Below are 54,492 nucleotides of genomic sequence, written 5' to 3' on the forward strand. Positions count from 1 at the left end.
GGGCGATCACGCCCTTCGCCACGGTGATCTCGCCCTCCGGCACGCCCCATTCGCGCGCGGCGGCGGCGACGAGCATGGCCCGCGCCGCGGCGCCGGCCTTGCGCATCTGCATGTACGAGTTGGCCATGGCGGTGGAGCCGCCGGTGCCCTGGATGCCGAAGAGCGTGTTGGCGTAGAGCGCGGCATCGGCGGGGGCGGCCTCGGCGCGCATCTGCGCCCAGTCGGCGTCGAGCTCCTCGGCCACCAGCGTGGTGAGGCCGGTGTAGGGCCCCTGCCCCATCTCGAGATGCTTGATGAGCACGGTCACCGTGTCATCGGGGGCGATGCGCACGAAGGCGTTGGGCGCGAAGCTGCCGGCGGCATCGCCGCGGATCACCGCCGCGGCGCCGGACTGGGCGCGGGCGGCGAGCGGCAGGCTCAGCCCGATGACGAGGCCGGAGCCGAGGGCGAGGAAGCGGCGGCGGGAGGGGTTGTGCACGGTCATGGCTCAGCCCTCCAGCGTGGTCGCGGCTTCGTGGATGGCGGCGCGGATGCGCTGGTAGGTGGCGCAGCGGCAGACATTGCCGGCCATCGCGCTGTCGATATCCGCGTCGCTGGGCTTCGGGATCTCCTGCAGGAGCGCCGTGGCCGAGACCACCTGGCCTGACTGGCAGTAGCCGCATTGCGGCACGTCGATCTTCACCCAGGCGGCCCGGACGGCCTCGGCCTCCGGGCCCTCCAGCGCCTCGATGGTGGTGACGGAGGCGCCGTCGATCGCGCCCACGGGCGTGACGCAGGAGCGGCGGGTCATGCCGTCCAGCAGCACCGTGCAGGCGCCGCATTGCGCGACGCCGCAGCCGAACTTGGTGCCGGTGAGGCGCAACTCGTCGCGCAGAACCCAGAGGAGCGGAGTGTCGGGGTCGACGGAGAGCCGGTGCTCGGTGCCGTTGACCGTGAGCGTGACGGACATGGTGAAACTCCCTGGCTTCGGCACGTCTGCGCGTGCCTGGCGGCGGAAAGGGGGGCTTTGCGCGGTGGCTGCCCCCCGGAGGGGCGCGTCGGGATGATGCCCGCGAATCCGTGCGGGCGCAACCATTCCCGCCGGTGGTCCGCCGGCCGGCGCCGGGCCTGCGGCTCAGCGGTGCTCCACGAAACCGTCCGGCGTGAGCACGAGGCCCGCGAGATCGACCCCGGTGTCGAGGATGGCGCCGTGCAGCCCCTCGCGCAGCCGCGACAGCTCCTGCTCCTGCCCCCGGGCCTCCATCCGGGCCCTGGCGATGCCGGCAAGGGTGGCGAGCAGCCCCATGGCCTCGGCGGCCTGCTGGAGCTCGGCCGGGGTGAGGGCGGCGATGTGGGGGTCGACGCACAGGATGGCCACGATACGGTCGTTCACCGCGGCGATGCCCTCCGGCGTGAGGCCCGCGTCGCGGTCGTTCACCACTTCCCAGGAAATCACGTACCAGGCTGTCATCACGTCGGCGAAGTTGCCGGAATCGTATCCTGCCGAGGCGAGCAGCTCGGTGAACCCGTCCCAGACCTCCCCGCCGTGCAGCGCCTCGCGCAGGCTGTCGCGGGCCTGCGAGCCGGCGGGGGCGATGCTCTCCACCAGCGCGGCGTGCACCTCCTCGGACACGGCCGGATCGCGCTCGAAGCCGAGCTCGCCACGGCCGTGCAGGCTGTGCATGGCGATTTCCTCCGGCGCGAGGTCGTTTTCCAGCACGGCGCGGCGGCCGGCTTCCAGCGCCGGGTTGGCCATCATCGCCACACCTTCGCGGAAGGCGCGGATATCGTATTCGGCGGAAATGCTGTTGCTCAGGCCGTGGAAATCCTGCGCCGGGCTGGCCGCCGGCAGCAGGGCGGCGGCGAGAAGCGTCAAAGGAGTGGCCCGCAGACGATGGACGAGGCGCATGCTCTTCTATCCTCCAGTATCCCCCCGCTGTTGCCCCCGCGCCCCGCCGGGCGAGGCGGGAGAACCGCAGGGCTTCCGAGGAGGAAGGATACCATGCGCGGGACCGGCCACAACCGGGCCCGCACAACTTTAGGTATTATCGGGGACAGCACTCCTGCCCCGCCGGTTGCGCCCCCGGTGTCAGGCCGGCTCGGCGAGGCTGCCGGCGTGCATGATCAGGTTGGCGAGGCCCTGCGCGTCGGTGTCTCCGGCGCGCAGCACGCGCGCGGTGCGCCCGCCGGAGAGGATGGTCACCGTGTCTGCGATGCGCACCACGTCGTTCATGTCGTGGCTGATGAGGATCACGGTCACGCCGACGGCGCGCAGGCTGCCGATCAGCTCCAGCACCTGGGCGGTCTCGCGCACGCCGAGCGCGGCGGTGGGCTCGTCCATGATGATGATCTCCGCGTCCCAGCGCAGGGCGCGGGAGATGGCCACCGCCTGGCGCTGGCCGCCGGAGAGCCGCTCCACCGGCTGGTCCATGTCGGTGAGGCGGGAGTTGAGCCGGCCGAGGTAGCCCTTCGCCATCTCCTTCATGCGCCGGTGGTCGAGCAGCGGCAGGCCGAGGCGGCGGGTCACCAGCTCGGAGCCCATGAAGATGTTCTCGGCGATGGTCATGCGCGGGGCGAGGCCGAGGTCCTGGTGGATGGTGGCGATGCCGGCCTCGAGCGCGTCATGCGGCGTGGCGAAGGAGACCGGGCGCCCCTTCACCGTGATCTCGCCGGAGGTGGGGGTCTCCACCCCCGAGATCAGCTTGATCAGCGTCGACTTGCCGGCGCCGTTGTCGCCGCACACGGCGTGCACCTCGCCGCGCGCCACGGTGAGGTCGGCGCCGCGCAGCGCGGTCAGCGCCCCGTAGGCCTTGGTGGCGGCGCGCACGCTCAGGATCGGGTCCATGCTCACTCTCCCTCGCCCCGGCGCGTCACTGGCCGAGGAACTGGTCGACGTTGGAGGCGTCCACCAGCACCGCGTCCTGGTAGAGGTAGGGGCCGGCGGTGATGGCCTCCTTCGGCTGGCCCTCCACGGCGATCTTCTCCATCGCGTCCACCGCGGCGGCGCCCATGGCCTCGAAGGGGATCGAGACGGTGGCCTGCAGCATGGAGGCAGGATCGGCGATGCGGCGGAAGGCTTCCTCGCCGCCGTCGACCGAGACCAGCGCCACGTCGCCCTTCTGCATGCCCTCGGCGGAGAGCAGGTCGTCGATCACGAAGGCCTGGCCGTCGAAGGAGGCCCAGATGCCCTTGTAATCGCCCGAGTTCTGCAGCATCAGCGCCTGCATGCCGGCGCGCACGTCATCGCGCCAGGACTGGGTGCGGGCCATGGAATGCGAGCCCACCACGGTGACGGCGGGGTTTTCCGACAGCACCACGTCGAGCACCTTGCCGCGGATGCGGGTGCCGGCGTTGGATTCGAAGCGCTCGGTGAGGATGTTGCCCTCGTAGCCGATCTCGCCCAGCAGGTAGAGTGCCGCCTGCGCGCCCACGGAATACTCGTTCACCTGCACGTCGAAGAGCGCGTTCGGGCTCGCGCCGCTCATCACGGTGATGAGGGGGATGCCGGCTTCCTTCGCCTCGGCGAACTGGGCGTCGAACTCCACCGGCTTGGACATGGCGAGGATGATGCCGTCCACCCCGCGCTGGATGAGGTTCTCGATCTGCTCGGCATGGCTAGGCAGGGTGCCGTTGGAGTTGAGCACGGTCACGTCCCAGCCCTTCTCCTTCGCCGCGGCTTCCACCGCGTTGGCCACGCGCGCATGGGTTTCCGACGACATCTGGAAGGCGACGACGCCCACCTCGAACGCATTGGCCGAAAAGGCCGTGACAATCGCGACTGCCGCGGCAGCACAGGTTCTGAACATGTCCTTACCTCCTTGTTGGCGGGGCCTCGGCCCCGGTTTTCCCTGTGGTTGGGGGCGGCCTTCAGAGGGCCGCCTTCTTGAGCACGCTGGCCGAGAGGCTCACCGAGCCAATCACGATCACGCCCAGCATGATGTCCTGCAGGTAGTAGGGGGCGCCGAGCAGCACGAGCCCGTTGCCCAGCACCGAGATGATGAGCGCCCCGGTGAAGGTGCCGGCGATGTTGGGCCGGCCGGGGTCGTACATGGTCATGCCCAGCAGCACGGCGGCGATGCCGTTGAGCAGGTAGTCGCCCGCCATCTGCGGCGCGGCGGAGGAGAGGCTCGCCACCAGCAGCACCGCGGCGATGCCGGCGGTGACGCCCGAGAGGGTGAGGCCGATCACCTTCATCCGCCGGGTGGCGATGCCGGCGCGGCGCGCGGCCTCCTCGGCCTCGCCGGTGGCCTGCATGTGCCGGCCGGTGCGGGTCTGGCGGCTCACCAGCCAGCCGGCCAGCACCACGACGGCCATGAAGAAGATCAGCACCGGGATGCCGGCCACGGTGGCGCGGCCGAGGGCGAGGAAATTCGCGTCCCACCGCCCCACGAAGCCCACGCCACCGGTGAGCATGAAGGCGATGCCGTTCGCCACCGAGGCCGTGCCCAGCGTGGTGATGAGCGAGGGCACCTTGGCGCGGGTGACGATGAGCCCGTTCACCAGCCCGCCCGCCGTGCCGATGGCGAGTGCGGCGATGACCGCGAGCGGCCAGGCCACCCCGCCATGGATCATCCCGCCGCAGACCACCGCCGCCAGCGAGCAGATGTTGGCGAAGGAGAGGTCGAGCTCGGAGGTGATGAGCGCGAAGGTGAAGCCCACCGCGAGGATGGCGAGGAAGCTGGTCTGCTTCAGCACGTTGGCGAGATTGCCCACCGAGGCGAAGTTGCGCGCGAAGACCAGCAGCACGAGCACCACCAGCAGCCCGGCCAGCGCCGTGCCGTATTTCTCGATGACCCCTCTCACCCTCAGCTCCCCTCGATATTGCCGATCGGCGGCACCAGCTCCAGCCCACCTGTCACCGGTATCACGGTGCCGGTCACGAATCCCGCCCTTTCCGACATCAGGAAGGCGGCGACATCGGCCACGTCCCCGGCCCGGCCCAGCCTGCGCAGCGGCGTGCGGGCCGAGGCGGCGCGCTCCAGCCGGCCGAATTTCTCGCCCGGGAAGGCGCCGCGCACCATGTCTGTGGCGATGATGCCCGGGGCGATGGAATTCACCCGCACCCCGTGCGGCCCCAGCGCCTGGGCCATGTTGAAGACGAGCGTGTTCACCCCGCCCTTCGCGGCACCGTAGGCCGGGTTTGCCCCGCCGCTCATCCAGGCGAGCGAGGAGATCATCACCACCGCGCCGCCGGTGCCCTGGGCGATGAGGTGCCGGCCCACCGCCCGCGCCACCCTGTGGGCGGCGGAGAGGTTGATGTCGATCACCCGGTCCCAGCCCTCGTCATCCTGCTCGGGGAAGGCGGCGACATGGGAGGTGCCGGCGCAGTGCAGCAACCCGTCGAGCCGGCCGAAGCGCGCCAGCGCGGCGGCCACCACGGCCTCCGGCGCCGCGGGGTCGGCGAGGTCGGCGGGGAAGAAGGCGAGGGCGTCGCCTTCCGCGCACTCCGAGCCGGGGCGGTCGGTGGCGGCGATGCGCCAGCCGTTGTCCATGAGGGCGGCAACGGAGGCACGGCCGATGCCGCCCCCCGCGCCGGTGACGAGGCAGACCGGCCCGCTCATGCCGCCATGGCGCGCACGAGGGCGTCGGCCCGGGCGGGGTCGACGGCGTTCAGGGTCTGCTGGTCGATCTTGATCGAGGTGCCGATGATGAAGGCATCCGCCGCGGTGGCGAGGCGGTTGATGTTCTGCGCCGACACCCCGGTGCCGACGACGACCGGCGTGTCCGGCACCTTCGCGGCCACGGCCTCGATGGCGGCGAGATCGGCCTCGACCCCCGCGGCGGGGCCGGAGACGCAGACCGCGTCGGCCAGGCCGAGGAACACCGCGCCGGAGGCGGCACTGGGCACGGGCCGCGTGTCGAGGTTGATGGAGAAGCCGGGGGTCACGTTGCAGATCAGCGCGATGTTCTCGGCGGCAAGCTCGGCGCGCAGGCGCAGGGCGCGCGCCCCGTCCGGCACCACGGCGCCGAGGTCGCCCACGTAGGAGCCGGTGAGGAAGCAGCGCACGAACTCGCCGCCCGTGGCATGGGCGATGGCCACCGAGGCCACGGGGTCGATGAGCATGTTCACGCCATGCGGCAGGCCCAGCCCGTCCTGCGCCTCGGCGATCACCTCGGTCATGGCGGCGATGGTCTGGGGCTGCATCACGCTCTCGTAGGGCATGTCGGATTCGTTGCAGTACATCACCGAGTGGAAGCCGGCCTCGCGCAGGATGCGGGCCTCGGCCCTTGCCTGCGCCACGATCTTGCGCATGCCGCCCGTGCGGTCGTAGAGCGGCGCGCCCGGCAGGGCGAGGGTGTGGACCATGCCGATCAGGAATTTCGGCGTGTTGTAGCGGCTTTCGAACAGGGTCTTCATCTCGCCCCGGCTCCTCGTTCTGTTGGAGTGCTGAAATCTTCGCGGCCGATGGCGGCCAGCGCGTGGGAGGCGCGGGCAAGCGCGTCGCGTGCCTCGCGGTAGGTTCGGAACAGGGCGTCGGCCCGGGCCCTTCGGGCGGGGTCGGGGCGGAAGGCTTCGGTCTCGCGCGGGGCGGCATCGGCGGCGGAGGCGAAATCCGCCGCCTCCCCCAGCCCCACCCGCGCCACGGCGAGGCAGCCGAGCAGGCCCAGCTCCGCCTCCGCCGAGGCGATGACCATGCGGCCCAGCATGTCGGCGCGGATGCGGTTCCAGGGCGCGGAGCGCGCGCCGCCGCCGGCGATGCGGAACTCGGCCGCCTCCTGCCCCGCCGCGGCCTCGGCGCGCGAGAGCACGTCGCGGTTGGCAAGCGCCACGCCCTCCATCACCGCGCGCACCATGTCGCCGGGCCCGTGCTCGGGCGTGAGGCCGAGGAAGGCGCCGCGCAGGTCACGGTCCCAGTAGGGGGTGCGCTCGCCATTGAGCCAGGGCGCGAAGAGGAGCGGCTTGCCGGAGGGGCGGGCGGCGAGCAGCCGCTCCAGCCGCTCGGCGAAGGGCGCGGGCCCGGGGGCGAGCAGGTCGGTGATCCAGGGCAGCAGCGTGGCGCCGTTCTGCCCCGGGCCGCCCACCTGCCACAGGCACTCGCCCCATTCCATGGTGATGAGCCCCTCGGCGCGCGCGGGCGTTCCGGCCATCAGCCCCACCACCTCGGAGGTGCCGGAGATGCAGTAGGCCCGCCCGGCGCGCAGCCCGCCGAGGCCGGCGACGGCTGTCCAGGTGTCGGTCGAGGCCTGCACCACCGGCGTGCCGGCGAGCGCGCCGAGTGCCCCGGGCAGGCCCGCGCTCACCCGCCCCACCAGCCCGCCCGCCGGCACCGTGGGCGGCAGCCGGCCCGGCGCGAGGCCGCAGGCCGCGGCGAGCGAGGCCGAGCCGCCCGCCATCGCCCGCGCCAGCCAGTGCAGCGAGATCGGGTCGGAGGCGGGGGCGCCGGTGAGGCGCAGGTTGAGATAGTCCTTCGGCTCGACCACGAGCTGCACCTGCTCCCAGGCCTCGCGCTCGTGATGGGCGAGCCAGAGCAGCCGGGCGAGCGGGTGGAAGGGGTTGAGCGCGCCCGCGTCCTCGTGCGCCGCCACGCCGGGGCGCTTCAGCGCCGCTTCGGCGGGGCCGAGGGCGCGGCTGTCGCGGAAGCTGATCGCGGGGCGCACCACGCGGTGGCCGCGGCCGAGGAACACCTGCGTGCGGGTGAAGCCGCAGACCGAGATGCAGCCGAGGGCGCCCGGCCAGCCCGGCCCGGCGGCGAGCTCCTCCACCGCCGCGCAGAGCGCGCGCCACCACAGGGCGGGGTCCTGCTCGGAGCGGCCGGAGCGGTCTTCCTCGAAGGAGACCGGCACGGAGGCGAGGGCGATCTGCGCGCCGTCGGGGCCGAAGAGCCCGGCCTTGAGCGAGGAGCCGCCGAGGTCGACGCAGAGGACATGTGTGCCGGTCATTGGCTGAACTCCGCGATCGAGCCTTCGAAGGTGAAGTAGTAGCGGTCGGCCCGCACGGCGTTGTGGGACAGCTCCACCACCCGGCCGGCGGCGTCACGCGCGATGCGGTTGGTGTTGAACAGGGCGGCGCCGGGCTCGATGCCGAGGATGCGGGCCACCTCCGCGCTGGCCGTGGTGGCTTCCAGCGTCTCCTGCATCGCGGTCACGCGCAGGCCGAAGCGGCGCTCCAGCAGCCGGTAGAGCGAGACGTTCTCGAAATCGGGCCGGGCCAGCGCCTCCAGCCCCGGGTGGCAGAGCACGGAGGTCTGGAACACCGAGGCGCAGCCGTTGAGCAGGCGCAGGCGGCGCAGCTCCACCACGCCGCCGCGCGCCTCCGGCCCGAAGACCGTGCGCTCGGAGAGGCTGGCGGGCCGCGCGGCGAAGGAGAGCGCCCGGGTGGCGGGCGTCTGGCCGTGGGCGCGGCCCTCGGTGTGGAAGTCGAGTTCCCGGGCGAGATGCTTGGCGATGCGCCCGGAGCGGTAGAAGGCGCCCACGCCCTGGCGGCGCTCGATGAGCTTCTCCTCCTCCAGCAGGGCGAGGGCGGCGCGCACGGTGGTGCGGCTCACGCCGTAGGCCTGCCGGAGCTGCGCCTCGGAGGGCACCGCGTCGCCGTCGCGCAGCGCGCCGGAGCGGAACTCCGCCCGCAGCTGTTCGGCCAGTCTGAGATACAGTCGCGTCATGCGCCCTCCTTGCGAATCCATCTTGTGACAGGTTCCAAGGACAAGCCTACAGGCAAGCGCGGGGGTTGTGGGCAGGGATAGCCCTGAAATCGCGGCGTTTTCCGCCCGGCGGCCCGGACCGCCTGTATCCGCTTTCGCAGACAGGCCGGCGCTGCCGCGGGGACAGGCGCTCCGCGCGAGAGGGCCGCATTGCCAGCCCCGGCGCGCGGGTCTATCCTCCCCGCAATGCGAAGGCACCCGCTGCGACAGCATGCGTGCCGGTTGAAAAAGAGGCAGGCCCGCGCGGCCGTGCGCGCGCCCCGGAGGGATACCAGTTCTGTCGTCTGATCCGACCCTGAGCGACGAGCCCGCGCGGCTTGCCGCGCTCCATCGTTACCAGATCCTGGACACGCTGCCCGAGGGCGGGTTCGAGCAGATCACCACGCTGGTTCGCCGCATCTACGGCGCGCCCATGGCGCTGATGACGCTCATCGACAGCGACCGGCAATGGTGCAAGTCCGCCCTCGGCATAGAGCCGGGCGAGCTGCCGCGCGACCTCGCCTTCTGCGATCGCACCATCCGCAGCCGCGATGCGCTGGTGATCGACGACACCCTGGCCGACCCGCGCTTCGCCCGCCACCCGATGGTGGTGGGTCCGCCGGGCATCCGCGCCTATCTCGGCGCGCCGCTCTGCACGCCGGAGGGCTACAATGTCGGCGCGCTCTGCGTGATCGACACCCGGCCCGCGAGCTTCAGCGAGGAGCAGGTCGCCATCCTGCACGGGTTCGCCGGCCTCGCGGTGGAGCAGATGGAGCTGCGCCTGATCGCCTCGCGCGACAGTCTCACCGGGGCGCTGAGCCGCCGCGCCTTCGAGGAGCACCTGGGCAGCGCGCTGGCCCGGCATCTGGGCGAGGGGGAGCCGAGCCGGCTGGCGCTGGTGGACATCGACCACTTCAAGACGGTGAACGACAGCCACGGCCACGCGGCGGGCGATGCGGTGCTCGCCGCCGTATCGGCCCGGCTGCAGGCCGGGCTGCGGCGCGGCGACGCGCTCGGCCGGATGGGCGGCGAGGAGTTCGGCGTGCTGCTGCGCGACTGCGGGCACGAGGAGGCGCTGGCCATCGCCGAGCGCCTGCGCCTGGCGGTGGCGGACATCGCGCTGCCCGCCCTTCCGGGGGTGCAGGTGACCGCGAGTTTCGGCCTTGCCCCCTGCGCGGCGGAGACCGGGTCGGTTGCCGGATGGCTCGCCGCCGCCGATGCCTCGCTCTACCGCGCCAAGCGCAACGGCCGCAACCGCTGCGAATTCTGAGGGAGGCCGGCCGCCCCCGCCGGTCCCGGCAACGGTCCCGCCCATCGGCGCAGCCCGGCTCCCCGGCATTCCCGGGGCGGAGGCAGGGGCCGGCGGTGCGCGCGGCCCGCGCCCCCGCCTCCGCCCCGCGCCGGGCCCGGGGCAGCCGCGCACGGCCCGAGGGGGCTCGATGCCCCCGAGGGACGTCTCCCGCGGTGCGGGTTCAGGCCGGGGCGGTCTCGCCCGGGGCGATGGCGTTCAGCCGCGCATAGGGGCCGGGGCGGGAGAGCAGTTCCGCGTGGGTGCCGCAGTCGCGCACCTCGCCCTCCTCGATCACGAAGATGCGGTCGGCGTCGCGGATCGTGCTCAGACGGTGCGCCACGATCAGCGTCGTGCGCCCGGCCGAGAGCTCGGCCAGCGAGGCCTGGATGGCCCGCTCGGTGACGGAATCGAGCGCCGAGGTCGCCTCGTCGAGGATCAGGATCGCGGGGTCCTTGAGGAACATCCGCGCGATGGAGATGCGCTGCTTCTGCCCGCCCGAGAGCTTCACCCCGCGCTCGCCCACCACCGTGTCGAGCCCCTGGGGCAGCCCGGCGATGGTCTCCTCCAGCCGGGCGCGGCGCGCCGCCTCCAGCACCTCTTCGTCGCTCGCGCCGAGGCGGCCGTAGGCGATGTTCTCGCGCAGCGTGCCGCCGAACAGGAACACGTCCTGCTGCACCACGCCGATCTGCCGGCGCAGCGAGGCGAGGGTGACGTCGCGGATGTCGATGCCGTCGATCTCGATCGCCCCGGAGGTCACGTCATAGAAGCGCGGCGGCAGGGAGCAGATGGTGGTCTTGCCCGCCCCCGAGGGCCCGACGAAGGCCACCGTCTCGCCCGGCGCGATCTCGAGGTCGATGCCGTTGAGCTGCGGCCGCCCGGGCTGGTAGGCGAAATGCACGTCGCGGAAGCGGATGCCGCCGCGGAAGGCGGGGGCGGGCCTCGCGCCGGGGCGGTCGGTCACGTCGGGCTCGGTGTCGATCAGCTCGCAGTAGCGGCGGAAGCCGGCGATGCCGCGCGGGTAGAGCTCCATCATCGTGGTGATCTTCTCGATGGGCCGGAACAGCACCGACACCAGCAGCAGGAAGCCCACGAACTCGCCGGCGGTGAGCGAGCCCGCGATGACGAAATACGTGCCCGCCACCATCACCGCGGTCTGGGTGAGGCGCATGGAGAGGTAGTTGAGCGTCATGCTCGCCGCCATCACCCGGTAGGCGTCGAGCTTGGTGCGGCGGTAGTTGCGGTTGTTCACCGCGAAGAGGTCGCGCTCGTGGCCCTCGTTGGTGAAGGCCTGCACCACGCGGATGCCGCCCACGTTCTCCTCCACCCGCGCGTTGAACTCGCCCACGCGGCCGTAGATCGCCTGCCAGGTCTGGGTCATCCGGGTGCCGTAGCGCATGGCCACGAAGGCCGTGGTCGGCACCACGACGAGGGTGATGAGCGCGAGGTCCTGGTTCACCATGAACATCAGCACGAAGGCACCGAGGAAGGTCATCACCGCGATGAAGATGTCCTCCGGCCCGTGATGGGCCACCTCGCCCACCTCCTCGAGGTCCTTGGTGATGCGCGCCACCAGGTGGCCGGTCTTGCGCTCGTCGAAATAGGAGAAGGAGAGCTTCTGGATGTGGTCGAAGGCGCGCCGGCGCATGTCGGTCTCGATGTTGATGCCCAGCATGTGGCCCCAGTAGGTCACCACCACCATCAGCCCCGCGTTGAACAGGTAGAGCGCCACCAGCCCGGCGGAGGCGAGCAGGATCAGCGCCCAGTCGCCCTGCGGCAGCAGGTGGTCGACGAACATCTGCACCGCCATGGGGAAACTGAGCTCCAGCAGCCCGCCCAGCACGGCGCAGCCGAAGTCGAGGCAGAACAGCCCGCGGTAGGGGCGGTAGTAGGAAAAGAAGCGCGCGTACATCGGGGCTCTCCGGGAAGGCGGTGTCCCTGGCGGGGGCCCGGGGCGGGGCCGGCGGGCTGGGAACGGGGGGAAACGGGGGCGCCCCCCGTCCTGGCTCCGCTCTTAGCCCGCCGGGCGGCGCATCTCAAGCGCGCGGTCGCGGCCGCCGCGCAGGGGTCGGTGCGGGGGCAGGTGCGGGGGCCTGTGAAGGGGCCGGCGCCGGCGCTCAGCCGAGCGCGCGCAGCCCGGTGCGCAGCGCGTCCGCGCCCGGGGGCGGCAGCTCCGCCTCGAGCGCGCCGTGCTCCGCCTCCCAGACCGGAAGCGCCCGGGCCAGCAGCGCCCGCCCCTCGGCCGTGAGCACCAGCAGCCGCGCCCGCCGGTCCCGCGGGCTCACCTCGACCTGCACCAGCCCGCGCCGCGCCAGCGGCTTCAGCGCCGCGGTGAGCGTGGTCTGGTCCATCGCCAGCAGGCTCGCCACCGGCCCCATGGGCGGCGGTTCCGGCCGGTTGAGCGACATCAGCAGCGAGAACTGGCCGTTGGTGAGCCCGAAGGGCCGCAGCGCCTCGTCGAAGCGCCGCGCCAGCGCCCGCGCGGCGCGCTGCGCGTGCAGGCACAGGCAGCTGTCCCGCACGCGCAGGGTGGTCTCGAAGGGAAGGATGGCATTCTTTGACATGCCGGAATAATATTGATATCAATATGAATCAGCAAGACCAAAGCGCCCCGGCCTGCCAGGCAGAGCACGGTGCGCGGGACAAGGGCCCCGGCAGGGCCCGCCAAAAGGGAGGCTGCCGCCATGACACGGATCGCATCGCGGGATGACTGGCTCACCGCGCGCCGCGCGCTTCTGGCCCGGGAGAAGGAGCACACCAGGGCGCGCGACGCGCTGGCGGCGGAGCGTCTCGCCCTGCCCCGGGTGCGCATCGACACGCCCTACCGCTTCGAGACCCGCGAGGGCGTGACCGATCTCGCCGGGCTCTTCGCCGGGCGCAGCCAGCTCATGGTCTACCATTTCATGCTGGGCCCGGGCTGGGAGGCGGGCTGCACCGGCTGCTCCTTCCTCGCCGACCATTTCGACGCCATGCTGCCGCATCTCGAGGCGCATGACGTGACGCTCACCGCCGTCTCCTCCGCGCCGCTGGCCGGCATCGAGGCCTACCGGGCGCGCATGGGCTGGCGCTTTCCCTGGGCCTCCTCGGCCGGCAGCAGCTTCAACCGGGACTTCCACGTGAGCTTCACCGAGGCCGAGCTCGCCTCCGGCGCGGTGGACTACAATTTCCGCGCCACGCCGGCGGAGAACGCGGCGCGCGAGCTGCCGGGCATCAGCGCCTTCGAGCGCGGGCCGGATGGCGCGGTGCTGCACAGCTATTCGAGCTACGCCCGCGGGCCGGAGGAGCTGATCGGCACCTACATGATGCTCGACCTCGCGCCGAAGGGCCGCAACGAGGCAAACATCATGGACTGGGTGCGCCGGCACGACGAATACGAGACCGCCCCCGCCGCGGCCTGCTGTCATGGCGGCTGAAGCGGGGCTCGCCCCCCTGCCCGCGCAGGCCCTGGCCGATGCCCTCGATGCGGAGGTGGCAGGCGGGCGGGCCTGGGGCGCGGTGGCCCTGGTGTCCGGGCCGGACCGCGCGCATCATGTCTTCTGCGCCGGGCGCATGGGGCCGGGCGGCGCCCCGCCGATGCGCCCGGACACGCTGTTCCGCATCGCCTCGATGACCAAGCCGGTGCTGGCCGTGGCGGCGCTGGCGCTGGTGGAGGAGGGGGTGCTCGCGCTCGATGCCCCGGTCTCGCGCTGGCTGCCCGAGCTCGCGGAGATGCGCGTGCTGCGCCACCCCGACGGCCCGCTCACCGACACCGGGCCCGCCGCGCGCGCCATCACCCTCGACGACCTGCTCACCCTGCGCTTCGGCCAGGGCGCGATCATGGCGCCGCCGGGAAGCTGCCCGATGCAGGCGGCGCTGGAAGCGGCCGGGCTCGCCCCCGGGCCGGACCCGATCCGCACCCCGCCCGACGCGTGGATGGCCGCGCTCGGCGCCCTGCCCCTGCGCCACCAGCCCGGCGCGGCCTGGGCCTATCACACCGGGTTCGACGTGCTCGCGGTGCTGCTGGCCCGGGCCGGGGGCGCGCCGCTCGAGGAGGTGCTGCACCGCATCGTGTTCGGCCCGCTGGGGATGGCGGACACCGGCTTCCACGCGCCCCCCGACAGGATCGACCGGCTGTCCTCGGCCGCCCGGCCCGGGCCCGGCGGCACGCTCGCGCTGCACGACCCCGGCGCGGGCGGCGCGCACGCGGCGCCCCCGGCCTTCCCCTCCGAGCTCGTCTCCACCGCGGCCGACTACGCCCGCTTCGCGCGCATGCTGCTCGATCACGGCGCCTTCCCCGGCGGCCGGGTGCTCTCGCGCGCGAGCGTCGACGCGATGCTCACCGACCGGATCACCGACGCGCAGAAGGCGCGCTCGCCCTTCTTCCCCGGCTTCTGGGAGACGGGGGGCTGGGGCTTCGGCATCGGCATCGGAAAGGGCGGGCGCCACGGCTGGGAGGGCGGCTTCGGCACCAGCTTCCGCATCCACCCCGAAGCCGGCCGCCTCAGCATCCTGCTCACCCAGCGGATGATGACCTCGCCGCAGGATGTCGCCGCCTTCGAGCGCTTCCACGACCTCGCCCTGAACCGCTGAACCCCGCTTCACCGCCCCGCTGACCCACCGAGGAGACTGCACGTGACTTCTGCCAACCGTTTCGTCTGGTACGAGCTGATGACCAGCGACCTGCCCGCCGCCGCCACCTTCTACACCGGGGTGCTGGGCTGGGACATCCGTGACGCCGGCATGCCGGACTTCGACTACCGCCTCGCCTCCTCGGCGGGCGGCATGCGCGCCGGGCTGATGGGCACCCCGTCCGAGGCGCAGGGCATGCCGCCCTTCTGGTCCGGCTACGTGGGCGTGACGGACGTGGAGGAGATGTCCGACCGGCTGAAAGCGGCCGGCGGCGCCGTCCACCGCCCGGCAACCGACATCCCCGGCGTCGGCCGCTTCGCCGTGGTGGCCGACCCGCAGGGCGCGATCTTCTGCCTGTTCCAGCCCAATGACGGCACCGATGGCAGCGGCCCGCCCGCTCCGGAGGACGAGGCCGGCACCGTCGGCTGGCAGGAGCTCTACGCCGAGGACATGCCGGCGGTGACCGGCTTCTACGAGACCCTGTTCGGCTGGCGCCTCGACACGCTGATGGACATGGGCGAGATGGGCGGCTACCAGATCTTCCTCCAGAAGGACGACGTGCCCGGCGGCATGATGACCCGGCCGGCCGCCGTGCCCCGCCCCTGCTGGCAGTACTACTTCCGGGTGAGCGCGCTCGACGCCGCCGCCGCCCGCATCACCGAAGGGGGCGGCACGGTGCTGATGGGACCCCACCTCGTACCCGGCGACACCTGGGTGCTGCAGGCGACCGACCCCCAGGGCGCGCATTTCGGCCTGCTCTCCGCCTCGCGCTGAAACGCTCTTCACGATCCGCCTCTCCCCTGTTGCAACGGCCGGGGAAGGCGCCTAACCTCCTGCTCATCCGTTGGGGTGCCCGGGCACGGGCTGAGAGATGCGATCAGCGCATCAACCCATCGAACCTGATCCGGTCAGTACCGGCGTAGGGAACGGGTTTCAGAGCGGCAGCAGCCCCCGGGGCGCAGCCCATCGTCTCACCGCCTCCTTTGCCAGACCCGGATCGCGCAAAGGAGGAAAGGTCATGACTGACCCCCTGAGGACCAACGCCGTGGCCCGCGGCCAGGCACCGTCCCGCGCCCCCGCCCCGCCGGCGGCGCGGCGGCCGGGGCGCACCGAGCCTGTGGCCGGTCCGGCCCGCGGGCCGGGGACCGTGCGCGGCGCGCGGAGCGGCGGCGGGCGCCGCGCATGAGCGTCCGCGCCACCATTCTGGGTGCCGGCGTGGCCGGGCTCACGGTCGCGAGCGAGATCGTCGCGCGCGGGGGCCGGGTCGAGATCATCGACCGCGCCGGCCCGCCCGGCCCGCATGGCTGCTCCTGGTGGGCGGGCGGCATGCTCGCCCCTTGGTGCGAGGCCGAGAGCGCCGAGGAGCCGGTGCTGCGCCTCGGGCAGGAGGCCATCGGCTGGTGGGAGCGGCACGCAGGCGGGGTCACCCGCGCCGGCACGCTGGTGCTCGCCCTCTCGCGCGACGGGGGAGAGCTGGAGCGCTTCGCCCGCCGCACATCGGGCCATGAGCGGCTCGACGCCCCCGGCATCGCGGCACTCGAGCCCGACCTTTCCGGCCGATTCCGCCGCGCCCTGTTCTATCCCGGCGAGGGCCATCTCGCGCCCCGCGCCGCCCTCGACGCCCTGCGCGCCCGGCTGGAGGCGGCGGGGGTGGAGATCCGCCGCGGCACCGCGCCCGACCCCGCCACCACCCTGATCGACTGCCGCGGCCTCGCCGCGCGCGATGCCCTGCCCGACCTGCGCGGCGTGAAGGGCGAGATGCTGGTGCTGCGCTGCCCGGACGTGAGCCTCTCGCGCCCGGTGCGCCTCCTGCACCCGCGCATCCCGCTCTACATCGTGCCGCGGGGCGACGGGGTGTACATGCTCGGCGCCACCTCCATCGAGAGCGCCGAGCGCGGGCGCATCACCGCGCGCTCCATGCTCGAGCTGCTGAGTGCCGCCTATGCCCTGCACCCCGCCTTCGGCGAGGCCGAGATCCTCGAGATCGGCGTCGACGCCCGCCCCGCCTTTCCCGACAACCTGCCGCGCCTGCGCCGCCGGGGCGACACGCTCTTCGTGAACGGGCTCTACCGCCACGGCTTCCTGCTGTCGCCCGCCATGGCGCGCATGGCCGCCGACCACCTGTTCCACACCGAAACCCGACCGGAGATGATGGATGAAGATCTTCCTCAACGGTGAGCCGCGCGAGATCCGCGCCACCCGCCTCGACGCGGCCCTCACCGAGCTCGGCTACGGCGACGCCCGTGTCGCCACCGCGCTCGACGGCGCCTTCGTGCCCGCCCCCGCCCGCCCCGATACCGCCCTCGCCCCCGGCTGCGCGCTCGAGGTGCTGGCCCCGATGCAGGGAGGCTGAGCATGCGCACATTCTACGGAGAGACGCTGGAGAGCCGGCTGATGCTGGGCACCGCGCAATACCCCTCCCCCGCCATCATGGCCGAGGCCTTCCGCGCCAGCGGCGCCGGGGTGGCCACCGTGTCGCTGCGCCGCGAGGCGGGCGGGCCCGGCGGGCTCGCCGGCCAGGATTTCTGGGCGCTGGTGGAAGGCATGGGCACCCGCATCCTGCCCAACACCGCCGGTTGCCACACGGTGAAGGAGGCGGTCACCACCGCCCACATGGCGCGCGAGATGTTCGGCACGCCCTGGGTGAAGCTCGAGGTGATCGGCCATACCGACACGCTGCAGCCGGATGTCTTCGCGCTGGTGGAGGCGGCGGAGATCCTCACCGCCGAGGGCTTCCGCGTGTTCCCCTACACCACCGAGGACCTCGTGGTGGCCGAGCGCCTGCTCGCCGCCGGCTGCGAGGTGCTGATGCCCTGGGGCGCGCCGATCGGCTCGGGGCTGGGGCTATCGAACCTGCCGGGCCTGCGGGCGCTGCGCGCGCAGTTCCCCGAGGTGCCGATGGTGATCGACGCCGGCATCGGCCTGCCCTCGCACGCCGCACAGGCCATGGAGATGGGCTATGACGCGGTGCTGCTCAACACCGCCGTGGCGAAGGCCGGAGACCCCGCCGCGATGGCCCGGGCCATGGCGCTCGCCGTCGAGGCCGGCCGGGCCGCCTTCGCCGCCGACCCGATGGAGCCGCGCGACATGGCCGCCCCCTCCACCCCGCTGATCGGGAGGGCCTTCCTCGCATGAGCACGCTCGACCGCTTCTACCCGATCTTCGACAGCGCCGCCTGGATCGCCCGCATGCTTCCCCTCGGCATGCGCCTCGTGCAGCTGCGCGTGAAGGACGCCGGGCCCGACACCCTGCGCGCCGAAATCCGCACCGCGCGCGACCTCTGCGCCGCCGCCGGCGCCGTGCTGGTGGTCAATGACCACTGGCAGATCGCCATCGAGGAGGGCTGCGATTTCGTCCACCTCGGGCAGGAGGACCTCGATGAGGCCGACGTGCCCGCCATCCGCCGCGCCGGCCTGCGCCTCGGCCTCTCCACCCATGACGAGGCCGAGCTGGAGCGCGCCCTCTCGCATGGCCCGGATTACGTCGCCCTCGGCCCGGTCTACCCCACCATCCTCAAGAAGATGCGCTGGGAGCAACAGGGGCTGGAGCGGGTGGCCGAGTGGAAGGCCCGCGTCGGCGCCACCCCCCTCGTCGCCATCGGCGGCATGAGCGTGGAGCGCGCGGAGGGCGCCTTCGCCGCGGGGGCGGACATCGTCTCGGTCGTCACCGACATCACGCTGAACGCCGACCCCGAGGCGCGGCTCGGCGCCTGGGTGGAGGCGACGCGATGAGTGCGCGCTACGCCCGCCAGCAGATCCTGCCGGAGGTGGGGGACGCCGGCCAGGCCCGCATCCGCGCCGCCCATGCGCTGGTGATCGGCGCCGGCGGCCTCGGCGCGCCGGTGCTGCAATATCTCGCCGGTGCCGGCCTCGGCCGCATCACCCTGTGGGACCCCGACCGGGTGGAGACCGGAAACCTGCACCGCCAGGTGATCTTCTCCGCCGCCCATCTCGGCCGCTTCAAGGCCGAGGCGGCGGCGGAGGTCTGCGCGGCACTGAACCCCGACTGCACGGTCACCCCCGTGATCGGCAGCATCGACCCCGGCACGGTGGAGGCGGCGCTCGAGGGCACCGACCTCGTGATCGACTGCGCGGACAGTTTCGCCGCGAGCTACACCGCCTCCGACGCCTGCCTCGCGCGCGGGCTGCCGCTTTTCAGCGGCTCGGTGCTCGGGCTCTCGGGCTACGCGGGCGGCTTCTGCGCCGGCGCGCCCTCGCTGCGCGCGGTCTTCCCCGACCTGCCGGAGCGCATGGCCTCCTGCGCCACCGCCGGCGTGCTGGGCCCCGCGGTGGGGGTGGTGGGCTCGCTCCTCGCCCAGCTCGCGCTCAGCCATGTGCTGGGCCTCAGCCCCTCCCCCCTCGGCCGGCTGGTGAGCTGGGACGGCAGCGCCCTGCGCCTCGGCGGCTTCCGCTTCGACGGCGCGCCGGAGCCCGCGCGCGCGCCCCGCTTCATCGCCCCCGCCGCCATCGCGAGCGGCGATTTCGTGGTCGACCTGCGCGAGGCGGAGGAAGCCCCCGTGCCCGCCACCCCCGGCGCCCTGCGCCTTACCGTGCCCGATCTCGGCGCGAGCGGCCCGCTGCCCGGCCCGGGCCAGCGCGCGGTGCTCTGCTGCCGCTCCGGCCTGCGCTCCTGGCAGGCCGCCAGCCGCCTCGCCGCGCGCTGGGACGGCGAGATCGTGCTCGTAGCCCTCGGCGAAGCCACCCCCGAAAACACCTGAAAAACCGGAGAAACGCCCCATGAAACCCCTCGTCCTCGCCCTCGCCCTGCTCGGCGCCGGCCCCGCCGCCGCGGCCGACCATCTCACCCTCATGCTGGACTGGTTCGTGAACCCCGACCATGGCCCGATCATCATCGCGCAGGAGAAGGGCTATTTCGCCGAGGAGGGTCTCGAGGTGGAGGCCATCGCCCCGGCCGACCCCTCGGACCCGCCCAAGATGGTCGCCGCCGGCCGGGCCGATATCGCCGTCTCCTACCAGCCGCAGCTGCACCTGCAGGTGCACGAGGGCCTGCCGCTGGTGCGCGTCGGCACGCTGGTCGCGACCCCGCTCAACTGCCTGCTGGTGAAGGCCGACGGCCCGATCGCCAGCATCGCCGACCTGAAGGGCCGGCGCGTGGGCTTCTCCGTGTCCGGGGTGGAGAGCGCGCTGCTCACCGCCATGCTCGGCTCCGGCGGGCTCACCGCCGATGACGTGGAGATGGTGAACGTGAACTGGTCGCTCTCGCCCTCGCTGATGTCGGGGCAGGTGGATGCGGTGATCGGCGCCTTCCGCAATTTCGAGCTCAACCAGATGGCGCTGGAGAACGTGCCCGGCCGCTGCTTCTACCCCGAGGAGGCGGGCGTGCCGGCCTATGACGAGCTGATCTACGTCGCCAACCCCGAGCGGATGGACGCAGGCCTGATCTCCCGCTTCCTCGCCGCCACCGAGAAGGCGGTGCAGTTCATCGTGAACCACCCCGACGAGGCCTTCCGCATCTTCGCGGCCACCGCGCCCGAGCTCGACGACGCGCTCAACGCCCGCGCCTGGGCCGACACGGTGCCGCGCCTCGCCCTGCGGCCCGCGGCGCTCGATTCCGGCCGATACGCGCGCTTCGAGGCCTTCATGGCCGAGGCGGGGCTGATCGAGGGCACGCTGCCGGCCTCGCGCCTCGCCCTCGACCCCGGCGCGCTGGCGGAGGCGGCGGAATGATCCCGGTGCACGCAGTCGCCCCGGGCATCTCCGGCCCCGTTTCGCTGGTCGCCGCCCGGGCGGCCCTCGTCCCTCGCGCAGAGGGGCCCGGCCGATGAGCACGCATCCCGATTACGGCGCCGCCTTCGCGGCCTGGCGCGCGGCGGCGGGCGCGGACTGGGAGCGCTACGTGCGCCATGCCTTCGTCGCGGGGCTGGGGAACGGCGCGCTGCCCCGGCCGGCCTTCCTGCACTACCTCGCGCAGGATTACGTGTTCCTGTTCCACTTCGCCCGGGCCTGGGCGCTGGCGGCGGCGAAGGCGGAGCATCTCGACGAGATGCGCCTCGCCGCCCGCACGCTCGACGCGCTGGCCAATGACGAGACCCGCCTGCACGTGGAGCTCTGCGCCGCCGAGGGCATCGACGCCGCCGCCCTCCTCGCCACGCCCGAGGCGCCGGAGACCCTCGCCTACACCCGCTACGTGCTGGAGGCGGGCTGGTCGGGTGATCTCCTCGACCTGCTCGCCACGCTGGCGCCCTGCGTGCTCGGCTACGGCGAGATCGGCGTCCGGCTGGCGCGCGAGGCCGCGCCGGGCACGCCCTACCGGCCCTGGATCGACACCTACGCCGGCGAGGCCTACCAGCAGACCTGCCGCGAGGTGGGCGCACTCACCGACGCGGCCATCGCCCGCCGCCTCGGCCCCGGCGCCACCGCGCTGCCGCGCTGGCAGGCGCTGAGCGCGCGCTTCACCACCGCGACACGGCTGGAAGGCGCCTTCTGGGACATGGGCCTGCGGGGGCATCCGTGAGGAGTGCGGCATCCCCGAGCCGCGCACGCGGCCGCCCCTCTCACCGCACGCCGGCAGAAGCGCAGCGCCGCCGCTCGGCCGGAACGCTCCCTCCCGGGCATCGGACTGCGGTGACACCCGCGGCGCAGGCGGCATGGGGGGGGCAGCGGCACGAGCGCCTCGCCCTCCGCACGCCGGCAGAAGCCCCGAATCGCCACCCCGCCGGAACGCCCCCTCCCGGGCATCGGACCGCGGCGAAACCCGCGGCGCAGGCGAGATCAGGGAGGCGCGCCGCTCTGCGTGCGGCGGCAGGAGCACGGCCTCTGCACCCGGCCGGAAAGCGCCTTCTGGAAGGTCTGTCCGTGGGGGCACCCGTGACGCAGTGGGACTGCGGGAGCACGGGAGACAGGCGCAGGAGCCTCCGCGCGCCGGTGGAATTGCAGCGGATGACCGCCCCGGGCAACCGCCTCGGTGACGGTCCGGCCGGCCGGCGGCAGCGCGCTGCCACACCGGCCACGCCCTCTGCGCAGACCAGCCGGGCCACCGGGGGTGCGGCGTGACGGCGCAAGGCATCACCCTCGCCGGCCGGGAGCGCCGGGTGGCGGCGCCCGGGCTCACCCTCGAGGGGCGCGGCGTGCTCGAGGAGCGGGCGCTGTTCGGCCCGCTCACGCTGGCGCTGCCGGCCGGGCGCTGGACCTGCCTGCTCGGGCCCTCGGGCGCCGGCAAGTCGACGCTGCTGCGGCTCATCGCCGGGCTCTCCACCGCCGTGCGGCTGGAGGGCACGGTGCGGGCGGAGGACAGCGCCCCGCTCGCCGGGCGCATCGCCTACATGGCCCAGACCGACCTGCTCTGCCCCTGGCTCGACGTGCTGGGCAATGTCACCCTCGGCGCCCGGCTGCGCGGCGAGCGGCCGGACAGCGCGCGGGCCCGCGCGCTGGTCGACGCCGTGGGCCTCGCGGGGCGCGAGGCGGCCCGGCCGGCGGCGCTCTCGGGCGGGCAGCGCCAGCGGGTGGCGCTGGCGCGCACGCTGATGGAGGATTGCCCGGTGGTGCTGCTCGACGAGCCCTTCTCCGCCCTCGACGCCCGCACCCGCGCCGAAATGCAGGCGCTCGCCGCCCGGCTGCTGGCCGGGCGCACGGTGCTGCTCGTCACCCATGAGCCGGGCGAGGCCGTGCGCCTCGCCGACCGGCTGCTGCTGGTGGAGCGCGGCGGGCTGAGCGACATGCCCCTGCCTGACGCCCCCCCGCCCCGCGCACCGGACGATGCGGGCACGCTCGCAGCACAAGGCCGGCTGTTCCGCGCCCTGCTCGGCGAAGGGGCACCGGCATGAGCGCCGCACCCGGGCTCGCGCGCCGCCTCGCGCCGGCGGGGCTGGCGGGGCTCGGCATGCTCGCGCTCTGGCAGGGGGTGGTCTGGGCCGCGGCCCCGCCGCCCTTCATCCTGCCCGGGCCGGAGGCGGTGGTGCGCGCGCTCGGCGGCAACGCGCGGCTGATCGGCGGCCACGCCCTCGCCACGCTGTGGGAGGTGCTGGCCGGGCTGGTGCTGGGCGCGGGCTTCGGCGCCGCCACGGCGGTGGCGCTCGCGCTGTCGCGACCCGCGCGGGTGCTGGTGATGCCGGTGCTGGTGCTGAGCCAGGCGGTGCCGGTGTTCGCTCTGGCGCCGCTGCTCACGCTCTGGCTCGGCTACGGCATGCTGCCGAAAGTGGCGATGGCGGTGCTCATCGTCTACTTCCCCGTCGCCTCCGCCTTCCTCGACGGGCTGATGCGCACCGACCCCGGCTGGCTCGACCTCGCGCGGATGATGCGCGCCCGGCCTGCGCGGGTGATGTGGCACCTGCGCATCCCGGCGGCGCTGCCGGCGCTGGCCTCCGGCCTGCGGCTCGCGGCGGTCTACGCGCCCATCGGGGCGGTGATCGGCGAATGGGTGGGGGCCTCGCGGGGGCTGGGCTACCTCATGCTGCTCGCCAACGGGCGGGCGCGGATCGACCTGATGTTCGCAGCCCTGCTGGTGCTGGTGCTGCTCACCCTCACCCTGCGGCTGGCGGTGGGGGCGCTCTGCCGGCGGCTGGGCTGACGCGGCTCAGCGCCGGCGCAGCGCGCTGGGGGCCACGCCCTCCACCCGGCGGAAGGCGCGGGAGAAATCCGAGAGGTGGCGGTAGCCCAGGCGCTGCGCGATCTCGCCCAGGGCGAGGTCGCCGCGGCGCAGGTACTCGCGCGCCGCGGCACTGCGGGCGCGGTCGAGCTCGGCGCGGAAGCTCAGCCCCTCCGCCCCGAGCCGGCGGCGCAGCGAGCGCTCGGAGAGGCCGAGCCCCGCCGCCACCCCGGCCTGGCTGAGCGGGCCCCGGCCCATCGCCTCCAGCAGGGCGGCGCGCAGGGCGGCGGCGAAATCGGCCTCGCCCGGCGGGGCGCCCGGGCTGAACGCCGCGCCGCGCGTGAGCGCCCCGGGCCGCAGCGCCAGCGCCATCGCCGCCTCGGGCCAGGCGAGGTAGTTGCTGCCGCCGCCGTAGACGCAGGGCAGGCCCGCCACCCGGTCGACCCGGCCGAGCGCGCCGGCGGGCTCATGCTCGAAGACCACCGCCTCCGGCCGCAGCGTGCCGCTGCCGGCAGCGCGGGCGAGGCCGTCGAGAAAGCCGAAGGTGAACTCCACGTCACGCGCGCGCGGCCAGATGGCGGGGTCGAGCACACGGTACTCCACGGTGACCAGCCCCGCCTCGACCCCCAGCCGCACCACCGCACCGGACTGCAGCCGCCCGATCTCGCCCACCACACCGGTGAGGGCGGCGCCCAGCGGGAGGCCGGGGCGCAGCATGGGGAACATGCCGGCGGCGGAATTGCGCGCGAAGGCCCGGCCGCAGCGCCAGAGAAACCCCGGCCCTCCCTCGGCATCGCCCGCCGCCTCGAGCAGGCGGACGAACTGGCCGAGCTCGTGCGGACCGCCGGCCTCGGGCCCGGGCAGCAGCCCGACGCCCGCACGCGCGCCGAGGGCCGCCATGTCGAGCCCCGCGGCGCGGAACTCGCGCGCGAGCCCGGCCAGCACGCGGGCGTCTATCTCTCCGAAGAGCGGCGGGGTGGTGAGGTCTCGCATGGCAAAGCCCCCGGTGTGTGAGAGGCCGAGCCTAGGCCGGGGCCGGCGGAGCGGTCAATCTCCGGTGCCGCGCGCAGGCCAGCGGACGCCGGGGGTGCCGCGACGCCGCTCGTGCCGGGCGCGGCCGGCCGGAACGCCTTCGGCAGGTCGGGGCCGCGCGATGCTGGTGCCGCCCGCGCGGTCTTGCGCATTCACCGGAAGCGCATCCGGCCCGCGCGTGCGAAATCCGGCAGTCGGGTCGCCTGTCCTGTCGGCGGGGCCGGGAATCGCATGCCGGGCCGGCCGCGGCGGAGACGGCTCATCGCCGGAGGTCCCCCGCGCAGGGTCCGGCCGTCGGACGGTCACCGGCCCGCGCGACGGCACGCCCGGGGGGATGGGGCGCCGGCTCGGGAGGTGACCTGAGGCAATCTCCGCCGCGCCCGCAGGAAGACGCCTGCCGTCCCATCCCGGCTGCGCCGGTGCGGCGCGACCGCGCGCCGACGGGACTGCACCGGGCGGACACGTGCGGATTGCCTCGGCGCAGGCCGCCCGCCGCGGCGGCGCGGATGCATGACCTCACCCGAAGTCCCCGGTTCCGGCTGCGCGCGCCAGACGGTCACCGCCTTTCGCGACGGCGGACCCGGGCAGTGCCGGGCGGCGACCAGCGGGCCGCCGCGATGAAGGCGAAGGGGCCATGCTCCCCGGGGCGAACCGGGCCAGGGGGCGTCCCCCGGGCGGCGCGAGGCCGCCCGGGGTGTCGTGTCAGGACGGGTCGCGCACCGTCATCGAGGGGTTGTGGGCGAAGAAGTTGAACGGCATCAGCGTGAAGCCCTTCCACATCGTCGGCATCACCGGCCAGTCCTCCATGCGCGGCACGTGGTGGAAGCCCATGGTGAACCAGGTGACGATGTCGGTGTCCACGATCGGCCGGTCCTGCGCCACCCAGGCGCCCAGCGTGTCGGAGCCGTCGGACTGGAAGGCGTATTCCCCGCCCGCGTAGCGCTCGGCGGCGGAGTAGGGCGTGGTCCAGATCGTGTAGTCGATGTAGGGGTTGCGCCGCGCCGGGGGGTCGTTCTCGGTGTCGAGGGGCGAGTAGGCCACCGAGTTTCCGGGGTTGATCATGTAGCCCGGGTGATGGCCGAGGCCGCTCTCCCTGCCCATGTTCGCCACGTGGTACATGGCCGGCGTGGAGGGGTTGATGCGGTAGCGGCCCTCGAGCTCGGTCTTCGGCATCACCGTCTCCGTCACCCACATCGAGCGGCGCGGCAGGCCCTCGGGCATCTCGGCGGGCACGAGGCCGGTGCGCATGAAGCTGTTGGACTGGCCGTCGATGTCGAAGTCGAGGCGGAAGTTGAAGAAATGGTCGTGGTTCGGCGCCACGAGGTTGGGCGCGATCAGCGTGCCGTAGCGCGTGTCCGCCTCCGCCGTTTCGGAGGACATCGAGGTGGCGGCCACGCCCTTCACCGCGTCGAGCCCGGTGGCGCCCACCATCACCCGCATGTTGCCATTCTGCTCGAACACGTAGTCGATCAGGTAGTCGTAATTGCCCACCTCGGAGGCGGAGCGGACCACGAGTTCGCTGGCCGGGCGGCCCTCGGCGGGGGTGAACTGGTCCGGCGTCTGGGCGAAGATCTCGAAATGCCGCCACACCGGGTCGCCGATGTTGCGCTCGAAGATGCACACCGCGTCGGGGATCTCGACCGGCGAGCCGTCATCGGCATGCACCACGGCCGGCAGGAAGGTGGCATAGGCCGGGCAGTCCACGCCCGCGTGCAGCGGGCTGAGGAAGATGCCGAAGCCGTATTCGCCGCTGTCCATGTAGGTGCGCCAGTACCAGCCCTCGTCGGGGTCCATGTAGGGCACGAACACTTCCGAGAGATGCGCCTGGTAGAGCACCTCGCGCCAGGTGCCGGCATCGGTCACGCCGATCTCGGAGAGCACCACGCCGGGGCGCTTGTCCACCCGCCAGCGGAAGCTCCACATGTCCCAGGTGACCTTCGAGCCCTCGATCTCGTAATTCGGCCCGCCCTCCTGGCCCAGCATGGCGGGGCGGGTCTCGGGGCGCAGCTCCATGTCCTCGCGCGCGGCGATCTCGTCCTGCGTGTAGCCCCAGCCGTCCTGCGGCACCGGCACGGCCCCGGTGTCGACCACGTCGACCACTTCCTGGCCCTTGAGGTCGACCACGGCGAACAGGCCCTCCACCGGCTTTGCGTAGAAGTTCGACGAGGTGGGGTTCACGTAGCAGGGCACCTTCATCAGGCGGCGGCCTTCCTCCTCCGGCAGGCCGAAGGCGCCGGCGGTGAGCGGCAGGCAGAACACGTCCTCGGGGGTGAGGTCGCGCTTCGCCAGCCCCTCCACGAATTCCGGTGCGCCGAGGGCGAGGTCCATCGCGCCGATGAATTCCTCGAGCAGCAGCATGGTCTCCTCGGTGGCGGGCTCCCAGTCCGAGACGGTGCCGGCGGCGATGTCGACCACGCCGCGGAACATGCCCTCGGCCGTGGTGACGTTAACCAGGGCGGCGCGCGGCTCGGCATCGCCCTCCGACCAGGCCATGACGACGGATTTCTCCGGCTCCTTCAGCTCGATGAGCGGGTAGCGGCTCTCGGGCGTGGCCTTGCCGTCGGCGTTGAGGATCTCGACGACGCGGGTGATTTCCTCGGGGGTGAGCCCGTCGAGCGGGTGGGCCTGGGCCGTGCCGGCGGCAGCGAGAGCCAGCGCGGCGGCGGCGCCGAGCCGGGTGATTGCGGGAAGGGTCATGGGGTGCCTTTCCTGTTCTGATGTCCCTGTTGGCGGCGCGGGCCGGGGCACGCGCCGGAAGGGCAGTCTAGCAGCAGGAGGCGCTGCGGATTTAGCATTTCCGGCCAGCGGAACGGCATGTCGCCGGCAGCGGGACGCCCGGGGAGACAGGGAGGGGCGAGCGCCCCGGGCGAGGGTTTGGATGGCACCGCAGGCTGAAATCAGATGGCGCCTCAGGCAATTATTAAGATGGCGCCTCAGGCGAGGTCCCTGGATGGCGCCTCAGGCGCCAAGCTCGGCCATCGCCTCGGCAAGCTGGCGGATGCCCGGCGCGATGCGCTCGGTGCGGATGTAGGAAAAGCCGAGGCGCAGCCGGTCGGCCGCCGGCGCCGGGCCGAGGTAGTGGATGTCTCCCGGCTCCACCAGCACGCCGCGGCGGGCGGCGCGGCGGTTGAGGTCCCAGGCGGAGAGGCCCTCGGGCAGGCGGCACCACACGGAAGAGCCGCCGGTGGTGGGGGTCACGTGCACCCCCGGCATGTGCTCGGCAAGTGCCGCCATCAGCCGGCCCCAGTTGCGCGACATGCGCTCGCGCAGCCGGCGGCCATGCGCGTCGAGCTGGCCCTCGGCGATGAAGATCGCCATCGCCCGCTGGTCATGCGCCGACGGGTGGCGGGTGACGAGCCGGCGGTAGGCGCGCAGCTCCGCGATCAGCTCCGGCGCGGCGACGACGAAGCCCAGCCGCACGCCGGGAAACAGCGTCTTGGTGAGGCTGCCGACATGGATCACCCGGCCGGAATTGTCATAGCTCGCCACCGCGGCGCGCGGCGCGCCGTGGAAGGAGAGCTCCTGCTCGTAATCATCCTCGATGATGAGAAAGTCGTGGCGCCGCGCCGCCTCGATCAGCGCCAGCCGCCGCTCCAGCGCCAGCGTCACCGAGGTGGGAGACTGGTGCGAGGGCGTGACGTAGACGAGGTCGGTCCCTTCCAGCGCGGGCGAGATCACCAGCCCGTCGCCGTCGACCCTGAGCGGCACCAGCTCGGCCCCGGTGGCGGCGAAGATGTTGCGCGCGTCGACATAGCCGGGGTCTTCCAGCCCCACCCGGCGGCCCGGGGCGCAGAGCAGCCGCGCGAGGATGTAGAGCGCGTTCTGCGAGCCGGTGGTGACCAGCACCTGCTCCGGCCCCGCGAGGATGCCGCGCTGCGGCAACACCCGGGCGAGGATCTGCTCGACCAGCATCGGGTCGTCCGCGTCCACCTGGTCGGCCATCCACACCGGCGCGTGGTGGCCGGTGCCGGCGAGGCGGGTGGCGTCGCGCCAGCGGGCCAGCGACAGGCGGTCCGCCGCGGTCTGGCCGTAGATGAAGGGATAGGCGAAGTCGCGCCAGTTGGACGGTTTCACGATGTTGGGCGCGCGCGAGGGCGTGCAGGCCAGCAGCCGCGCCCAGGGGGCGGCCTCGGCCTCCGGCGCGAAGAGCGAGGCGGTGCGGGTTTTCAGCGGCTTGCGCAGGTGCTGGCGGATGTACTGGTCATGGATGAAATGGCCGCGCCGCTCGACCGGGCGGAGGTATCCGTCCTCGGCGAGCTTCTGGTAGACCAGCACGGCGGTGTTGCGCGAGACGCCCAGCATGCCCGCGAGCGCCCGGGAGGAGGGCAGCGGCTCGTGCGGTGGCAGCGCCCCGTCGAGGATCGCGTCCACCAGCCGCTCGTGGATGTGGTGCTGCAACGTGCGCCCGGGCTCGGGCGGCTCGCGGAAATAGGTCTGCAGCATCGGGTTCATCGCCGGCTCCCTGGCACCATAGATATCCCGCCGTGGATCTAACAGGGTTTTGCCGCAGCGCGGTAGCGTTTTCGGCAGGACAACAGGCCAGGGCGGGCGCGAGACCTCCCGGCATTCCCGACAGGAAGAGGTGAACGATGACCAAGCGCATTCCCGGCCTTACCCGCCGCAGCCTGCTGAAGGGCGGCGCCGCGGGCGCCACGCTGCTCGCCGCCCCCGCGATCGTCAGCCGCGCGGCGCTGGCCTCCTCGGGCGAGATCAACATCCTGATGTGGTCGGACTACCTGCCCGAGACCTTCCTCACCGCCTTCACCGAGGGCACGGGCATCAAGGTGAACTTCACCGGCATCGGCTCGAACGAGGAGATCATCAACAAGCTCAAGGCCACCCGCGGCCGGGGCTTCGACATCGTCTCGCCCACCAACAACCGCTCGCTGCAGTGGAAGGACATGGAGCTGCTCCAGCCCTTCGACATGAGCCGCGTCTCGCTCGACACGGTGAACCCCGCGATGGCCAAGATCGGCAGCACCGACTGGGCCTTCACCCCCGACGCGGTGTTCTGGCTGCCGCATATCTGGGGCACAGAGGGCATGGCCTGGCGCACCGACCTGTTCACGCCCGGCGGCGAGTTCCCCTCCTACGGCGACGTGTGGAAGGAGGAGAACGCCGGCAAGACCATGGGCCGCGACCACTCGATGATGCTCGGCGCCGGCCTCTACATGGAAACGATCGGCGACCTGGAGCCCGGCGACGTCTGGAAGGCCTATACCTCGCCCGAGGAGATGACCCGCGTCTGGACGAAGATCACCGACTGGTGCGTGGCCCGCAAGGGCAACATCAAGCTGTTCTGGAACGACGCCGACAGCCAGAAGAACGGGCTGCTGAACGAGGGCGTGATCGTGGGCCAGACCTGGGACGGCCCGCCGCTGGCGCTCAAGACCGCCGGCGAGCCGGTGATGTACCGCGCCCCCGCCGAGGGCGCGATGGCCTGGGTGGACGGGCTCGCCATGCCGGTGGGCGCCGAGAACACCGACGCGATCTACGAGTTCATCAAGTACGCCTTCACGCCCGAGCTCGCCGGCGAGGCCATCGACCACCACGGCTACAACTCCCCCGTGCTGGGCGCCGACAAGTTCGCCGGCGAGACCTACGCGAAGAACTTCGCCGATGCCTACCCCGGCGATGCGCTGGCGATGCTCAACCCCTGGCCGGCCGAGCCGCAGTGGTATGCCGACGCGCGCACCGAGTTCAAGAACCGGCTGCTGAGCGCCTGAGCCCGCCTGCCCGCGCCGACGGGTCCCGGGCCTGACCCGGGACCTCTGCCGCCCCGCCCGGGAGGCCCCGGGTCAGGCCCGGGGCGCCTCGGCGCGGGGCCCCTCCCCTTCTCGCAACAGGACAGGATGACGATGACCAAGGAGGTCGGGCTTTCCCATGTCACCGTGGAATTCGGTGACTACACGGCCGTCGACGACGCGCATCTCACCATCGCCGGCGGCGAGTTCTTCTCCTTCCTCGGCCCCTCGGGCTGCGGCAAGACCACCATCCTGCGCTGCATCTCCGGCTTCCAGGAGCCCTCCTACGGCAAGCTGCTGATCGGCGGGCGTGACATGCGCGGCATCGGGCCCAACAAGCGCCCCACCGCGCTCATCTTCCAGAACCTCGCCCTGTTCCCGCTGATGAGCGTGGCCGAGAACATCGCCTTCCCGCTCGAGGTGCGCGGCGTGGGGAAGAAGGAACGCCGCCGCCGCGCCGACGAACTGCTGGAGCTGATCGCCCTGCCCGGCCAGGGCGACAAGCGGGTCGATGCGCTCTCCGGCGGGCAGAAGCAGCGCGTGGCCATCGCCCGGGCACTGGCGGTGGAGCCCGACATCCTGCTGCTCGACGAGCCGCTCTCCGCCCTCGACCTCAAGCTGCGCCAGCACATGCGCACCGAGCTGCGCGCCATCCAGAAGCAGGTCGGCCTCACCTTCATCTACATCACCCATGACCAGGGCGAGGCGCTCACCATGTCCGACCGCGTGGCGGTGATGAGCCGGGGGAAAATCCAGCAGGTGGCCGACCCCGCGACGGTCTACAACGCCCCCGCGACCGGCTTCGTCGCCTCCTTCGTGGGCGAGAACAACATGTTCGAGGGCCGGATCGCCGCCCCCGCCGGCCCCGACGGCACGGCGGAGGTCGACCTCGGCCTCGGCGCCAGGGTGCGCGTGCAGGCCGCCCCCGGCCTCGGTGCGGGCGAGGCGGTGCAGGTCTTCGTGCGACCCGAGGCGCTCGAGCCCGGCGGCACCGCGCCGAACCGGCTCACCGCCCGGCTGGAGAAGGTGGAATTCGAGGGCGCCATGCGCCACCTCCTGCTGCGCGCGGCCGACGGCACGGCGCTGCGCGTGTCGCAGGTCAACACCGGCGGCGATGCCGGCCCCGGCCCCGATGCGCCGGTCGAGCTGGGCTTCGCGCCTGCGCAAGCCATCGCCCTGCCCCCCTCCGAACTGGCGCGCGCCGGATGAAGCCGCGCGGCAGCCTCTCCGCCTTCGCCGAGCGCAACGGCATTCCCGTCACGCTCTACCTGCTCACCTGCGTGGGCATCTGGGTGTTCCTGCTGGTGCTGCTGCCCCAGGTCACCATGCTCGACTACTCGTTCCGCGCCAACCTGCCGCCCTCGAAGGTGGGCGGGCCGGAGGATGTCTACACGCTCGAGCATTACCGCTACTTCCTGCTCGGCTCCTCGGCAAACCCCGACGGCTGGAACGCGCTCGACATCGGCGTGCTGGTGAAAACCCTCGTCGCGGCGCTGTTCGTCACCCTCTTCGACCTCGCGATCTGCTACCCCGTGGCCTTCCTGCTCGCCAAGGGCGTGCGCGGCGGCGGCGCGCGGCTGCTGATCCTCGCCCTCATCGTGCCCTTCTGGGTGAACGAGATCCTGCGCGCCTTCGCCTTCCGCATCCTGTTCGGCGCCACCGGCGTGCTCAACGAGACCGGCATGATGCTGGGCCTGTGGGAGGCGCCGATCGACTTCATCGGCTCCGACGTGGCGCTCTACGCCGGCCTCGGCTATGCCTATATCCTGCTGATGATCTTCCCGCTCTACAACGCCATCGAGAGCCTCGATTCCAACCAGCTGGAGGCGGCGCGGGACATGGGGGCGAGCTGGGCCCAGGTGCACCGCCGCGTGGTGATCCCCTACGCCAAGCCCGGCATCGCCTCGGGCTGCACCATGGTGTTCATGCTCTCGGCCGGCGCGCTCGCCGCGCCGCAGATCCTCGGCGGGCCGTCGAACCTGTGGTTCACCCAGCTGGTCTACCAATGGTTCAACTCGGGCGGAAACTGGCCGCGCGGCTCGGCCTATGCCATCATCCTGCTGGTGGTCTGCGTGGGCTTCGTGATGTTCATGATGCGGGTGTTCCGCGTCTCCATCGGGGCGATCGGACGATGAGGGGCCGGCTGCTCACCGGGGGTTACCTGCTCCTGTTCTTCGCCTATCTCTTCGGGCCGCTGGTGATCATGATCGGCACGGCGTTCAACTCCGCCGGCTTCCCGCGCCTCAGCCCGTGGGAGTGTTTCACCACCAACTGGTTCGGCCGGCTGCTGGCGGATGACCGCCTGCTCACGGGCCTGGGAAACTCGCTCCTGATCGGGCTCGGGGTGGTGATCGTCTCCACCCCCATCGGCCTCGCCGCGGCGCTGATGCTCTCCCAGGTGGGGGCGAAGCTGCGCGCCACGCTCTACACCATCTTCATCGCGCCGATCCTCGTGCCCGGCGTGGTGATCGGCCTCTCCACCCTGATCTTCTGGGACCGGGTGGGCGGCGCGCTCGACGCGGGCTACGACACGCTGTTCTACGACGGGTTCTTCCTCACCATCCTCGGCCAGGTCACCTTCATCTCGGCCTACTCGATGCTGGTGTTCCTCTCGCGCCTGCAGCGCTTCGACCCCACGCTCACCGAGGCGGCCCTCGACATGGGCGCCACCCCGACACAGGCCTTCGTGAAGATCCTGCTGCCCTTCGTGGCGCCGGCCATCGGCTCGGCCGCGGTGCTCGCCTTCCTCGCCTCGATGGAGAACTACAACACCACCGTCTTCACCGTGGTCTCGGAAAGCACCTTCACCACCGTGCTCGCCTCCAAGGTGCGCTACGGCATCGACCCCTCGATCTCCGCCATCGCGGTGATCATCGTGGGCCTCACCCTGATGGCCGCCCTCACCTACGAGGCGGCCCAGCAGCGCACGGCACTGGCCGGGCGCATCGCCGGCAACCCCGTGCTGCGCCGGCTGATGCACCCCGCGCCGGTGGGGCTCTTGCTCGTGGTGCTGGCGGGCGTGGCGGTCTGGGGTGGCTCGAGGGTGGATTCCTCGGCCTGCGAGGCACAGGTGCTGGAGGAGAAACGCGCCCTGCAGGAGCAGTACCGCACGGCCCCCACTCCTTCCAGCCCCGCGCCCGACACGCCGGCTGCGCCGCGTGACGGCGGGGCCGCCCCGGCCTCGCCCTTCAGCCCGGGCAATCTCGCGCCGGGCGGCGATGGCGGGGAGGCCCCCTCCCCTGCCGCGCCGGCATCGCCCTTCGCCCCCGGCAACCTGGCGCCGGGGGGCGGGGAGGAGAGCGAGGCACCAGCCTCGCCCTTCGCGCCGGGCAACCTCGCCCCGGGCAGCGACTAGGCGCCGAGCCCGCTGCGTGCCGCCTCGGCCTCGTGGTCGAGGTGGTCGCGCAGGCCGGCGGGCAGGTCGAGCTGCCGGGCGAGATCGTCGAGGTAGCGCCGCTCCTCCGGCGTGTCCGGGTCCACCGCCAGCACCGAGGCGAGGTAGATCTCGGCGCGCTGCTCGGTGGTGCGGGCCAGCCGGGCCACCGAGGCGGGGTCCGACGGTTCGGAGAACAGGTCGAACAGCGCCGCCTTCTCCTCCGCCCCGAGGCCGAGCTCGCGGATCTGGTCGCGGATGCGGCCGTGCTCCTCGCGGTCGATGTGATCGTCGGACTTCGCGGCGGAAATCATCGCGCGCATCAGCGCGATGCGGAAATCCTGGCCGCCGGCATCGCTGTCGTTGTCCACGTCGAAGCCGCTGCCTGGCGGCGGCGCGGGCAGGCTGCGCGGCTGCTCCTGCGGGGCGGCGGCCTTGTTGCCCTGCCAGTCGCGGTAGGCCTTGTAGGCAAGCCCGCCCACCGCGGCCATTCCGCCGTATTTCAACGCCTTGCCGCCCAGCTTGCGGCCGGTCTTGGTGCCCAGCACGAGGGCGATCAGCCCGCCTGCCGCCGCACCCCCCGCCAGCCCGCCGGGCAGGCCGGAGCCCTGGCCGCGCCCGGCCGCGGCATCCTCACGCCCCGCGCTGCCGCCCTTGCCGCTGCCCGCGCCGAGGAACCCTTCAAGAAGCCTGTTAACGTCCATGAGCAAGTCGCCTCCCGGTTGTTGAACATGCAGGGGAGTTATGGAGCACCCCCCTGCCCCGCAAGGGAAGCTCTTGCCGCACCCCGGCGCGCGGGATGCGGCCCAAGGCCCCGGCCGCTCAGGCCGCGCGGGGCAGCGCCACCGCGTCCGAGAGCAGCTCGAAAGAGCGCAGCCGTGCGCCGTGATCATGCACCGGGCCGGAGACGATCACCTCGTCCGCGCGGGTGCGGGCGATGAAACCGTCGAGCCCGGCCTTCGCCTCGGCCGGCGTGCCGATGAACGAACAGGACAACGTGTGCTCCAGCAGCCGCAGCGCCGAGGGGTCGAGGGTGGAGAGGTAATCCGCCTTCGGCCGCGGCAGCAGCCCGGGCCGGCCGGAGCGCAGGTTCACGAAGGCCTGCTGCTGGGAGGTGAAGAGCTCGGCCGCCTCCGCGCCGCTCTCCGCGGTCACCACGTTGCAGGCCACCATCACGTAGGGCTCGGCGAGGTACTCCGAGGGCTGGAAGCGCTCGCGGTAGAGGGCGATGGCGTCGTCCAGCGCCTGCGGGGCGAAATGCGAGGCGAAGGCGTATGGCAGGCCCAGCAGGGCGGCGAGCTGCGCGCCGTAGAGGCTGGAGCCGAGGATCCACACGTTCACGTCGAGCCCCGCACCGGGCACGGCGCGGATCGGCTGTCCGGGCGCGGCCGGCTTGAAGAAGCCCAGCAGTTCCACCACGTCGTCGGGGAAACGGTCGGCCGCGGCCATCAGGTCGCGCCGCATCGCCATGGCGGTGCGCTGGTCGGTGCCCGGCGCGCGGCCCAGCCCGAGGTCCACCCGGCCGGGGTGCAGGGCAGCGAGCGTGCCGAACTGCTCGGCGATGATCAGCGGCGCATGGTTGGGCAGCATGATGCCCCCTGCCCCGATGCGGATGGTCTTCGTGCCGGAGGCGACATGGGCCAGCGCCACGGCGGTGGCGGCGCTGGCGATACCGGGCATGTTGTGGTGCTCGGCCATCCAGAAGCGGTGATAGCCCCAGGCCTCGGCATGGCGCGCGAGGTCGAGACTGTTGCGCAGGGCCGAGCCGGCATCGGAGCCGTCGGGTACAGGCGCGAGATCGAGGATCGAGAGACGGGTCATGAGATGAGAGTAGTGTGCATACGCACGCTTTTCCAGAGCCCGCTGCACCGCCGCCGCACGCGTGCTATAGCGGTGGCGAAGAGCGCCGGCGCTCCGGGCCCCCGGGCCCGGCCGCCCCGCCGAGCCGGAGAGGACGCATGCAGAGAATTACCGTTTCGCTCGATGACGAGATCGTCGAGATGATCGACCGGTTCATGACCCGGCGCGGGGCCACGAACCGCTCCGAGGCGCTGCGCGACATGGTGCGCGCCGCCGCCGCGCAGGACACGCTGGAGGACACGGCGGACGACAGCCCCTGCGTGGCCACGCTGAGCTACGTCTACGACCACGAGCGCCGCGACCTCACCCGCCGGGTGAACACCGCCCATCACCACCGGCACGATCTCTCGGTGGCCACCATGCACGTGCATCTCGACCACGGCACCTGCCTGGAGGTGTCGGTGCTCAAGGGCCCGGCCGCCGAGCTGCGCGGCCTCGCCGACGAGGTCACCAACGAGCGCGGGGTGCGCCATGGCCGCCTGCACGTGCTGCCGCAGGAACTGGAGCCGGGGGAACCGCACAGCCACGCGGAAACCGAGAAACGAAACTGAGGCGCGACACGCTTTCGCCAACGCATGAAGGCACGGGATTTTCTCACGAATCCCGGCCGGCCGAATTGACCCCGATGCGCAGGCGAACGGCCTCTTCCGCGGCATCGGAGGCCACGCGCTCGAGCCTGTCGCGCAGGTGGATGTCGACATAGCCGGCCACGAAGGCCGAGGGCGCGCCGAGGCGCAGCTCCCCCGCTTCCATCGCCTCGAAGCGCAGCCCGGCGAACCAGCTTCGGAACAGGCCGGGGTCTTCCTGGCGCAGGCGGCGGCAGATGCCGGCCCAGAACGGGTCCTGCCCCTCTTCCGCCGGTGCCTCGCCCTCGGCCGGGAAGAGCGGAACCACCTTGGGCGCGGGGGCCGCCTCCGGCGCCGCTCCGCCGCGCGAGGCCTCCATGCGCTCCACGTAATCCGTGCCCACCTTGTGCCAGCCCTCGGCCGTCACCCGCTCGATGCCGGTATGGTCGAGCCGGTACACGGCCACCCTGCCCCGGGCCGCCGGGCGCTTCACATCGATCAGCCCGGCCTCGCGCAGCCGCTTCAGCTCGCGCTTCGCCGTGCGCTCGTCGACCGACCACAGCCGGGCGAGATCGCGGCAGCCGATGGAAATCTCGTCGGCCTGCCAGTTGTAGCGCGCCGTGATCATCGCGATCAGGCGCAGGGTCGTGGTGCGTCGCGCCGGTGCGCCGGACAGACCGAGCACGGCAAGCGCCGTGAGAAGGTCGTATTTCCGCACCGGGGCCGTGCTGCCCGTCAGTCGGTTCGTCGTCATGCCTGTACCTGCCCGCGCCGGGCTTCATCGGCCCGGTCGTTCCTTGGTGCGCCGCATCGCCCCCGGGCCCTGCCCTTGCGGGCCGGCCCCTCCGTTCCACCTCTGTCTGTCCCTGGCGGGACGGGCGGTTCTGCTCTGCCGGAGAGCGGTTTGGGGCTAAACTGGGGCCCTGACCGTCCCGAGGATTCGCGGCATCTCGTTTGTTGGCAAAATTAGGCGGGTTTTCCCGTTCTTTGTCAACAGGCATCGGAAAACGGGTTTTCCCGCTCTTTCCAAAAAAGATCGAAAAAATCAGGATTATTGGTAATGGGGGACAGGCTGCGTGTCACCTTATCAATGGTTTGCTGTCACCTCAACAGGGTCGATCCCGCCCGGCCTGTCACCTCATCTGCGGCGAATGGCAGTTTTCTCCCGTATTTTGCCGTGATGAGGCGAAACGCGCGAAATTTGCATTTTCCCGTTTGGCCGAGAGTCGATTTCGCGTTATTGCTTGTGCGAGCAGAAATAACACGAGGCACCCTCCGATGCAGGACCATTCTCATCTCCTGGCCATGAATGCGCGCTCGCTCGCGCAGCAGGCCGCCGTGCGCCGCGCCACCTTCTCACCCCAGGAAGTGAAGACGCTGAGGCCCTTCTCCATATGGGAGATGAGCCAGTTCATGTTCGACGTGCCGGCGGACACCATCCGCAAGAAGCTCGCCGACGACCCCTCCCTGCCCCAGGGCACCACCTTCGAGGACGGCGGCCGCCAGCGCTGGTACTCGCTCGAGGAGATCAACGAGATCCGCCGCCGGGTGCGCTTTCGCGGCAAGTCGCTGTTGCCCGAGCGCCCGGGCGGCCGGGCGATCCGCATCGCGGTGTCGAACTTCAAGGGCGGCGTGGGCAAGACCGTGGTCGCCCAGCATTTCGCCAATGCCGCCGCCCTCGACGGCTACCGCGTGCTGGTGGTCGACTTCGACCCCCAGGCCACGATGACCCATTCCATGGGCCTCACCGAGGTGCGCGAGGAAAACACCGTCTGGGGCATCATGTGCCGTGACCTCTGCCGCGAGGCGGACCGCATCATGGCGAGCTACGACGACCCCGAGGAATGCCCCTACCCTTCCGCCGACGAGCTGCCGCGCGACGTGGTGGCCGTGGGCGCGCATCGGGTGCAGGATTTCATCCAGCCCACCTGCTGGCCCACCATCGACATCATCCCCTCCTGCGCCAACGCGGCCTTCGTGGAGTTCGCCTCCGCCCAGTACCGCTCGCTGCACAAGGCCTGGTCGTTCTTCGGCTGCGTGGCGCGCTACCTCGACGAGCTGCCGGACGACCAGTACGACATGATCATCTTCGACTGCCCGCCGGCCATCGGCTACCAGTCGCTCAACGCGGCCTTCGCGGCAGACATCCTCTACATCCCCTCGGGCCCCGGCTACTGGGAATACGATTCCACCACCAGCTTCCTCGGCCAGCTCGGCGACGCGATGGAGGACATCTCCACCGGCTTTGCCCAGATGGCCGAGGAATCCGGCCTCACCCTGCCCAAGCAGTTCATGGACGTGCGGGTGCTGATGACCCGTTTCGAGCCCTCGAACGACCTGCATGTCGCGATGCTCGGGGCCTTCCGCAACGTGTTCGGCGCCGATGTCTGCGCGCACCCGATCGAGATGACCCGGGCGGTCGAACAGTCCGGCCGCTTCCAGATGTCGGTCTACGAGCAGGACTACCGGCAGATGACCCGCGAGACCTGGAAGCGCGCGCGGCTCTCCTTCGACCAGGCCTACTCGGAATTCCGCGACACGGTGCTGGCCCGCTGGCGCGAGGTCGGCCAAGGCAGCGCGGCGCGGAGGGCGGCACAATGAGCAGCAAGAACCGTTTCGGCTTCGACGTGCCCTCGGCTCCCGGCAGTTCCGGCGGCGTCTCGCGCAACCGCGGCGTGGGCCCGATGTCGGCGGCCGTGCGCGACGCGGCGGAAAACCTGCAGGAGAGCACCGAGGCCAAGATGGAGGCCCGCCGCCGCAACGCCGCCGAGGCCAAGGAATATCGCGCGGCGCTCGAAGGCGGTCTGGTGCTGTCGCGCATCCCGCTCGACGAGGTGCGCCAGGACGACCTGCCGCGTGACCGCCTCGACCTCGAGGCCGTCGCCAGTTCCGACGAGATGGACGAGCTGAAGGCCTCGATCCTCGCGCATGGCCAGAAGGAACCGGTGGAGCTGTTCCGCAAGCATGACGGCACGCTGCAGCTCAAGAAGGGCTGGCGGCGCCTCACCGCGCTGCGCCAGCTCCACGCCCATACCGGCGACGAGGCTTTCGCCACGGTTCTCGCCCGCGTGGTCGACCGCTCGGAGGAGCGCACGGCGCTCTACATCGACATGGTCGAGGAGAACGCGATCCGCGAAGACCTGACCTTCGCGGAGATGGCCATGCTCGCCATCTCCGCGGCGGCCGATCCCGCCATCGCCGAGACATCGCCGGAAGCGCTGGTCGGCACGCTCTACGCCTCGCTGCACAAGATGAAGCGCTCGTACATCCGCGCTTTCGTGCAGCTTCTCTCGGCGCTCGGGGATGACCTGAAGTGGCCCAAGGCGGTGTCGCGAAACCTCGGGGTGGAAGTGGCGCGCCGGCTGCGCGACAACGCCGACCAGCTTGCTGATCTGCGCGCGCGCCTGGCAAGTGCGCAGGGCATCGACGAGCAGACGCAGATCCTGCTGGAGTTCGGCGCGGCGCCCGAGACGCCGGCTGCGGCCCCCGTGCGTGCGAAGGGTGCCGGCCGGGAAAAGTACGAGTTCCACCTCGGCAGCACCAAGGTGACGGCTCGCAAGGGCGAGTGCCGGATCAAGGACGATCTCGACTTCGCCGACATCGACCGCGACGTGCTGGAGGAGGCGGTTGCCGCCTTCAACGCCGTGGTGCGCTCGCGCCGGCAGGGGCGGTAACCCACGGGTTACCCGGGGTGCGGAAAGGCGCCCCGGGGCGTCCGGGCAGGCGGGGTAACCCGCGGGTTACCCCGCAGGACAGCCGGAGGCCGACGAAACAGGGGCCGTGCAGCAGCGCGGCCCTTGTTCTTTTGCGGCAAGAACATTATAGGAACAGGATTTCACTCCCATTCCAGCTCTCCTTGTAGGCGGCGGTGGCGTTCCTGGGGTTGTAGAGCGGGAACAATTCCCACGCGCCGGAGAGCCCCGCGCCGAGATGACGGGTGGCCTCCGTCATGCTTTCACCGGCGGCGAGTGCGGCGCGGGTCTCGGCCACGAGGGCCGAGAGGTAGTCCCGCGTCGGCGCAAGGCCCTCGGGCCAGGGCAGGGACACCGGCCCGTGGCCCGGCACCATCCTCGCGCCGGGCCGACTGCCCAGGTCCTCGAGGACCGAGAGCCAGCCGAGCACGCTGCCGTCCAGCACCGGGGTGTGGCGGGCGAAGGCGAGGTCGGACAGCCAGAGCGTGCCGGTCGCCTCGTCCGTCACGATCAGGTCGTTGTCGGTGTGCGCGGTGGGCATCGCCTCGAGGCGCAGCACCCGGCCGCCAAGGTCGAGCGCGAGCGGCGCGCCGGGGCTGACGTGCAGCGCCCCGGGCGCCGAGGCCAGCGCGGCGGGCACGCGCGTGGCACCCCAGGCACGGGGCCCCACCTGTGCCTCCCAGCCATGGGCATAGCTCTCCGCCCGGTTGCGCAGGGCGTCGGGCAGGCGGGCATGGGTGACCAGCCGCGCGCCCGCCTCGGCGAACACTTCGGCGCCCAGCACGTGGTCCGGGTGCATGTGGGTGAGGATCAGCCAGCGCACCGGCAGGTCGGTGCGCGCGCGTATGGCGGTGAGCAGCGCCTCGCCCATGTTGCGCGAGCCCCCGGCGTCGATCACCGCCACCGCCCCGGCGCCGATGACGAAGCCGACATTCGCCTGGTCTCCGCCGTTCGCGGGCGAAGGCTCCTCCACCGGCCCGGGATGAACGAAGAGCCCGGGAGCCACTTCCGTCACCTCCAGCGCGGGCAGGGTGCCGCAGCGCCAGCCTTGCGCCCGCAGGGCAGGGCGGTCCGCCACCCAGGCGCGGACTGCCGCCTCGGCGCCCGCGGGGCAGGGGGCGGCGGGCAGCATGTGCTCGGTGCAGATGTCGGGCCGGGCAGCGAGGCAGAGCGCGAGCAACAGATCGAGCATGGCAATGGTCCTCCCCGGGGGTCCTCCCGGCGGCGATCCTAGGCAGGGCCTCGCGCCGCCCGGCATGGGACCATCGTCGGATGGAGTGCGGCCGTCCCCGCGCTATACTGGCGCTCCGCCCGCGCAAGAGGCGAACAGGGGAGATCGGAGCCATGCGCACCAGCAGGATCCTCGCGGCCGCCCTGGCGGTGGCCCTCGCCGGCCCGCTCGCCGCACAGCAGGCCGACAATCCCATGCAGCCGAGCGAGAGCTGGGACGCGCTGCGCCCCGATATCGCCGGCGATGCCGAGCTGCTGGACGGGGCAGGGGTGTTCAGCCTCGATGCCCCCTACCGCGCGCATGACGCGGCGCTCGTGCCGGTGCACGTGGTGCAGGAGGGCGGGGCCCGCATCGTGAAGCTCACCCTGGTGGTGGACGAGAACCCCGCCCCCGTGGTGGCCGAGTTCCGCTTCGGCCCGGCCATCGGCAGGCTCGACCTCGAGACCCGGGTGAGGGTGAACGAATACTCCAACATCCGTGCCCTGGCCGAGACCGAGGACGGCAGGGTCTACATGACCGGCCGCTTCGTGAAGGCCTCGGGCGGCTGTGCGGCGCCGGCGATGAAGGATTCGGTGGCCGCCGGGAACGCCCTGGGCCAGATGCGCCTGCGGGCCTTTGCGCCCGAGGCGCCGGGCGAGCGCGGCCTCGCCCAGGTGATGCTGCGCCACCCCAACTACTCGGGCCTGCAGCGCAACCAGGTCACCCAGCTATACATCCCGGCCCGGTTCGTGGACATGCTCGAGGTCCGACAGGGCGAGGAGACGCTCTTCACCATGACCGGCGGCATCTCCCTCAGCGAAGACCCCACCTTCCGCTTCGCCTACACCGACAACGGCGCCCCCTTCATCACCATCCGCGCCACCGACACCGACGGCGAGGTGTTCCAGGAGGCTTTCCCCTCGCCGGCCTTCAACGGCTGAAAACGCCGGAATCGCAAAATCGCGATTCCGGGATTCGCGAAATTCTCGGATTTCGGAATTTGCACCCCAGGGGCGTCAGAAGCAGCGCACCTCGGCCTCGGCCTGGGCCCGGCGCAGGTCGGCCACCACGCCCTTGGCCTCGGCGGAATTGCGCAGTGCCGCCACCCGCTCGCCGCCCATCTGGGTGACGGAGAGCACCGTCTCCGCCTCCTCGTAATCGGTGAAGGGCAGGATGGTGGCGATCACGTCGATCGAGCAGGAGCAACGGCGCAGCATGTCCCGCGTCTGGCCGTTCGCGGCCATGCAGGCAAAGACGTAGTCGGCCCGCGTCTCGGTCGGGTAGTCGTTGAGATCGGCCGGGCTCTGCGGCAGGGCAGGGGCCCCGGCGAAGGCCAGCAGGCAGGCAAGGGCGGGGGCTGCAAGGCGGGGCATGCTCAGTTCTCCTCGACACGTTCGAGCGTGGCGCGCTCGCGGTAGGTCACCGGGCCCTGCGCCGGCTCGGGCGTGCTGGCCGAGAGCAGCAGCATGCCGCCCGGCACCGCGTCGGACACGATGAAGCGCAGCTCCAGCCCGGCGAAATCGCCCATCCGCTCGCGGTTCGGGTCGTCGGCGAAAGGGGTGAAGGTGAGCTCGGTCGCGGCCAGCTTCCGGCCGTCGAACTCCGCCTCCACCGGGCGGGCGCTGCCGCCGCGGAACAGCGCGTCCTTGAAGCGGTTGCGGATGTAGAACGGGCTGCCGCCGGTGACCGAGGCCATGGCGCGCAGGCTCGATTCGAGGAAGGTCATCAGCACCGGGTTACCCCCGCTGCCAGGGAAGGGGTTCAGCTCGCGCAAGCCCGTGCCCTCCTGCAGGGTGAGCAGCGCCTCGCGGCCCGTGGTGCCCGCGTCGCCCGGCGGCGCGTCGCGCAGCGCGAGCGCGATGCTGCCGGTGTCGAAGGGGCGCAGCTGCTCCTGCGGCCCGGTGCCCTCGCGGGTGAAATCGTAGTGCAGCGTCGTGCCCACCGCCACGGGCGCGAGGGCGTCCGCATCGAACAGCAGTTCCCCCGCTTCGTCGCCGGATGCGGGCGAGCCGAGCGCGAGCGCCGCGGCAAGGGCGAGGATGGCCGGTCTGATCATTCCGAAGTCTCCATGAGCACGAACCCCCTTCCCCTTACCGTTCTGAGGTCGAGGCCGAAATCCGACATTGGTGCCAGCTTGCGGCGCAGGTAGCCGATGTAGACATCGACAACATTCTCCGAGCTGCCCCCGGTTCCGGCCCAGAGCGTGTCGAAGATCTCGCCGCGCGAGAGGATCCGGCCGCGGTGCTCCATCAGCAGGCCCAGCAGCAGCCCTTCCCGGTCGGTGAGTTGCACGCTGCGGGTGGGGCCGATGGCGAGGCGGCGCTCGGGGTCGTAGCTCAGCCGCGGCCCGGGAGAGGCAGGGCCGGCGCGGCGGCGGGCCTGCACGCGGATGCGCGCCGCGAGGTCGGCGAGATCGAACGGCTTGGCGACGTAGTCGTCGGCGCCCGCCTCCAGCCCCTCGGCCCGGTCGTCCACGCCGGAGAGGGCGGAGAGCATCACGATGGGCGCGGTCATGCCGGCCCGGCGCAGGGCGCGCACCAGGTCGCGGCCGTCCTCGCTGCCCAGCATCACGTCGATCACCGCGGCGGAGAAGCCGCGCTCGCGGCCCATGCGCAGGGCGGTGCCCGCGTCATGCGCCACCATCACCTCGAAGCCGGCCCGCCCCAGCCCGCGCTGCAGGGCGGAGGCGATGTCCTCGTCGTCCTCGGCCACCAGCACCGGAAGCTCGCTCATCGCCCGCCCTCCGCGCCGGCGGGGGGCAGGGCGAGGGTCACCCGCGTGCCGCGCCCCTCCTCCACCGGGCTCTCGAGCGTGATCTCGCCGCCGTGCTGCTCCATCACCCATGCGGCGAGCGCGAGCCCCACGCCGAAGCCGGTGCCGGCCCGGGCATCGCTGCCGCGCGCGTGGCGTGTGAAGATGCGCTGCTGATCGGACATCGGCACGCCTTCCCCCCTGTCGGTTATCGTTGCCTCCATCCTATCGCCTCGCGGCCCCGCGGCAACGGTGATCGTGCTGCCGCGCGGCGCGTGGCGCACCGCGTTGTCGATCACGCCGGAGGCGACCTGGCGCAGCCAGTCCCGGTCGCCCTCCACGGTGAGGCCGGGGGCGAGCCGCGCCTCGATCTCCACCCCCTGCCGGCGGGCGAGGGGGCTCGCGTCCTCGATCGCGTCGGCGAGGGCGGGGGCGAGGTCGAAGGGTTCGCGCACCAGCTCGATGCGGCCGCTCTCCGAGCGCGCGATGCGCAGCAGGTCGTCGATGCGCCGCGCCAGCCGCCGGGCGCGCTGGCCGATCAGCCGGAAGCCGGCCTTCGCCTCCGCCTCGGGCAGGGGGGGCTCGGCCGCGCCGATATCGGCCTCCGCGAGGATCACGGTGAGCGGGGTGCGCAGCTCGTGGCCGACGTCGGAGAAGAAGCGCCGGCGTTCGCTGTCCACCCGCTCGAGCCGGGCGTTCGCGGCGCTCAGCTCGGCCGTGCGGTCCGAGACCAGGGTCTCGAGCCGGGCGCGGTCGCGGTCCACCGCGGCGCGGCGGCGGCGCACCCGGGCGGCGGCGCGGTTGATCTGCGCGAGCACGAGGCCGAGCTCGTCGCGCCGGTCGGGCGGCAGGAGGCGGGCGTCGGAGCGCCCGATCGCTGCCGCCGCGTCGGCCACGCGCTGCAGCCGCCGCGACAGCGGGCGCACCAGCAGCACGTAGAACCCGGCGAGCGCGGCGGCGGCGAACAGCGCCGCCCCCGCCGCCAGCCGGCGCAGGCGCTGGCCCAGGGCGGTGATCTCGCGGCCCACCTCGTCACGCGCGCGGCGGTCTTCCTCGATGGCCTGGTTTAGCAGCGGCGAGAAGCGGGTGGCGAAGCCGTCGAGCAGGCTGCGCATGGTCCCGCTGTCGGCGGTGCCGGCGGCCTCGCGGGCGAGCGCGGCGAAGGTGGCGCGCATGCGTGCGAGCCCGATGCTGCGCGAGGCGCGGCGCATCTGCTCCACCTCGGTGCGCCCGGCGGCGACATCCGCGCCCATGCCGGCCGCCACCCGGGCGAAGGCCGCGTCCACCACCGTGCCGCGGGTCTCGAGCCGGGCGCGGCGCTCGGCCTCCGGCGTGGGCACGGTCACCCCCTCCATCGCGACCACGGCGAATTCCCCCACCCGGGCGGAGAGCATGGCCAGCGAGTCGAGCCGCGCCTCGGCCGCCTTGTCGAGGGCGATGAGCGTGCTGATGCGCCCCACGCCCCAGGCCGCGAGCCCCGCGCCCGCGAGCGCCGCGAGCGCGATCAGCCCGGCCGCGGCCACCAGCCGCATCCTCAGCGACAGCCGCCATCTGCGATGCATCGGCCGTAATCCTCCCCGTTTTTCCGATCACAGAGCATGAAATCGGCCGCCGGGGAAGGGGCAGGCGCCGAAGTGCTTGGCTTTCGCCCGCTTTCCCGCGATTGTGCGCGCCCGGATGACAGGAGGCAATGCATGCAGAAGCACAGCGAAAGCCGGAGCCCGGACCGGACACAGACCGGCCCCGTCCTCGTGCCGATGAGCCCCGCGCGGCTGGAGGGCGCGGTGGCGCTGTCGCGCGCGGTGGGCTGGTCACACCGCGCGGAGGACTGGGGGCTGGTGGCCGGGCTGTCGCAGGGGCTGGTGGCGCTCGAGGGCGAGCGCGTGGTGGGCTCGATCCTGCGCACCGCCTTCGCGCCCGGGCATGCACGCATCTCGATGGTCATCGTCGACCCCACGCGCCAGGGGCGCGGCATCGGGCGCAGGCTGCTGCGCGGGGTGATGGAGGGCGACACCAGCTCCTACGGCCTCACCGCGACCGACGAGGGCCTGGCCCTCTACCGCTCCGAGGGGTTCGAGCCCACGGACCCGGTGCACCAGCACCAGGGCGCCGCGCCGCGCGCCCTGCCGCCCGCCGGCCCGCGCCGGGCGGCGCCGGGGCAGCTCGCCGCGCTCTGCGCCCTCGACCGCGCCGCGACCGGGCTCGACCGCTCCGCCCTGCTCGGCCTGCTGATGCAGCGCGGCGAGGTCTTCGTCGAAGGACCGGAGGAGGCGCCGGAGGGCTATGCCGTGCGCCGCTGCTTCGGGCGCGGCACGCTGGTGGGGCCGGTGGTCGCCACCGCGCGCGAGACCGCCTTCCGCCTCGCCGCCCATGCGCTGCTCTGCGGCGGGCCGGGCGGCTTCGTGCGCATCGACTGCACGCGCGCCGGCGGGCTCTCGCCCCTCGTCTCCGGGCTCGGCCTGCCGGGCAAGGACGGCGGCACGCAGATGATTGCGGGCCCCGGGGTGCTGCGCCCGCAGCCCGCGCGCGGCGCAGGCGCGCCGCGGGTGTTCGCCCTGTCGAGCCAGGCGCTCGGCTGAGCGCGGCTTGCGCGCCGTGGCCTGCCGTGGCACCCATGGCTCCCCGGCCGCCCAGGCCCGGCAGGAGAGGCAGTGATGAAGAGCTACGAGATTTCGGTGATCCCCGGTGACGGCATCGGCAACGAGGTGATGCCCGAGGGCATCCGGGTGCTGGAGGCGGCGGCGAAACGCTTCGGCTTCGAGCTCCGCCAGACCTGGCACGAGTTCGCCTCCTGCGCGTATTACGCGAAGCACGGCCGGATGATGCCGGAGGACTGGAAGGACCGGCTCTCGGGCACCGACGCGATCTTCTTCGGCGCCGTCGGCTGGCCGGACACCGTGCCCGACCATGTCTCGCTCTGGGGCTCGCTGCTGCAGTTCCGCCGCGAGTACGACCAGTACATCAACCTGCGCCCGGTGCGGCTGATGGAGGGCGTGCCCTCGCCGCTCGCGGGGCGCAAGGCCGGCGACATCGACTTCTGGGTGGTGCGCGAGAACACCGAGGGCGAATACACCTCGCTCGGCGGGCGCATGTACCCCGGCACCGAGCGCGAGATCGTCATCCAGGAAACGGTGATGAGCCGGCACGGCATCGACCGGGTGCTGAAATACGCCTTCGAGCTGGCGATGACCCGGCCGCGCCGCCGCCTCACCTCGGCCACCAAGTCGAACGGCATCTCCATCTCGATGCCCTACTGGGACGAGCGGGTGGAGGAGATGGCGAAGGCCTACCCGGACATCACCTGGGACAAGTACCACATCGACATCCTCACCGCGAATTTCGTGCTCCACCCGGACCGGTTCGACGTGGTGGTGGCCTCGAACCTCTTCGGCGACATCCTGTCGGACCTCGGGCCGGCCTGCACCGGCACCATCGGCATTGCACCCTCGGGCAACATCAACCCCGAGGGCCGCTTTCCCTCGCTCTTCGAGCCGGTGCACGGCTCGGCGCCCGACATCGCCGGGCAGGGCATCGCGAACCCGGTGGGACAGATCTGGTCGGCGGCGATGATGCTCGAGCATCTCGGAGAGCCGGAAGCCGCCGCCGCCATCATGGAAGCGGTGGCCGAGGCGCTCAGAACCCCCGCCACCCGCACCCGCGACCTGGGCGGCTCCGCCTCCACCGAGGCCTGCGGCAAGGCGATCGCGGAGATGCTGGCCTGACGGCCGGCAGCGCCCCCGGGGCCCCGGGGGCGCGCGCCTTCAGTCTTCCAGCTCGTGGTGCACCTGTCCGTAGGCGAGCAGGGTGAACAGCGCCGTGCCGCCGAGAATGTTGCCCACAAGCGTGGGCAGCAGGAAGGCGAACACCGAGTGGCCGATCGAGACCGTGCCCTGCAGGATGAGCACGCTCGCCTCCACCGAGCCGGCGATGACATGGGCGAATTCGCCCAGCCCGATCAGGTAGGTGATCAGCACGATCACCAGCGTGCGGGAGTTTTCCGCGCTTGGCAGGATCCACACCACGGAGGCGATGAGCCAGCCGGCCGCCACGCCGCGTATCACCAGTTCCAGCGGCCCGGGCGAGAGCGCCTCCTCCGACAGGCCGGTGAGCGCGGTCATCATCTCCTCGCTCAGCACGCCCGTGCACACGAGGAAGGCGGCAAACAGCATCGCCCCCACGATGTTGGCCACGAAGACCGTGCTCCACAGCCGCAGCATCTTGGCGAAGGCCCGGCGGGTGGGGTTGGCGCAGATCGGCAGCACCGCGGCGATGGTGTTCTCGGTGAAGAGCTGCTGGCGCGCCATGATCACGATGAGAAAGCCCACCGCGTAGCCGAAATTGTCGATGAGCGGCCGCCAGTCGGTGTCGGGCAGGTGCGAGCGCAGCAGCGCCTCGCTGAGCGGCGAGAAGCCGATGCTCAGCCCCGCCGCCACGCCCGACCACCACAGCGAGGTGAGGGGGCGGTCCATCTCGTCCTCGCCGTCGCGGCGGATGATCTCGTAGACGATGGGGGCGCGCAGCCGCGAGCGGTCGCGCACCTCTTCCTCCTCGCGGCCGTCGCGCACGCGGGCCTCGCCGCGTGCCGCGCCCTGGCGGCCGGGCAGATGGCCGGTCAGATCCGGGGGGGTCCCGTGCGGCGTGGCGCCGGAGCGGGCGGGGTGGTCTTCGGGGGTCGTGTTGTCGGACATGCGAGCACAAACGCCCCCCCGCCCGAAAGGTTGCATGCCGCCGGCGGGAATTCCGGTGGGCGGAAATGTCCGTTCCGTGCCGAACGTGATCGCCGCATCGCTTGCCCCGGGAGCCGGCCGGGGTATCTGCTGCACTGGGCCACCCCCCGCGCGGCACCTGCCGGGCAGGGGGTGGGGCCGCGGCCTCCGTGCCGGAGCGGTCCGCCCCCTCACGCCGACCCTGAAAGGAGACCAGTGATGAAGACCAAAGCAATGACCCTGCTCGCCGCCGGCGCGTTCGCCGGCCTTTGCGCGCTGCCCGCCGCGGCGGCCGACGCGACGGCCAGCTTCGTGAATGCCGAGGGCGGGGAGGCCGGCTCGGCCGAACTGACCGCCACCGGCTCCGGCGTGCTCATCGAGGCCGAGATCACCGGCCTGCCGGCAGAAAGCTGGGTGGCCTTCCACATCCACGAGAACGGCGCCTGCGATGCCGCCGACGGCTTCAAGTCCGCCGGCGGACATTTCAACCCCACCGGCGCCGAGCACGGCTACCTCTCCGAGGGGGGCCCGCACGCCGGCGACATGCCCAACCAGTACGTGGGTGCCGACGGCGTGCTGCGCACCCAGGTGCTCAACCCCGCCGTGACGCTGGGCGAGGGCGAGGCGGACATCGCCGGCCTTGCCATCGTCATCCATGACGGCACGGACGACTACAGTTCCCAGCCCTCGGGCGATGCCGGCAGCCGCATCGCCTGCGCGGTGATCGAGTAAGCCTCCGCGCCCCGGCCCGCCGCCTTCGCGCCGCGGGCCGGGGCCGCCACCGGCCCTGCCGCGCCGGGCGTGACGGCAAGGGAAAAGGCGGGGTGGCAAATGCCTGCGGGGGTGTTAAGCGTTACCCGGAAGAAAATCCTTTCGGAATCGGGCCCGGCGTTAGTGATGATGAGCACCCTCCACAGGATAGGCAGTCTTCTGCCCTTCCTGTTTCATCCTGTCACCATGGCGATTAAGGGCGCGCTCATAGCGCTCCTGGCCACAATGGCCATCGCATGGAACATCGGCATCGGAAACTGGACGGAGGAAACCCGTCGGCTGTCCGCCATCGGCACGTTCTACGAGCGCTTCGGCGCCGGCGAACTGCCGGATGCCGACGCCCGTGACCGCACCTCGATCATGCTGTCGCCCGACCTCTCGCTCACCATCGACACGCTGATCTTCCCGGAGGGGGCGGATGCCGGCGCCTGCCGGGCGCGCATGGCCGGCTTCATGACGGGCGTCGCGTCGCTGGGCAGCACCGACGCGGGCGCCGCCGCCATCGACCGGCTGTGCACCGAGCGGCGCTATGCGCTGCTGCGCACCGAGGAGGGCGGGCCGCTGGTGTCGCTGCTGCCGCTCGTCTCCGCGCAGGGCGCGCTCGCGGGCGCTCAGGTGAATGTCATCGCGGCCCGGCCCCGGCCCACCCTGCTGAGCGTGCTGGCCGAGCCGCGGGTGATGGCGCCGATCCTGGTCGCGACGGCCCTCGCCGCGGTGCTCGGCGGTCTGCTGGGCCGGGCGATGAAGGGCCATGTCGAGCGGCTCGGACAGCGCGCCAGCGTCGACGGGCTGACCGGGGCGCTGCGGCGCGAGGCCTTCTTCGTGCTCGGAGAGCGGGCGATGCGCCGGGCGCGGCGCAAGGACGCCGCCGTGGCGGTGCTGGTCGTCGACCTCGACCGGCTCAAGCTGATCAACGACACCCGCGGCCACGCCGGCGGCGACGCGGCCCTGGCGATCACCGCCACCGCCCTGCGCTCGGCTCTGCGCTCGGGCGACCTCCTGGGCCGGCTGGGCGGCGACGAGTTCGCGGCGCTGCTGCCCGGCGTCACCGGGGCCGCGGCCGAGGCGGTGGCGGAGCGCGCCCGCCTCGCGGTGGAGGAAAGCAACGCGGCGGCCGATTTCGGTGGCATCCGCCTCTCGGTCAGCGTCGGGCTGGTCAACGGCGCGGGCGGCGAGAGCCTGCGCGAGATGGTCGACCGCGCCGACCTGCGCCTCTACGAGGCCAAGCGCAGGCGCAACGCGGTGGCGAGCTGACCCGGCTTCCGCCAGGGGGCCGGCCGGCCCCGCGGCGCTAGTTGCGCGACAGGGCGGCCACGGGGTCGAGCCGCGAGGCGTTGCGCGCCGGCAGGTAGCCGAAGGCGATGCCGATCAGGCTGGAGGAGACCACCGCCATCACGATCGAGGCTTCCGAGTAGATCAGCGTGAAGCCGGTGCCCGCCATGTCGAACAGCACCCCGAAGCCGAGCGCGAGCCCGATGCCCAGCCCGCCGCCGATCAGGCACACCAGCACCGCCTCGATGAGGAACTGCTGCAGGATGTCGCCCTGCCGGGCCCCCACCGCCATGCGCACCCCGATCTCGCCCACCCGCTCGGAGACCGAGACCAGCATGATGTTCATCACCCCGATGCCCCCCACCAGCAGCGAGATCAGCGCGATCGCCGCGATGAGCAGCGTGAGCGTGTCGGTGGTGGCGGTGATGGTGGCGCGGATGTCGTCGGTGTTGAGGATGAAGAAGTCCTTCGTGCCGTGCCGCTGGGTGAGCAGGGCGGTGACAGACTGGGCGGCGAGGTCGGGCGAGGTGTCGTCGGCCACGCGCAGGGTGATCGAGCGCAGGGTGGAATCGCCGGTGAAGCGGGTCTGCACCGTGGTGTAGGGCAGGTAGACCGAGAGGTTGTTCGAGGCGCCGAAGCCGCCCTGGCTGGCCGAGACCACGCCCACCACCCGCACCGGCGTCGCGCCGAGCAGGATCACCTGGCCGATGGCGCTCTCGCCGGGGGCGGTGAACAGCGTGTCGCGGGTGTTGGTGTCGATCACCGCGTCCTGGCCGCGGGCGGTCACGCTTTCCTGGTCGAAGAGCCGGCCCTCGAGCAGGCCGAGCCCCTTGGCCTCGAAATACTGCGCCCCCACACCGTTGATGAGCGCGCTCGCCTCCGTGGCGCCGAAGCGCGCGGTGCTGGAGGTGGAGACGGTGGGTGTCACCGCGGCGGCATAGGGCTGGGCCTCCAGCGCCGTCGCGTCGCCCACCACCAGCGTGGTGATGCGGCCCGAGCGCAGGTCGCCGAAATCCTTGCCGGGGAAGATCTCCAGCGTGTTGGTGCCCAGGCTGGAGATATTGGCCAGCACCTGCTGCCGCGACCCCGCGCCGAGCGCCACCACGCAGACCACCGAGGCGATGCCGATGATGATGCCCAGCATGGTGAGGAAGGTGCGCAGCCGGTGCGCCTGCATCGACAGCAGCGCCATGCGGAACGCCTCGCGGAACCGGTCGGCCGCCGCGGCCGCGCGGTTGCGCGCCGCCCCGCGCGGGGCAGCCGCCTCCGGCGCGATCTCCGCCTCCCCGGGGGCGCTGCGCTCGACCTTCCGGTCGGAGAGGATCTCGCCGTCGCGGATCTCGATGATGCGCTGCGCGCGCGCAGCCACCGCCATGTCATGGGTGACGACGATCACCGTGCGCCCCTCGCGGTTGAGCTCCTCGAGGATGCGCAGCACCTCCTCGCCGCTCTGGGTGTCGAGCGCGCCGGTGGGCTCGTCCGCGAGGATCACGTTCGCGTCGTTCACCAGCGCCCGGGCGATCGACACGCGCTGCTGCTGCCCGCCGGAGAGCTGGCCCGGCCGGTGGCCGGCGCGCTCCTCCATCCCCAGCCGGGCGAGCAGGGCGGCGGCGCGTTCCTGCCGCTCCTCCGCGCTGCGCCCGGCGTAGATGGCCGGGATCTCCACGTTCCCCAGCGCGGTGAGCTCGGAGAGCAGGTGGTAGCGCTGGAAGATGAAGCCGAAATGCTCGCGCCGCAGCGCGGCCAGCGCGTCGGTCTCCAGCGCGCCCACCTCCCGGCCGGAGACGCGGTAGCTGCCGGCGCTCGGCCGGTCGAGGCAGCCGAGGATGTTCATCAGCGTCGACTTGCCGGAGCCGGATGCGCCGACGATGGCCACCATCTCGCCCTCCGCGATGGTGAGGTCGATGTCCTTGAGCACGGTGAGCGTGCCTTCGCCGGCGGGAAACTCCCGGCGCAGGCCCTCCAGCACGATGAGCGGTTCGGCCATGGCTCAGAGCCCCATCGGCGGGCCGCGGCGGCCCTGCGTGGCGGTGTCGGCGGCGGCGGTGGTGAGCGCGCTGGTCACCACCCGCTCGCCCTCCTCGAGGCCCGAGGTGATCTCGGCGCGGATCTTGTTGTTGAGCCCCACCTCGACCTCGCGGGTCTCGATGGCGCCGCCGGGGCCCTGGACCCGCAGCGTGTAGCCGGAGGCCTGCGAGCCGGAGAGAGCCGAGGAAGGCACCAGCACCGCGTCATCGGCGGCGCCGAGCACGATATGCACCTCCGCGGTCATGTAGGTGCGCAGCCGGCCCTCGGGGTTGGGCACGTCGAAGATGCCGTTGTAGTAGATCGCCGAGGAGCTCGAGCTCGAGGAGGAACTCGTGCTGCTCGAGGAGGTGATGGCACTGTCGGAGGTGATCGACTCGGGCGCCGGTTCGATCGACTGCAGCGTGGCGTCGTAGCGGGTGCCCGGGTCGCCCAGCACGGTGAAATACACCGGCTGGCCGGGATGCACGTTCACGATGTCGGCCTCCGAGATCTCGGCGCGCACGGTCATGGTGTCGAGCTGGCCGAGCACGATGATCGTGGGGGTGGACTGGGCGGCGTTCACCGTCTGGCCCTGCTGGCTGACGACGGCGAGCACGGTGCCGTCCATCGGCGCGGTGATGCGGGTGTAGGCGAGGTTGGCCTGCGCGGTGGACACGCCCACCTCCGCCTCCTCAATCTGCGCGTCGAGCGCATCGATCTGCGCCTCGGTCGTCGCCACATCGGCCTCTGCGGTGTCGAGATCGGCCTGCGAGCCGGTGCGGGCCTGCACCATCTTGCGCTGGCGGGCGAGGGTGGTCTGCGCGAGGCGCAGGGTGGCCTCTGCCTCGGCCTTCTGGGCGCGGACGTTGGCGAGCTGGGCCTGGGCGGTGCGCAGGTCGTTCTCCTGGGTCACCGAGTCGATCTCGGCCACCAGGTCGCCCTCCTTCACCTCGTCGCCCAGGGCGACATCGAGCGCGGTGATCTGCCCGGAGACCTGCGCGCCCACCGCCACCAGCTTCACCGGCTTCAGCGTGCCGCTGGCGAGCACGGTCTGCTCGAGGCTGCCGCGGGTGGCGACGGCGGTCATCACCTGCGGGGCCTCCTCGGTCAACACGGAGGCCCGCACGTACCAGGCGATGCCGGCGCCGAGGGCCAGCACCACGAGAACCGGCAGCAGCCGGATGCGCCGGCGGCGCGGGGTGGGGTGCGCGTTCATGAAAGGGACCTCCTGCGCGCCGCGGCGGGCGGTGCGTAGCTTACGCTGGTCTTGGGCAATTCCGTCTCCTGCGGTCCGGGGGGGTACGCGGGGCCGGAGAGGCCGCCGGACCATTGATGTGGCTCTGCTTCCTAAACGCCGCAACCTCCCGGTTCCGTCGCGCGGGGGCCCCGCACGACCGTGGCGGGGAAAAAGGAAACGGAGCGGTACCGCAATATTGTGCGCGCGCGCGGGAAGTCAATGAAGGGGGGATGCGGCGCCGGCCGGGGCGGGTGTCGTGGCGCCGCACGCCCTTGCGGACGGCAGGCGGGCACCTAGGTCAGGGGGGACCCCGCAACAGGAGACCGCTTTGGAACAGCCTGCCACGGCACGGCCACCGGCACGTGCCCCCGAAACCGAGACCGCGCCGCGCCTGTCGGAGCGGCTCGCCCGGCTTGCCGGCGAGGTCGGGCCGGAAGGCTCGGTGCGCGTGGGCGCCGTGATCGACGGCATGGGGGCCGCCGGGGTCGGGCTGATGCTGGTGGTGCTGGGCATCCCGGCCATGCTCCCCTCGCCGGGCCTGCCGGTGGGCATGCTGTTCGGTGCGGCGATCACGCTGGCCTCGGTGCAGCTGCTCTTCGGCGCCCGGCGGGTCAGCCTGCCGGAATGGCTGCGCCGGCGGGCGCTGCCGCAGGTGATGGTGCGGGCCATGTCGGGGCGGGCGGCGCGGGCGCTGGCCCGGGTGGAGCGGCTGCTGCGGCCGCGGCTGCGCGCGCTCACCGGCCCGGCCGCCCGGCGCCTGCTCTCGCTCGTGCTGCTCGCGATGGGGGTGATGATCCTGCTGCCCATCCCCTTCGGCAACCAGCCGCCCGCGGTGGCGGTCATCGTGATGGGTTTCGGTTTTGCCTTCCGTGACGGCGCGGCCGTGGCGGTGGGGCTGGTGCTGAGCCTGCTCGCGGCGCTCTGGACCGCCCTTGTCGTGGTCTTCGGGGTGGAGGCCGTGGCCTGGGCCTGGTCGGCGGCCGGGCTGGGCTGAAACGCGAAGCGGCGCCCCCGGGGGAGGGGGCGCCGCGGTGTTGCCGGGTCTGCCGTGGCCGGCTCAGTCGGAGGTGGAGCCTCCCGCGTCGCGGCGCATGGCCATGCGCCGGCGCAGCACGCCGCCGAAGATGATCGGCAGCACGAAGCCCACGATGGCGATGGCCCAGAGCACCAGTGCCAGCGGCGAGGACACCAGCACCGACCAGTCGCCGTCGGAGATGGTCATGGCGCGGCGCAG

General features: G+C 72.4%; 53 protein-coding genes and 1 riboswitch (2 of these 54 cut by a window edge). Of the genes, 26 read left to right on the forward strand and 27 right to left on the reverse strand.

Annotated elements, in window-relative coordinates; translation table 11 throughout:
• From D3P35_RS06070 to D3P35_RS06115, 10 genes are all read right to left on the reverse strand, one after another.
• Positions 1 to 484 carry the 5' portion of a xanthine dehydrogenase family protein molybdopterin-binding subunit gene (locus tag D3P35_RS06070; RefSeq protein ID WP_118133580.1) on the reverse strand. It extends 1,691 nt beyond the left edge of the window, so the window shows 484 of its 2,175 coding nt (coding positions 1-484); it begins with the start codon at positions 482 to 484; its stop codon lies off the left edge, out of view.
• Between the two features lie 3 nt (positions 485 to 487).
• Positions 488 to 949, reverse strand: coding sequence for a (2Fe-2S)-binding protein (locus tag D3P35_RS06075; RefSeq protein ID WP_118133581.1), 462 nt, complete (start codon positions 947 to 949; stop codon positions 488 to 490).
• 165 nt (positions 950 to 1,114) lie between these two features.
• Positions 1,115 to 1,888, reverse strand: coding sequence for a DUF6683 family protein (locus D3P35_RS06080; protein ID WP_157982049.1), 774 nt, complete (start codon positions 1,886 to 1,888; stop codon positions 1,115 to 1,117).
• Positions 1,889 to 2,068: 180 nt separating this feature from the next.
• The gene (locus tag D3P35_RS06085; RefSeq protein WP_118133583.1) at positions 2,069 to 2,824 is read right to left on the reverse strand and encodes an ATP-binding cassette domain-containing protein; all 756 of its coding nucleotides are present in this window, start codon (positions 2,822 to 2,824) and stop codon (positions 2,069 to 2,071) included.
• 25 nt (positions 2,825 to 2,849) lie between these two features.
• Entirely contained in the window at positions 2,850 to 3,785 is a 936-nt protein-coding gene (locus D3P35_RS06090; protein WP_118133584.1) for a sugar ABC transporter substrate-binding protein, read from the reverse strand.
• A gap of 61 nt (positions 3,786 to 3,846) precedes the next feature.
• Entirely contained in the window at positions 3,847 to 4,782 is a 936-nt protein-coding gene (locus D3P35_RS06095) for an ABC transporter permease (RefSeq protein ID WP_118133585.1), read from the reverse strand.
• A gap of 2 nt (positions 4,783 to 4,784) precedes the next feature.
• Positions 4,785 to 5,540: an SDR family NAD(P)-dependent oxidoreductase gene (locus D3P35_RS06100; RefSeq protein ID WP_118133586.1), complete on the reverse strand. Its 756-nt coding sequence runs from the start codon at positions 5,538 to 5,540 to the stop codon at positions 4,785 to 4,787.
• Positions 5,537 to 6,337, reverse strand: coding sequence for a BtpA/SgcQ family protein (locus D3P35_RS06105; protein ID WP_118133587.1), 801 nt, complete (start codon positions 6,335 to 6,337; stop codon positions 5,537 to 5,539). The genes D3P35_RS06100 and D3P35_RS06105 overlap by 4 nt, the downstream gene beginning before the upstream one ends.
• Positions 6,334 to 7,860, reverse strand: a complete 1,527-nt coding sequence (locus D3P35_RS06110) for an FGGY-family carbohydrate kinase (protein WP_118133588.1) — start codon at positions 7,858 to 7,860, stop codon at positions 6,334 to 6,336. Before D3P35_RS06110 ends, D3P35_RS06105 begins: the two co-directional genes overlap by 4 nt.
• Positions 7,857 to 8,579, reverse strand: coding sequence for a GntR family transcriptional regulator (locus D3P35_RS06115; RefSeq protein WP_198670483.1), 723 nt, complete (start codon positions 8,577 to 8,579; stop codon positions 7,857 to 7,859). Before D3P35_RS06115 ends, D3P35_RS06110 begins: the two co-directional genes overlap by 4 nt.
• 334 nt (positions 8,580 to 8,913) lie before the next feature.
• On the opposite strand from D3P35_RS06115, the gene D3P35_RS06120 reads away from it, so the two are divergent.
• Positions 8,914 to 9,867 (forward strand): sensor domain-containing diguanylate cyclase, encoded by a 954-nt coding sequence (locus D3P35_RS06120; protein WP_255418344.1) that lies wholly within the window; start codon positions 8,914 to 8,916, stop codon positions 9,865 to 9,867.
• Positions 9,868 to 10,069: 202 nt separating this feature from the next.
• Here the strand turns inward: D3P35_RS06120 and D3P35_RS06125 are convergent, their stop codons facing one another.
• Positions 10,070 to 11,797, reverse strand: a complete 1,728-nt coding sequence (locus tag D3P35_RS06125) for an ABC transporter ATP-binding protein (RefSeq protein ID WP_118133591.1) — start codon at positions 11,795 to 11,797, stop codon at positions 10,070 to 10,072.
• 205 nt (positions 11,798 to 12,002) lie between these two features.
• Entirely contained in the window at positions 12,003 to 12,449 is a 447-nt protein-coding gene (locus D3P35_RS06130; protein ID WP_118133592.1) for a MarR family winged helix-turn-helix transcriptional regulator, read from the reverse strand.
• A gap of 120 nt (positions 12,450 to 12,569) precedes the next feature.
• Here D3P35_RS06130 and D3P35_RS06135 point away from each other — a divergent pair, with 120 nt between their 5' ends.
• The 12 genes from D3P35_RS06135 (at position 12,570) to D3P35_RS06190 (ending at position 23,019) form a co-directional block, all read left to right on the forward strand.
• Positions 12,570 to 13,298, forward strand: a complete 729-nt coding sequence (locus D3P35_RS06135) for a thioredoxin family protein (protein WP_118133593.1) — start codon at positions 12,570 to 12,572, stop codon at positions 13,296 to 13,298.
• A complete protein-coding gene (locus tag D3P35_RS06140) occupies positions 13,288 to 14,454 on the forward strand; it encodes a serine hydrolase (RefSeq protein ID WP_118133594.1) in 1,167 nt (388 codons plus the stop codon). The genes D3P35_RS06135 and D3P35_RS06140 overlap by 11 nt, the downstream gene beginning before the upstream one ends.
• Before the next feature lie 42 nt (positions 14,455 to 14,496).
• Positions 14,497 to 15,267, forward strand: coding sequence for a VOC family protein (locus D3P35_RS06145; RefSeq protein WP_232830400.1), 771 nt, complete (start codon positions 14,497 to 14,499; stop codon positions 15,265 to 15,267).
• Between the two features lie 61 nt (positions 15,268 to 15,328).
• Positions 15,329 to 15,436: riboswitch (TPP riboswitch) on the forward strand.
• A gap of 239 nt (positions 15,437 to 15,675) precedes the next feature.
• Positions 15,676 to 16,671: a glycine oxidase ThiO gene (thiO, locus tag D3P35_RS06150; protein WP_118133595.1), complete on the forward strand. Its 996-nt coding sequence runs from the start codon at positions 15,676 to 15,678 to the stop codon at positions 16,669 to 16,671.
• Positions 16,649 to 16,846, forward strand: a complete 198-nt coding sequence (gene thiS, locus D3P35_RS06155; protein ID WP_118133596.1) for a sulfur carrier protein ThiS — start codon at positions 16,649 to 16,651, stop codon at positions 16,844 to 16,846. The genes thiO and thiS overlap by 23 nt, the downstream gene beginning before the upstream one ends.
• A 2-nt stretch (positions 16,847 to 16,848) precedes the next feature.
• On the forward strand, positions 16,849 to 17,628 hold the full coding sequence (locus D3P35_RS06160) for a thiazole synthase (protein ID WP_118133597.1): 780 nt from the start codon (positions 16,849 to 16,851) through the stop codon (positions 17,626 to 17,628).
• A complete protein-coding gene (locus D3P35_RS06165) occupies positions 17,625 to 18,224 on the forward strand; it encodes a thiamine phosphate synthase (RefSeq protein ID WP_118133687.1) in 600 nt (199 codons plus the stop codon). Before D3P35_RS06160 ends, D3P35_RS06165 begins: the two co-directional genes overlap by 4 nt.
• Entirely contained in the window at positions 18,221 to 19,210 is a 990-nt protein-coding gene (locus D3P35_RS06170; protein ID WP_198670484.1) for a HesA/MoeB/ThiF family protein, read from the forward strand. Before D3P35_RS06165 ends, D3P35_RS06170 begins: the two co-directional genes overlap by 4 nt.
• 19 nt (positions 19,211 to 19,229) lie before the next feature.
• A complete protein-coding gene (locus tag D3P35_RS06175; RefSeq protein ID WP_118133598.1) occupies positions 19,230 to 20,180 on the forward strand; it encodes an ABC transporter substrate-binding protein in 951 nt (316 codons plus the stop codon).
• A 94-nt stretch (positions 20,181 to 20,274) separates the two neighbouring features.
• Positions 20,275 to 20,967, forward strand: a complete 693-nt coding sequence (locus tag D3P35_RS06180; protein WP_118133599.1) for a TenA family protein — start codon at positions 20,275 to 20,277, stop codon at positions 20,965 to 20,967.
• A 535-nt stretch (positions 20,968 to 21,502) separates the two neighbouring features.
• A complete protein-coding gene (locus D3P35_RS06185; protein WP_370030336.1) occupies positions 21,503 to 22,276 on the forward strand; it encodes an ABC transporter ATP-binding protein in 774 nt (257 codons plus the stop codon).
• On the forward strand, positions 22,273 to 23,019 hold the full coding sequence (locus tag D3P35_RS06190) for an ABC transporter permease (RefSeq protein ID WP_118133600.1): 747 nt from the start codon (positions 22,273 to 22,275) through the stop codon (positions 23,017 to 23,019). Before D3P35_RS06185 ends, D3P35_RS06190 begins: the two co-directional genes overlap by 4 nt.
• Before the next feature lie 6 nt (positions 23,020 to 23,025).
• Here D3P35_RS06190 and D3P35_RS06195 read toward each other — a convergent pair whose 3' ends face one another.
• The 3 genes from D3P35_RS06195 to D3P35_RS06205 form a co-directional block, all read right to left on the reverse strand.
• Positions 23,026 to 24,030, reverse strand: a complete 1,005-nt coding sequence (locus D3P35_RS06195; RefSeq protein WP_118133601.1) for an AraC family transcriptional regulator — start codon at positions 24,028 to 24,030, stop codon at positions 23,026 to 23,028.
• Positions 24,031 to 24,771: 741 nt separating this feature from the next.
• Entirely contained in the window at positions 24,772 to 26,766 is a 1,995-nt protein-coding gene (locus D3P35_RS06200) for a tyramine oxidase (protein ID WP_118133602.1), read from the reverse strand.
• Between the two features lie 261 nt (positions 26,767 to 27,027).
• Complete coding sequence (locus D3P35_RS06205) at positions 27,028 to 28,521, reverse strand: PLP-dependent aminotransferase family protein (protein WP_232830401.1); 1,494 nt, start codon at positions 28,519 to 28,521, stop codon at positions 27,028 to 27,030.
• 137 nt (positions 28,522 to 28,658) lie between these two features.
• On the opposite strand from D3P35_RS06205, the gene D3P35_RS06210 reads away from it, so the two are divergent.
• From D3P35_RS06210 to D3P35_RS26705, 4 genes are all read left to right on the forward strand, one after another.
• Positions 28,659 to 29,795: an extracellular solute-binding protein gene (locus D3P35_RS06210; protein ID WP_118133603.1), complete on the forward strand. Its 1,137-nt coding sequence runs from the start codon at positions 28,659 to 28,661 to the stop codon at positions 29,793 to 29,795.
• A gap of 132 nt (positions 29,796 to 29,927) precedes the next feature.
• The gene (locus D3P35_RS06215) at positions 29,928 to 31,022 is read left to right on the forward strand and encodes an ABC transporter ATP-binding protein (protein ID WP_118133604.1); all 1,095 of its coding nucleotides are present in this window, start codon (positions 29,928 to 29,930) and stop codon (positions 31,020 to 31,022) included.
• Positions 31,019 to 31,948 (forward strand): ABC transporter permease, encoded by a 930-nt coding sequence (locus tag D3P35_RS06220; RefSeq protein ID WP_118133605.1) that lies wholly within the window; start codon positions 31,019 to 31,021, stop codon positions 31,946 to 31,948. The genes D3P35_RS06215 and D3P35_RS06220 overlap by 4 nt, the downstream gene beginning before the upstream one ends.
• A complete protein-coding gene (locus tag D3P35_RS26705) occupies positions 31,945 to 33,168 on the forward strand; it encodes an ABC transporter permease (protein ID WP_118133606.1) in 1,224 nt (407 codons plus the stop codon). Before D3P35_RS06220 ends, D3P35_RS26705 begins: the two co-directional genes overlap by 4 nt.
• On the opposite strand, the gene D3P35_RS06230 is transcribed toward D3P35_RS26705, so the two are convergent.
• A complete protein-coding gene (locus tag D3P35_RS06230) occupies positions 33,165 to 33,890 on the reverse strand; it encodes a tellurite resistance TerB family protein (protein ID WP_118133607.1) in 726 nt (241 codons plus the stop codon). The genes D3P35_RS26705 and D3P35_RS06230 overlap by 4 nt on opposite strands.
• A gap of 118 nt (positions 33,891 to 34,008) precedes the next feature.
• Positions 34,009 to 35,007, reverse strand: a complete 999-nt coding sequence (locus D3P35_RS06235) for an LLM class flavin-dependent oxidoreductase (protein ID WP_118133608.1) — start codon at positions 35,005 to 35,007, stop codon at positions 34,009 to 34,011.
• Between the two features lie 137 nt (positions 35,008 to 35,144).
• On the opposite strand from D3P35_RS06235, the gene nikR reads away from it, so the two are divergent.
• Complete coding sequence (nikR, locus tag D3P35_RS06240; protein ID WP_118133609.1) at positions 35,145 to 35,597, forward strand: nickel-responsive transcriptional regulator NikR; 453 nt, start codon at positions 35,145 to 35,147, stop codon at positions 35,595 to 35,597.
• Positions 35,598 to 35,640: 43 nt separating this feature from the next.
• Here the strand turns inward: nikR and D3P35_RS06245 are convergent, their stop codons facing one another.
• Complete coding sequence (locus tag D3P35_RS06245) at positions 35,641 to 36,366, reverse strand: DnaA N-terminal domain-containing protein (RefSeq protein ID WP_118133610.1); 726 nt, start codon at positions 36,364 to 36,366, stop codon at positions 35,641 to 35,643.
• 524 nt (positions 36,367 to 36,890) lie between these two features.
• Here D3P35_RS06245 and D3P35_RS06250 point away from each other — a divergent pair.
• Together D3P35_RS06250 and D3P35_RS06255 are read left to right on the forward strand one after the other, a co-directional pair.
• Complete coding sequence (locus D3P35_RS06250) at positions 36,891 to 38,213, forward strand: AAA family ATPase (protein ID WP_118133611.1); 1,323 nt, start codon at positions 36,891 to 36,893, stop codon at positions 38,211 to 38,213.
• Entirely contained in the window at positions 38,210 to 39,286 is a 1,077-nt protein-coding gene (locus D3P35_RS06255) for a ParB N-terminal domain-containing protein (RefSeq protein ID WP_118133612.1), read from the forward strand. The genes D3P35_RS06250 and D3P35_RS06255 overlap by 4 nt, the downstream gene beginning before the upstream one ends.
• Positions 39,287 to 39,431: 145 nt before the next feature.
• Here the strand turns inward: D3P35_RS06255 and D3P35_RS06260 are convergent, their stop codons facing one another.
• Positions 39,432 to 40,496 carry a quinoprotein relay system zinc metallohydrolase 2 gene (locus D3P35_RS06260; RefSeq protein ID WP_118133613.1) on the reverse strand — a complete coding sequence of 355 codons (1,065 nt, stop codon included), beginning with the start codon at positions 40,494 to 40,496 and terminating at the stop codon, positions 39,432 to 39,434.
• A 152-nt stretch (positions 40,497 to 40,648) separates the two neighbouring features.
• Between D3P35_RS06260 and D3P35_RS06265 the strand changes: the two genes are divergently transcribed.
• Positions 40,649 to 41,455, forward strand: coding sequence for a quinoprotein dehydrogenase-associated SoxYZ-like carrier (locus D3P35_RS06265; RefSeq protein WP_118133614.1), 807 nt, complete (start codon positions 40,649 to 40,651; stop codon positions 41,453 to 41,455).
• Positions 41,456 to 41,530: 75 nt separating this feature from the next.
• On the opposite strand, the gene D3P35_RS06270 is transcribed toward D3P35_RS06265, so the two are convergent.
• Genes D3P35_RS06270 through D3P35_RS06285 form a run of 4 tightly spaced genes read right to left on the reverse strand, consistent with a single transcriptional unit; the run spans position 41,531 to position 44,827 of the window.
• A complete protein-coding gene (locus tag D3P35_RS06270) occupies positions 41,531 to 41,887 on the reverse strand; it encodes a hypothetical protein (RefSeq protein ID WP_118133615.1) in 357 nt (118 codons plus the stop codon).
• Between the two features lie 2 nt (positions 41,888 to 41,889).
• The gene (locus D3P35_RS06275) at positions 41,890 to 42,570 is read right to left on the reverse strand and encodes a hypothetical protein (RefSeq protein ID WP_118133616.1); all 681 of its coding nucleotides are present in this window, start codon (positions 42,568 to 42,570) and stop codon (positions 41,890 to 41,892) included.
• Complete coding sequence (locus tag D3P35_RS06280; protein ID WP_118133617.1) at positions 42,567 to 43,247, reverse strand: response regulator transcription factor; 681 nt, start codon at positions 43,245 to 43,247, stop codon at positions 42,567 to 42,569. Before D3P35_RS06280 ends, D3P35_RS06275 begins: the two co-directional genes overlap by 4 nt.
• Positions 43,244 to 44,827, reverse strand: a complete 1,584-nt coding sequence (locus tag D3P35_RS06285) for a sensor histidine kinase KdpD (RefSeq protein WP_118133619.1) — start codon at positions 44,825 to 44,827, stop codon at positions 43,244 to 43,246. The genes D3P35_RS06280 and D3P35_RS06285 overlap by 4 nt, the downstream gene beginning before the upstream one ends.
• Positions 44,828 to 44,959: 132 nt before the next feature.
• On the opposite strand from D3P35_RS06285, the gene D3P35_RS06290 reads away from it, so the two are divergent.
• Complete coding sequence (locus tag D3P35_RS06290; protein ID WP_198670486.1) at positions 44,960 to 45,844, forward strand: GNAT family N-acetyltransferase; 885 nt, start codon at positions 44,960 to 44,962, stop codon at positions 45,842 to 45,844.
• A gap of 75 nt (positions 45,845 to 45,919) precedes the next feature.
• Positions 45,920 to 46,987 carry a tartrate dehydrogenase gene (locus tag D3P35_RS06295; protein WP_118133623.1) on the forward strand — a complete coding sequence of 356 codons (1,068 nt, stop codon included), beginning with the start codon at positions 45,920 to 45,922 and terminating at the stop codon, positions 46,985 to 46,987.
• A gap of 39 nt (positions 46,988 to 47,026) precedes the next feature.
• On the opposite strand, the gene D3P35_RS06300 is transcribed toward D3P35_RS06295, so the two are convergent.
• Entirely contained in the window at positions 47,027 to 47,953 is a 927-nt protein-coding gene (locus tag D3P35_RS06300; RefSeq protein WP_118133625.1) for a formate/nitrite transporter family protein, read from the reverse strand.
• Between the two features lie 237 nt (positions 47,954 to 48,190).
• Between D3P35_RS06300 and D3P35_RS06305 the strand changes: the two genes are divergently transcribed.
• Both D3P35_RS06305 and D3P35_RS06310 read left to right on the forward strand, forming a co-directional pair.
• The gene (locus tag D3P35_RS06305) at positions 48,191 to 48,703 is read left to right on the forward strand and encodes a superoxide dismutase family protein (protein ID WP_118133627.1); all 513 of its coding nucleotides are present in this window, start codon (positions 48,191 to 48,193) and stop codon (positions 48,701 to 48,703) included.
• A 165-nt stretch (positions 48,704 to 48,868) separates the two neighbouring features.
• Positions 48,869 to 49,996, forward strand: a complete 1,128-nt coding sequence (locus D3P35_RS06310) for a GGDEF domain-containing protein (protein ID WP_157982050.1) — start codon at positions 48,869 to 48,871, stop codon at positions 49,994 to 49,996.
• Positions 49,997 to 50,033: 37 nt separating this feature from the next.
• Here the strand turns inward: D3P35_RS06310 and D3P35_RS06315 are convergent, their stop codons facing one another.
• Complete coding sequence (locus D3P35_RS06315) at positions 50,034 to 52,001, reverse strand: MacB family efflux pump subunit (RefSeq protein ID WP_118133630.1); 1,968 nt, start codon at positions 51,999 to 52,001, stop codon at positions 50,034 to 50,036.
• Positions 52,002 to 52,004: 3 nt separating this feature from the next.
• On the reverse strand, positions 52,005 to 53,237 hold the full coding sequence (locus tag D3P35_RS06320; RefSeq protein WP_118133632.1) for an efflux RND transporter periplasmic adaptor subunit: 1,233 nt from the start codon (positions 53,235 to 53,237) through the stop codon (positions 52,005 to 52,007).
• A gap of 349 nt (positions 53,238 to 53,586) precedes the next feature.
• Between D3P35_RS06320 and D3P35_RS06325 the strand changes: the two genes are divergently transcribed.
• Positions 53,587 to 54,252 (forward strand): exopolysaccharide biosynthesis protein, encoded by a 666-nt coding sequence (locus D3P35_RS06325; protein ID WP_157982051.1) that lies wholly within the window; start codon positions 53,587 to 53,589, stop codon positions 54,250 to 54,252.
• A 63-nt stretch (positions 54,253 to 54,315) separates the two neighbouring features.
• Here the strand turns inward: D3P35_RS06325 and D3P35_RS06330 are convergent, their stop codons facing one another.
• A protein-coding gene (locus tag D3P35_RS06330; RefSeq protein WP_118133635.1) for a tripartite tricarboxylate transporter permease crosses the window boundary here: on the reverse strand, positions 54,316 to 54,492 show its final stretch. 1,365 nt of this gene lie beyond the right edge of the window; the window shows 177 of its 1,542 coding nt (coding positions 1,366-1,542); its start codon lies off the right edge, out of view — the gene reads right to left on this strand; the stop codon is at positions 54,316 to 54,318.

The organism is Oceanicella sp. SM1341 (assembly GCF_003448965.1).
GTDB lineage: Bacteria > Pseudomonadota > Alphaproteobacteria > Rhodobacterales > Rhodobacteraceae > Paroceanicella.

Excerpts from the sequence above, each read along its gene's own strand:
- D3P35_RS06075 (WP_118133581.1), bottom strand. The coding sequence starts at position 949 with ATGTCCGTCACGCTCACGGTCAACGGCACCGAGCACCGGCTCTCCGTC.
- D3P35_RS06080 (WP_157982049.1), bottom strand. The coding sequence starts at position 1,888 with ATGCGCCTCGTCCATCGTCTGCGGGCCACTCCTTTGACGCTTCTCGCC.
- D3P35_RS06085 (WP_118133583.1), bottom strand. The coding sequence starts at position 2,824 with ATGGACCCGATCCTGAGCGTGCGCGCCGCCACCAAGGCCTACGGGGCG.
- D3P35_RS06090 (WP_118133584.1), bottom strand. The coding sequence starts at position 3,785 with ATGTTCAGAACCTGTGCTGCCGCGGCAGTCGCGATTGTCACGGCCTTT.
- D3P35_RS06100 (WP_118133586.1), bottom strand. The coding sequence starts at position 5,540 with ATGAGCGGGCCGGTCTGCCTCGTCACCGGCGCGGGGGGCGGCATCGGC.
- D3P35_RS06105 (WP_118133587.1), bottom strand. The coding sequence starts at position 6,337 with ATGAAGACCCTGTTCGAAAGCCGCTACAACACGCCGAAATTCCTGATC.
- D3P35_RS06110 (WP_118133588.1), bottom strand. The coding sequence starts at position 7,860 with ATGACCGGCACACATGTCCTCTGCGTCGACCTCGGCGGCTCCTCGCTC.
- D3P35_RS06115 (WP_198670483.1), bottom strand. The coding sequence starts at position 8,579 with ATGACGCGACTGTATCTCAGACTGGCCGAACAGCTGCGGGCGGAGTTC.
- D3P35_RS06125 (WP_118133591.1), bottom strand. The coding sequence starts at position 11,797 with ATGTACGCGCGCTTCTTTTCCTACTACCGCCCCTACCGCGGGCTGTTC.
- D3P35_RS06130 (WP_118133592.1), bottom strand. The coding sequence starts at position 12,449 with ATGTCAAAGAATGCCATCCTTCCCTTCGAGACCACCCTGCGCGTGCGG.
- D3P35_RS06135 (WP_118133593.1), top strand. The coding sequence starts at position 12,570 with ATGACACGGATCGCATCGCGGGATGACTGGCTCACCGCGCGCCGCGCG.
- D3P35_RS06140 (WP_118133594.1), top strand. The coding sequence starts at position 13,288 with ATGGCGGCTGAAGCGGGGCTCGCCCCCCTGCCCGCGCAGGCCCTGGCC.
- thiO (WP_118133595.1), top strand. The coding sequence starts at position 15,676 with ATGAGCGTCCGCGCCACCATTCTGGGTGCCGGCGTGGCCGGGCTCACG.
- thiS (WP_118133596.1), top strand. The coding sequence starts at position 16,649 with ATGAAGATCTTCCTCAACGGTGAGCCGCGCGAGATCCGCGCCACCCGC.
- D3P35_RS06160 (WP_118133597.1), top strand. The coding sequence starts at position 16,849 with ATGCGCACATTCTACGGAGAGACGCTGGAGAGCCGGCTGATGCTGGGC.
- D3P35_RS06165 (WP_118133687.1), top strand. The coding sequence starts at position 17,625 with ATGAGCACGCTCGACCGCTTCTACCCGATCTTCGACAGCGCCGCCTGG.
- D3P35_RS06170 (WP_198670484.1), top strand. The coding sequence starts at position 18,221 with ATGAGTGCGCGCTACGCCCGCCAGCAGATCCTGCCGGAGGTGGGGGAC.
- D3P35_RS06175 (WP_118133598.1), top strand. The coding sequence starts at position 19,230 with ATGAAACCCCTCGTCCTCGCCCTCGCCCTGCTCGGCGCCGGCCCCGCC.
- D3P35_RS06180 (WP_118133599.1), top strand. The coding sequence starts at position 20,275 with ATGAGCACGCATCCCGATTACGGCGCCGCCTTCGCGGCCTGGCGCGCG.
- D3P35_RS06190 (WP_118133600.1), top strand. The coding sequence starts at position 22,273 with ATGAGCGCCGCACCCGGGCTCGCGCGCCGCCTCGCGCCGGCGGGGCTG.
- D3P35_RS06195 (WP_118133601.1), bottom strand. The coding sequence starts at position 24,030 with ATGCGAGACCTCACCACCCCGCCGCTCTTCGGAGAGATAGACGCCCGC.
- D3P35_RS06200 (WP_118133602.1), bottom strand. The coding sequence starts at position 26,766 with ATGACCCTTCCCGCAATCACCCGGCTCGGCGCCGCCGCCGCGCTGGCT.
- D3P35_RS06205 (WP_232830401.1), bottom strand. The coding sequence starts at position 28,521 with ATGAACCCGATGCTGCAGACCTATTTCCGCGAGCCGCCCGAGCCCGGG.
- D3P35_RS06210 (WP_118133603.1), top strand. The coding sequence starts at position 28,659 with ATGACCAAGCGCATTCCCGGCCTTACCCGCCGCAGCCTGCTGAAGGGC.
- D3P35_RS06215 (WP_118133604.1), top strand. The coding sequence starts at position 29,928 with ATGACCAAGGAGGTCGGGCTTTCCCATGTCACCGTGGAATTCGGTGAC.
- D3P35_RS06220 (WP_118133605.1), top strand. The coding sequence starts at position 31,019 with ATGAAGCCGCGCGGCAGCCTCTCCGCCTTCGCCGAGCGCAACGGCATT.
- D3P35_RS26705 (WP_118133606.1), top strand. The coding sequence starts at position 31,945 with ATGAGGGGCCGGCTGCTCACCGGGGGTTACCTGCTCCTGTTCTTCGCC.
- D3P35_RS06230 (WP_118133607.1), bottom strand. The coding sequence starts at position 33,890 with ATGGACGTTAACAGGCTTCTTGAAGGGTTCCTCGGCGCGGGCAGCGGC.
- D3P35_RS06235 (WP_118133608.1), bottom strand. The coding sequence starts at position 35,007 with ATGACCCGTCTCTCGATCCTCGATCTCGCGCCTGTACCCGACGGCTCC.
- nikR (WP_118133609.1), top strand. The coding sequence starts at position 35,145 with ATGCAGAGAATTACCGTTTCGCTCGATGACGAGATCGTCGAGATGATC.
- D3P35_RS06245 (WP_118133610.1), bottom strand. The coding sequence starts at position 36,366 with ATGACGACGAACCGACTGACGGGCAGCACGGCCCCGGTGCGGAAATAC.
- D3P35_RS06250 (WP_118133611.1), top strand. The coding sequence starts at position 36,891 with ATGCAGGACCATTCTCATCTCCTGGCCATGAATGCGCGCTCGCTCGCG.
- D3P35_RS06255 (WP_118133612.1), top strand. The coding sequence starts at position 38,210 with ATGAGCAGCAAGAACCGTTTCGGCTTCGACGTGCCCTCGGCTCCCGGC.
- D3P35_RS06260 (WP_118133613.1), bottom strand. The coding sequence starts at position 40,496 with ATGCTCGATCTGTTGCTCGCGCTCTGCCTCGCTGCCCGGCCCGACATC.
- D3P35_RS06265 (WP_118133614.1), top strand. The coding sequence starts at position 40,649 with ATGCGCACCAGCAGGATCCTCGCGGCCGCCCTGGCGGTGGCCCTCGCC.
- D3P35_RS06270 (WP_118133615.1), bottom strand. The coding sequence starts at position 41,887 with ATGCCCCGCCTTGCAGCCCCCGCCCTTGCCTGCCTGCTGGCCTTCGCC.
- D3P35_RS06275 (WP_118133616.1), bottom strand. The coding sequence starts at position 42,570 with ATGATCAGACCGGCCATCCTCGCCCTTGCCGCGGCGCTCGCGCTCGGC.
- D3P35_RS06280 (WP_118133617.1), bottom strand. The coding sequence starts at position 43,247 with ATGAGCGAGCTTCCGGTGCTGGTGGCCGAGGACGACGAGGACATCGCC.
- D3P35_RS06285 (WP_118133619.1), bottom strand. The coding sequence starts at position 44,827 with ATGCATCGCAGATGGCGGCTGTCGCTGAGGATGCGGCTGGTGGCCGCG.
- D3P35_RS06290 (WP_198670486.1), top strand. The coding sequence starts at position 44,960 with ATGCAGAAGCACAGCGAAAGCCGGAGCCCGGACCGGACACAGACCGGC.
- D3P35_RS06295 (WP_118133623.1), top strand. The coding sequence starts at position 45,920 with ATGAAGAGCTACGAGATTTCGGTGATCCCCGGTGACGGCATCGGCAAC.
- D3P35_RS06300 (WP_118133625.1), bottom strand. The coding sequence starts at position 47,953 with ATGTCCGACAACACGACCCCCGAAGACCACCCCGCCCGCTCCGGCGCC.
- D3P35_RS06305 (WP_118133627.1), top strand. The coding sequence starts at position 48,191 with ATGAAGACCAAAGCAATGACCCTGCTCGCCGCCGGCGCGTTCGCCGGC.
- D3P35_RS06310 (WP_157982050.1), top strand. The coding sequence starts at position 48,869 with ATGATGAGCACCCTCCACAGGATAGGCAGTCTTCTGCCCTTCCTGTTT.
- D3P35_RS06315 (WP_118133630.1), bottom strand. The coding sequence starts at position 52,001 with ATGGCCGAACCGCTCATCGTGCTGGAGGGCCTGCGCCGGGAGTTTCCC.
- D3P35_RS06320 (WP_118133632.1), bottom strand. The coding sequence starts at position 53,237 with ATGAACGCGCACCCCACCCCGCGCCGCCGGCGCATCCGGCTGCTGCCG.